Source organism: Stenotrophomonas sp. MMGLT7 (assembly GCF_021168555.1).
In the GTDB taxonomy this organism is placed as follows: Bacteria; Pseudomonadota; Gammaproteobacteria; order Xanthomonadales; family Xanthomonadaceae; genus MMGLT7.
This window is the reverse complement of record NZ_JAJOZS010000002.1, coordinates 56700-113369: the sequence shown is the minus strand read 5'-3', so window position 1 is coordinate 113369 and position 56670 is coordinate 56700. Positions and strand designations below refer to the sequence as shown.

At 70.3% G+C, this 56670-nt stretch carries 48 protein-coding genes and 1 tRNA gene (2 of these 49 running past the window's edge); 36 read left to right on the top strand and 13 right to left on the bottom strand.

Going from position 1 to position 56670, the window contains the following annotated elements; genetic code table 11:
• The 22 genes from LRX76_RS03265 to LRX76_RS03160 all read left to right on the top strand — a co-directional run.
• On the top strand, window positions 1-2864 hold the 3' portion of the coding sequence (locus LRX76_RS03265; RefSeq protein WP_231802060.1) for an efflux RND transporter permease subunit. It extends 331 nt beyond the left edge of the window; 2864 of the gene's 3195 nt are visible here — the last part of the coding sequence; its start codon lies off the left edge, out of view; its stop codon occupies window positions 2862-2864.
• Entirely contained in the window at window positions 2861-4138 is a 1278-nt protein-coding gene (locus LRX76_RS03260; protein ID WP_231802058.1) for an efflux RND transporter periplasmic adaptor subunit, read from the top strand. The genes LRX76_RS03265 and LRX76_RS03260 overlap by 4 nt, the downstream gene beginning before the upstream one ends.
• Window positions 4139-4279: 141 nt before the next feature.
• Complete coding sequence (locus LRX76_RS03255) at window positions 4280-4906, top strand: alpha/beta fold hydrolase (RefSeq protein ID WP_231802056.1); 627 nt, start codon at window positions 4280-4282, stop codon at window positions 4904-4906.
• 75 nt (window positions 4907-4981) lie between these two features.
• On the top strand, window positions 4982-5713 hold the full coding sequence (locus tag LRX76_RS03250; protein WP_231802054.1) for a YebC/PmpR family DNA-binding transcriptional regulator: 732 nt from the start codon (window positions 4982-4984) through the stop codon (window positions 5711-5713).
• A gap of 105 nt (window positions 5714-5818) precedes the next feature.
• Window positions 5819-6340, top strand: a complete 522-nt coding sequence (ruvC, locus tag LRX76_RS03245; RefSeq protein ID WP_231802052.1) for a crossover junction endodeoxyribonuclease RuvC — start codon at window positions 5819-5821, stop codon at window positions 6338-6340.
• A gap of 124 nt (window positions 6341-6464) precedes the next feature.
• The gene (gene ruvA / locus LRX76_RS03240) at window positions 6465-7052 is read left to right on the top strand and encodes a Holliday junction branch migration protein RuvA (RefSeq protein WP_231802050.1); all 588 of its coding nucleotides are present in this window, start codon (window positions 6465-6467) and stop codon (window positions 7050-7052) included.
• A 46-nt stretch (window positions 7053-7098) separates the two neighbouring features.
• Window positions 7099-9009, top strand: coding sequence for a potassium transporter Kup (locus tag LRX76_RS03235; protein ID WP_231802048.1), 1911 nt, complete (start codon window positions 7099-7101; stop codon window positions 9007-9009).
• Window positions 9010-9083: 74 nt separating this feature from the next.
• Window positions 9084-10127, top strand: coding sequence for a Holliday junction branch migration DNA helicase RuvB (gene ruvB, locus LRX76_RS03230; RefSeq protein WP_231802046.1), 1044 nt, complete (start codon window positions 9084-9086; stop codon window positions 10125-10127).
• 16 nt (window positions 10128-10143) lie between these two features.
• Window positions 10144-10599, top strand: a complete 456-nt coding sequence (ybgC, locus tag LRX76_RS03225; protein ID WP_331716751.1) for a tol-pal system-associated acyl-CoA thioesterase — start codon at window positions 10144-10146, stop codon at window positions 10597-10599.
• Window positions 10600-10611: 12 nt separating this feature from the next.
• Window positions 10612-11391, top strand: a complete 780-nt coding sequence (gene tolQ / locus LRX76_RS03220; RefSeq protein ID WP_231802042.1) for a protein TolQ — start codon at window positions 10612-10614, stop codon at window positions 11389-11391.
• A 61-nt stretch (window positions 11392-11452) separates the two neighbouring features.
• Window positions 11453-11893, top strand: coding sequence for a protein TolR (tolR, locus tag LRX76_RS03215; protein ID WP_231802040.1), 441 nt, complete (start codon window positions 11453-11455; stop codon window positions 11891-11893).
• Complete coding sequence (tolA, locus tag LRX76_RS03210; RefSeq protein WP_231802038.1) at window positions 11883-12950, top strand: cell envelope integrity protein TolA; 1068 nt, start codon at window positions 11883-11885, stop codon at window positions 12948-12950. Before tolR ends, tolA begins: the two co-directional genes overlap by 11 nt.
• 132 nt (window positions 12951-13082) lie before the next feature.
• Complete coding sequence (gene tolB, locus LRX76_RS03205) at window positions 13083-14399, top strand: Tol-Pal system beta propeller repeat protein TolB (RefSeq protein ID WP_231802036.1); 1317 nt, start codon at window positions 13083-13085, stop codon at window positions 14397-14399.
• Window positions 14400-14461: 62 nt separating this feature from the next.
• Window positions 14462-14977: a peptidoglycan-associated lipoprotein Pal gene (gene pal / locus LRX76_RS03200; protein ID WP_231802034.1), complete on the top strand. Its 516-nt coding sequence runs from the start codon at window positions 14462-14464 to the stop codon at window positions 14975-14977.
• A gap of 3 nt (window positions 14978-14980) precedes the next feature.
• Window positions 14981-15790: a tol-pal system protein YbgF gene (gene ybgF / locus LRX76_RS03195; protein WP_231802030.1), complete on the top strand. Its 810-nt coding sequence runs from the start codon at window positions 14981-14983 to the stop codon at window positions 15788-15790.
• Between the two features lie 45 nt (window positions 15791-15835).
• Window positions 15836-16519 (top strand): 7-carboxy-7-deazaguanine synthase QueE, encoded by a 684-nt coding sequence (queE, locus tag LRX76_RS03190; protein WP_231802028.1) that lies wholly within the window; start codon window positions 15836-15838, stop codon window positions 16517-16519.
• A gap of 162 nt (window positions 16520-16681) precedes the next feature.
• On the top strand, window positions 16682-17350 hold the full coding sequence (queC, locus tag LRX76_RS03185; protein WP_231802026.1) for a 7-cyano-7-deazaguanine synthase QueC: 669 nt from the start codon (window positions 16682-16684) through the stop codon (window positions 17348-17350).
• Between the two features lie 66 nt (window positions 17351-17416).
• Window positions 17417-17492: transfer RNA gene (locus LRX76_RS03180), tRNA-Lys, on the top strand.
• 144 nt (window positions 17493-17636) lie between these two features.
• Window positions 17637-17819, top strand: a complete 183-nt coding sequence (locus tag LRX76_RS03175; protein ID WP_231802024.1) for a hypothetical protein — start codon at window positions 17637-17639, stop codon at window positions 17817-17819.
• Window positions 17820-18071: 252 nt separating this feature from the next.
• The gene (locus tag LRX76_RS03170) at window positions 18072-18371 is read left to right on the top strand and encodes a zf-TFIIB domain-containing protein (protein WP_231802022.1); all 300 of its coding nucleotides are present in this window, start codon (window positions 18072-18074) and stop codon (window positions 18369-18371) included.
• 228 nt (window positions 18372-18599) lie between these two features.
• A complete protein-coding gene (locus LRX76_RS03165) occupies window positions 18600-18893 on the top strand; it encodes a DUF4258 domain-containing protein (RefSeq protein ID WP_231802020.1) in 294 nt (97 codons plus the stop codon).
• A complete protein-coding gene (locus LRX76_RS03160; protein WP_231802018.1) occupies window positions 18893-19225 on the top strand; it encodes a BrnA antitoxin family protein in 333 nt (110 codons plus the stop codon). The genes LRX76_RS03165 and LRX76_RS03160 overlap by 1 nt, the downstream gene beginning before the upstream one ends.
• Before the next feature lie 156 nt (window positions 19226-19381).
• Here LRX76_RS03160 and LRX76_RS03155 read toward each other — a convergent pair whose 3' ends face one another.
• From LRX76_RS03155 to LRX76_RS03145, 3 genes are all read right to left on the bottom strand, one after another.
• The gene (locus LRX76_RS03155) at window positions 19382-19864 is read right to left on the bottom strand and encodes a hypothetical protein (protein ID WP_231802016.1); all 483 of its coding nucleotides are present in this window, start codon (window positions 19862-19864) and stop codon (window positions 19382-19384) included.
• Window positions 19865-19986: 122 nt separating this feature from the next.
• A complete protein-coding gene (gene recQ / locus LRX76_RS03150; protein ID WP_231802014.1) occupies window positions 19987-21786 on the bottom strand; it encodes a DNA helicase RecQ in 1800 nt (599 codons plus the stop codon).
• 389 nt (window positions 21787-22175) lie between these two features.
• Complete coding sequence (locus LRX76_RS03145; RefSeq protein WP_231802012.1) at window positions 22176-22724, bottom strand: Dps family protein; 549 nt, start codon at window positions 22722-22724, stop codon at window positions 22176-22178.
• Between the two features lie 89 nt (window positions 22725-22813).
• Between LRX76_RS03145 and hrpA the strand changes: the two genes are divergently transcribed.
• Window positions 22814-27058, top strand: a complete 4245-nt coding sequence (gene hrpA / locus LRX76_RS03140) for an ATP-dependent RNA helicase HrpA (RefSeq protein WP_231802010.1) — start codon at window positions 22814-22816, stop codon at window positions 27056-27058.
• A 196-nt stretch (window positions 27059-27254) separates the two neighbouring features.
• Here the strand turns inward: hrpA and pqqE are convergent, their stop codons facing one another.
• From pqqE to LRX76_RS03110, 6 genes are all read right to left on the bottom strand, one after another.
• Window positions 27255-28367, bottom strand: coding sequence for a pyrroloquinoline quinone biosynthesis protein PqqE (pqqE, locus tag LRX76_RS03135; protein WP_231802008.1), 1113 nt, complete (start codon window positions 28365-28367; stop codon window positions 27255-27257).
• Window positions 28364-28639: a pyrroloquinoline quinone biosynthesis peptide chaperone PqqD gene (pqqD, locus tag LRX76_RS03130; protein WP_231802006.1), complete on the bottom strand. Its 276-nt coding sequence runs from the start codon at window positions 28637-28639 to the stop codon at window positions 28364-28366. Before pqqD ends, pqqE begins: the two co-directional genes overlap by 4 nt.
• Window positions 28636-29385: a pyrroloquinoline-quinone synthase PqqC gene (gene pqqC / locus LRX76_RS03125; protein ID WP_231802004.1), complete on the bottom strand. Its 750-nt coding sequence runs from the start codon at window positions 29383-29385 to the stop codon at window positions 28636-28638. Before pqqC ends, pqqD begins: the two co-directional genes overlap by 4 nt.
• Entirely contained in the window at window positions 29382-30281 is a 900-nt protein-coding gene (gene pqqB / locus LRX76_RS03120; RefSeq protein ID WP_231802002.1) for a pyrroloquinoline quinone biosynthesis protein PqqB, read from the bottom strand. The genes pqqC and pqqB overlap by 4 nt, the downstream gene beginning before the upstream one ends.
• Before the next feature lie 54 nt (window positions 30282-30335).
• Window positions 30336-30422 (bottom strand): pyrroloquinoline quinone precursor peptide PqqA, encoded by an 87-nt coding sequence (gene pqqA / locus LRX76_RS03115; RefSeq protein ID WP_231802615.1) that lies wholly within the window; start codon window positions 30420-30422, stop codon window positions 30336-30338.
• A gap of 80 nt (window positions 30423-30502) precedes the next feature.
• Entirely contained in the window at window positions 30503-31018 is a 516-nt protein-coding gene (locus tag LRX76_RS03110; protein WP_231802000.1) for a hypothetical protein, read from the bottom strand.
• A 75-nt stretch (window positions 31019-31093) separates the two neighbouring features.
• Between LRX76_RS03110 and LRX76_RS03105 the strand changes: the two genes are divergently transcribed.
• The 3 genes from LRX76_RS03105 (at window position 31094) to LRX76_RS03095 (ending at window position 36038) form a co-directional block, all read left to right on the top strand.
• On the top strand, window positions 31094-33253 hold the full coding sequence (locus LRX76_RS03105; RefSeq protein WP_231801998.1) for a bifunctional (p)ppGpp synthetase/guanosine-3',5'-bis(diphosphate) 3'-pyrophosphohydrolase: 2160 nt from the start codon (window positions 31094-31096) through the stop codon (window positions 33251-33253).
• A 675-nt stretch (window positions 33254-33928) separates the two neighbouring features.
• Window positions 33929-35485, top strand: a complete 1557-nt coding sequence (locus tag LRX76_RS03100) for a hypothetical protein (protein ID WP_331716749.1) — start codon at window positions 33929-33931, stop codon at window positions 35483-35485.
• A gap of 301 nt (window positions 35486-35786) precedes the next feature.
• Window positions 35787-36038, top strand: coding sequence for a hypothetical protein (locus tag LRX76_RS03095; RefSeq protein ID WP_231801996.1), 252 nt, complete (start codon window positions 35787-35789; stop codon window positions 36036-36038).
• A gap of 145 nt (window positions 36039-36183) precedes the next feature.
• On the opposite strand, the gene LRX76_RS03090 is transcribed toward LRX76_RS03095, so the two are convergent.
• The gene (locus tag LRX76_RS03090) at window positions 36184-38283 is read right to left on the bottom strand and encodes a glycosyltransferase (RefSeq protein WP_231801994.1); all 2100 of its coding nucleotides are present in this window, start codon (window positions 38281-38283) and stop codon (window positions 36184-36186) included.
• A gap of 228 nt (window positions 38284-38511) precedes the next feature.
• Between LRX76_RS03090 and mrcB the strand changes: the two genes are divergently transcribed.
• Together mrcB and LRX76_RS03080 are read left to right on the top strand one after the other, a co-directional pair.
• Window positions 38512-40932, top strand: coding sequence for a penicillin-binding protein 1B (gene mrcB / locus LRX76_RS03085; RefSeq protein WP_231801992.1), 2421 nt, complete (start codon window positions 38512-38514; stop codon window positions 40930-40932).
• A gap of 20 nt (window positions 40933-40952) precedes the next feature.
• Entirely contained in the window at window positions 40953-41477 is a 525-nt protein-coding gene (locus LRX76_RS03080) for a tetratricopeptide repeat protein (protein WP_231802611.1), read from the top strand.
• 166 nt (window positions 41478-41643) lie between these two features.
• Here LRX76_RS03080 and LRX76_RS03075 read toward each other — a convergent pair whose 3' ends face one another.
• On the bottom strand, window positions 41644-43770 hold the full coding sequence (locus tag LRX76_RS03075) for a TonB-dependent receptor (RefSeq protein WP_231801990.1): 2127 nt from the start codon (window positions 43768-43770) through the stop codon (window positions 41644-41646).
• 388 nt (window positions 43771-44158) lie between these two features.
• On the opposite strand from LRX76_RS03075, the gene LRX76_RS03070 reads away from it, so the two are divergent.
• Genes LRX76_RS03070 through LRX76_RS03060 form a run of 3 tightly spaced genes read left to right on the top strand, consistent with a single transcriptional unit; the run spans window position 44159 to window position 48086 of the window.
• Window positions 44159-46165, top strand: coding sequence for an ATP-dependent DNA helicase (locus LRX76_RS03070; RefSeq protein WP_231801988.1), 2007 nt, complete (start codon window positions 44159-44161; stop codon window positions 46163-46165).
• Window positions 46166-46194: 29 nt separating this feature from the next.
• The gene (gene tsaB / locus LRX76_RS03065; RefSeq protein WP_231801986.1) at window positions 46195-46944 is read left to right on the top strand and encodes a tRNA (adenosine(37)-N6)-threonylcarbamoyltransferase complex dimerization subunit type 1 TsaB; all 750 of its coding nucleotides are present in this window, start codon (window positions 46195-46197) and stop codon (window positions 46942-46944) included.
• The gene (locus LRX76_RS03060) at window positions 46941-48086 is read left to right on the top strand and encodes a hypothetical protein (RefSeq protein WP_231801984.1); all 1146 of its coding nucleotides are present in this window, start codon (window positions 46941-46943) and stop codon (window positions 48084-48086) included. Before tsaB ends, LRX76_RS03060 begins: the two co-directional genes overlap by 4 nt.
• A gap of 9 nt (window positions 48087-48095) precedes the next feature.
• Here the strand turns inward: LRX76_RS03060 and LRX76_RS03055 are convergent, their stop codons facing one another.
• Window positions 48096-48974 (bottom strand): energy transducer TonB, encoded by an 879-nt coding sequence (locus LRX76_RS03055; protein ID WP_231801982.1) that lies wholly within the window; start codon window positions 48972-48974, stop codon window positions 48096-48098.
• Window positions 48971-49936, bottom strand: a complete 966-nt coding sequence (gene gshB / locus LRX76_RS03050; RefSeq protein WP_231801980.1) for a glutathione synthase — start codon at window positions 49934-49936, stop codon at window positions 48971-48973. The genes LRX76_RS03055 and gshB overlap by 4 nt, the downstream gene beginning before the upstream one ends.
• 296 nt (window positions 49937-50232) lie before the next feature.
• Here gshB and pilG point away from each other — a divergent pair, with 296 nt between their 5' ends.
• From pilG to LRX76_RS03025, 5 genes are all read left to right on the top strand, one after another.
• Window positions 50233-50634, top strand: a complete 402-nt coding sequence (gene pilG / locus LRX76_RS03045; protein ID WP_231801978.1) for a twitching motility response regulator PilG — start codon at window positions 50233-50235, stop codon at window positions 50632-50634.
• An 18-nt stretch (window positions 50635-50652) separates the two neighbouring features.
• Window positions 50653-51015: a response regulator gene (locus LRX76_RS03040; protein WP_231801976.1), complete on the top strand. Its 363-nt coding sequence runs from the start codon at window positions 50653-50655 to the stop codon at window positions 51013-51015.
• Window positions 51015-51545 carry a chemotaxis protein CheW gene (locus tag LRX76_RS03035; protein WP_231801974.1) on the top strand — a complete coding sequence of 177 codons (531 nt, stop codon included), beginning with the start codon at window positions 51015-51017 and terminating at the stop codon, window positions 51543-51545. Before LRX76_RS03040 ends, LRX76_RS03035 begins: the two co-directional genes overlap by 1 nt.
• A gap of 28 nt (window positions 51546-51573) precedes the next feature.
• Window positions 51574-53610: a methyl-accepting chemotaxis protein gene (locus tag LRX76_RS03030; RefSeq protein WP_231801972.1), complete on the top strand. Its 2037-nt coding sequence runs from the start codon at window positions 51574-51576 to the stop codon at window positions 53608-53610.
• Between the two features lie 109 nt (window positions 53611-53719).
• Window positions 53720-56670: the 5' end (the start) of an Hpt domain-containing protein gene (locus tag LRX76_RS03025; protein WP_231801970.1), read on the top strand. Its footprint extends 3373 nt past the window's final position; 2951 of the gene's 6324 nt are visible here — the first part of the coding sequence; its start codon is at window positions 53720-53722; the stop codon falls past the right edge of the window.

Sequence of the window (56670 nt, the reverse complement as noted above, 5' to 3'; positions counted from 1 at the left end):
CGGTCTCGCAGACCATCCTGCGGCGCATGCCGCCGGGCACCTCGCCGCCGCTGGTGGTGCGCAACAACGTCTCCAGCACGCCGGTGCTGCAGCTGGTGCTGTCGTCGGACTCGATGAGCGGGGCGCAGCTGTACGACTACGCGCGGCTGCAGCTGCGCTCGCAGATCCAGTCGATCCCGGGCGTGCGCATGACCCTGCCGTACGGCGGCGCGGCGCGGCAGGTCATGGTCGACCTCGACCCGCAGGCGCTGCAGACCCACAGACTGACCCCGCAGGACGTGACCGGCGCGCTGGAACGCGGCAGCCCGACGCTGCCGTCGGGCAACATCCGCGAGGGCACGCGCGAGATGCAGGTCGCGCTGGAGACCAGCCCGGAGAGCGCGGCCGGCTTCCTCGACCTGCCGATCGCCAGCCGCGGCGGCAACGTCGTCTACGTGCGCGACGTGGCCAGCGTGCGCGACGGCGGCGCGCTGCAGACCAACATCGCGCGCATGGACGGCGCCAACGCGGTATCGGTGGCGCTGATCAAGATGGGCGGCGCCTCGGCGGTGGAGATCGTGCGCCAGGCGCGCGAGCGGCTGCCGGAAATCCTTGCCTCGGCGCCACCGGGCACGCGCATCGAGCCGATCTTCGACCAGTCGCTGTTCGTCGACAACGCGATCGCCTCGATCCGCCACGAGGCGATCCTGGTCGGGCTGCTGGTGGCGGCGGTGGTGCTGGTGTTCGTCGGTTCCTGGCGCTCCAGCCTGATCGTGCTGTCGGCGATCCCGCTGGCGCTGCTGGCCTCGGTGACCGCGCTGTACCTGCTCGGCTACACCTTCAACGTGATGACCCTGGGCGGGCTGGCGCTGGCGATCGGCATCCTGGTCGACAACGCGGTGGTGGACGTGGAGAACACCAACCGCCACATCGCCCTGGGCAAGGACGTGCGCAGCGCGATCCTGGACAGCGCCAGCGAGGTGGTGTTCCCCGAGTTCGTCTCCACCGTGTCGATCTGCATCGTGCTCACCCCGATCCTGCTGATGACCGGGCTGTCGGCATGGGTGTTCACGCCGCTGGCGCTGGCGGTGATCTTCGCGATGATGGCCTCGTTCCTGCTCTCGCGCACGCTGATACCGGTGCTGTGCTACCTGCTGCTGCCGGCCGACATCCGCAGCCGCCGGCAGCCGCGCCGCGGTGCCGAGCGCGCGCTGCTGGTGCTGCACCACCGCTTCGACCACGCCCTGGTGCGGCTGCGCGGACGCCACCACGCGCTGCTGCTGCGGCTCGGCCACCATGGCGGCGTGCTGGCGGCCGCGGCGCTGCTGCTGCTGGCGCTCGGCACCGGCGCCGGGCTGATGCTCGGGCGCGAGTACTTCCCTCAGGTCGATGCCGGGCAGTTGCGGCTGCAGGTGCGGATGCCGCCGGGCACCCGGCTGGAGGAAACGGCGCAGCGGCTGGCGCAGATCCAGCGCGAGATCCGCGACATCGTCCCCGCCGCCGAGCTGCAGACCGTGTACGAGCAGATCGGCATCCCCGACGCGGTCAACCTGGCCTGGGTGGACAGCGCGGTGGTCGGTTCGTTCGAGGCCGAGCTGATGCTGCAGCTGCGCGCGCCGCACGCGCCCAGCGCCGGCTACCTGAAGGCGATCCGCGAGCGCATCGCCGAGCGCTTCCCCGAGGTGCGCCTGTTCGAGCGCCCGCCCGATGCCACCGGCCGCACCCTGGCCGGCGCGGCGATGGGCGCGCTGGAAGTGCGTTTCAATGGCCGCGACGCCGCCGGCAACCTGGCGCTGGCGCGCGAGCTGGTGCCGCGGCTGCAGCAGGTGCGCGGCGCCACCGACGTGATGGTGCGGCAGGTGCTGGACCTGCCCGAGTACCACATCGCCATCGACCGCAGCCGCGCCGCCCAGCTTGGCATCAGCGCCGAGGACGCCAGTCGCGCGGTGCTGGCGGTGCTCGGCTCGGCCGGCACGGTGACGCCGGTGTACTGGGTCGACCAGGCCGCCGCCACCTCCTACACGGTGCAGCTGCAGGTGCTGCCGGCGGACCTGGAAAGCATCGACGAACTGCTCAACACCCCACTGCGGGTGGGCACGGACGGCACCGTGCTGCTGCGCAGCGTCGCCAGCGTGGTTCCGCGCACGGTCCCGGCCAGCATCGGCCGGGTGATGCTGGCGCCGACCGTCAGCGTCGTCGCCAACGTCCAGGAGCGCGACCTCGGCGGCGTCTACGCCGACCTGCAGCGGATCACCGACGAGATGGGCGGGCGCCTCAAGCCCGGCAACCGCATCGAGATCGTCGGCCAGGCCGGGGAGATGCGCAGCGCCTACGGCGAACTGGCCGCCGGCCTGCTGACCGCGGCGGTGCTGGTGTTCCTGGTGCTGGTGGTCAACTTCCAGTCCTGGATCCAGCCGCTGGTGGCGATGTCCGGGCTGCCGCTGGCGATCGCCGGGGCGGCGGTGGCGCTGTTCGTCACCGGCACCCCGCTGAGCGTGCCGGCGCTGATGGGGGTGATGATGGTGATCGGCGTGTCCACCGCCAACAGCGTGCTGGTGACCAGCTTCGCGCGCAACCTGATCGCTGACGGCCACGATCCCGAGCAGGCCGCCTACGAGGCCGCGGCGGTGCGGCTGCGGCCGGTGCTGATGACCGCCAGCGCGATGGTGCTGGGCATCGTGCCGATGGCGCTCGGGCTGGGCGAGGGCGGCGAGCAGAACGCGCCGCTCGGCCGCGCGGTGATCGGCGGGCTGATGTTCGGCACCCCGGCCACGCTGCTGCTGGTGCCCTCGATCCTGGCCGTGCTCGGCCGCCACCACAACCGCCGCCTCGCCGCGGCCGCAACCGCCGACGGCCAGGCCGACGGCGAAGGAGTCGTCCGATGAATGCCATGGGTCCAGTGGCGCGGCAGCGCCCGAATGCCGGCCAGGCCGCCGACGTGCACCACCGCGTCGCGGAGCGTGCCGGGAAGGCCGGTCCTGACGGCGGGCCACGCCTTGCGCTGCATGCCGATGGCCGGGCGCATGCCCGGCATTCGGGCGCCGTCGCGGCACGGGCTGTCCGTTCCTTTCCGGCCGCCGCCGCGGTGCCGTTGCTGTGCCTGCTGCTCGCCGGCTGCGGCGAGGGGAAGGGCCAGGGCGCCGCGGCCGCGCAGGTGCCCGAGGTCGCGCTGGCGCAGGCGCGTGCGGCCGAACCCGAGCAGGCGATGGTGCTGCCGGCGCGCGCCCAGCCCGGGCAGACCGCGCAGGTGTTCGCGCGTGCCACCGGGCTGGTCGGCGAACGCCTGGCCGACCTCGGCGACCCCGTCCGTGCCGGCCAGGTGCTGGCCGTCATCGATGCGCCGGAGATCGACCAGGCGGTGCGCGAGGCGCAGGCCCAGGTCGCCCGGGCCGAGGCCGACCTGGCGCTGGCGCGCGGCAACCATTACCGCGCCGAGGCGATGCTGCGCGAGCAACTGGTCTCGCGCGAGGACTACAGCAACCGGCTGGGCGTGCGCGACGCCGCGCAGGCGGCGCTGGAGGCGGCGCGTGCGCAACTGGCCAGTGCGCGCGAGCGCCGGGACTTCAGCCGCGTGCGCGCCCCGTTCGACGGCGTGGTGAGCGTGCGCAACGTCGAGCGCGGCGACCGCGTGGTCGGCGATGCCGCCGCGGCCCTGGTGCCGATGTTCCGCATCGACGCGCTCGACCCGCTGCGCATCGCAGTGGACGTGCCGCAGAGCGCGGTGCTGCAGGTGCGGCCGGGCATGCGTGCGCAGGTGGCGTTCGCCGAACTGCCGGGCGAACAGTTCGATGCGGAGGTGGTGCGCAGCGCGCAGCGCATCTCCGAGGACGCCGGCGGCATGCGGGTGGAACTGCGCCTGCCCAACCCGGGCGGGCGCATCCCGGCCGGGATGGTCGGCCAGGTGCGCCTGAGCGTGCCGCGCGCGGCGCCGGCGGCGGTGCTGCCGCTGGCGGCGGTGGTCCAGGACGGTGCCGTGACGCGGGTGGGGCGGGTGGAGGAGGGCGGCGTGCTGCGCTACGTCGAGGTGACGCCGGGGCGCCAGCTGGGCAACGAGATCGAGGTGCTGTCCGGCGTGGCCGCCGGCGACGAGGTGGTGCTGGCGCCGAACGCGCTGCTGGCCGACGGCGCCCGGGTGCGGGTGCGGCCGCCGGCGCAGTGAGCGTGCGCGAGGACGGGCGGGCCGGCGCCGCAGCGCGTCGTCGTGCCCGATGGACTCGCGCCGCTTGCAGGTCGACTGGCGGCCGGAGGTGCCTTTCCGTAGCCTGCGCCTCGTTGTCCGTCCCGCCGTCGAGGAATCGTCATGGTGCGGCTGTCCAAGGTTCTGCTCCTGCACGGCATCTGGAATCCCGCCTGGTGGATGTGGCCACTGGCGTGGCATTTGCGCGCGGCAGGATTCGATGCCCGGCTGTTCGGCTACCGCGGCGCCTTGCAGGGGCCGGAAGCCGCGGTGGCATCGCTGGCGCGGCACATCGGAGCGCAGGACGGGCGGCCGCTGGCGCTGGTCGGGCATAGCCTGGGCGGGATGGTGGCGTTGGAGACGGCACGCCGGTACCCGGAGTTGCCGATCGGGCGCATCGTCTGCCTCGGCAGTCCACTGTGCGGCAGCGGCGTCGCGCGCCGGGTGGCCGGGCTGCGCTGGTGTGCCTGGGCACTGGGGCACGGCCGCACGCTCCTGCTCGATGGCGTTGCACCGTGGGCCGGAGGCATACCGGTCGGCATGATCGCCGGAGCCAGGCCGATGGGCCTGGGGCGGCTGTTCGTGGAAATGGCGGAGTCGGACGGCACCGTCGCCGTCGCCGAGACCCGGCTGGACGGGCTGGCCGACCATTGCGTGGTGCCGGCCAGCCACAGCGGGCTGGTGTTCTCGCCGGAGGCGGCGCGGCAGGCGCTGGCGTTCCTGCGCGAGGGCCGCTTCCGCGCCAATTGACCCCGGTCAACGGCCCGCGGCGGGGATCGGGTAAAATCAGCCGCTTGTCATTCAAGCAGCATCCAGGAAACAGCCATGGGTAGAGGTCCGTCGATCGAGGCACGCAAGAACGCCTCCGATGCCAAGCGCGGCAAGGTGTTCACCAAGATCATCCGCGAGATCGGCGTCGCCGCGCGCGCCGGCGGCGGCGACCCGGGCAACAACCCGCGGCTGCGCGTGGCGATCGACAAGGGCCTGTCGTCCAACATGACCAAGGACGTGATCGAGCGCGCGATCAAGAAGGCCACCGGCGAGCTGGAAGGCGTGGAGTACGAGGAAGTGCGCTATGAGGGCTACGCCCCCGGCGGCGTGGCGGTGATCGTGGACTGCCTGACCGACAACCGCGTGCGCACCGTGGCCGACGTCCGCCACGCCTTCAGCAAGTGCGGCGGCAACATGGGCACCGAGGGCTCGGTCGCGTTCATGTTCAAGCGCCTGGGCGTGCTCAGCTACGCGCCGGGCGCCGACGAGGACAAGGTCACCGAGGCGGCGATCGAGGCCGGTGCCGACGACGTGGTGGTCTACCCCGAGGACGGCGCGATCGACGTGGTCACCGCGCCGGAGTCGTTCGTCGCGGTCAAGGACGCGATGGCGGCGGCCGGGCTGGCCCCCGACCACGCCGAGGTCACCTTCCGCGCCGACAACGACATCGCCGTCGACGGCGACACCGCGCAGCAGGTGCGCAAGCTGCTGGACCTGCTGGACGACCTGGACGACGTCCAGGACGTGTATTCCAACGTCGATCAGGCATCCCTGGGGAGCGCCTGATGGCGCCCCGGGATTCGGGATCGGGGAATCGCCGAGGCGGCCCGTCCGCGTCGGCGTACGCTCTTCACTGATCTCCAATCCCGAATCCCCAATCCCGGTCCTCCCATGACCCGCATCCTCGGCATCGATCCCGGTTCGCAGCGCACCGGCGTGGGCATCATCGACATCGACGATGCCGGGCGCACCCGCCATGTCCATCACGTGCCGCTGGTGCTGCTGGGCGCGGAGGACTTCGCCCGGCGGCTGAAGCTGCTGGCGCAGGGGCTGAACGCACTGATCGAGGAGTACCGGCCCGACGAGGTGGCGATCGAGCAGGTGTTCATGGGCAAGAGCGCGATCTCCGCGCTCAAGCTCGGCCAGGCCCGCGGCGCGGCGATCTGCGCCGTGGTGATGCAGGACCTGCCGGTGCACGAGTACGCCGCCAAGGAGATCAAGCTGGCGGTGGTCGGCAAGGGCGGGGCGGACAAGGTCCAGGTCCAGCACATGGTCGGGGTCATGCTCAACCTGCAGGGCAAGTTGCAGGCCGACGCCGCCGATGCGCTGGCGGTGGCCATCACCCACGCCCACGTGCGCGCGACCGCGCGCCGCCTGGGAGTGGATACCAGACAGGCTTGGAGCCGGAAATGAACGAAGCAGCGATTCGGGATTCGGGATTCGGGATTGGCACGGCAACGGCAACAGCCGCGCGATCCCGCTTCGACGAATCCCCAATCCCCAGTCCCCAATCCCGGCGCCTCCAAGGAGGCGCCCCATGATCGGCCGCCTGCGCGGCATCCTGGCCTACAAGCAGCCGCCGTGGCTGGTGATCGACGTCGGCGGCGTCGGCTACGAGCTGGAGACGCCGATGAGCACCTTCTACGACCTGCCCGACCTGGGCCGCGAGGTCACCCTGTTCACCCACTACGCGCAGAAGGAGGACAGCGTGTCGCTGTACGGCTTCCTGCGCGAGGGCGAGCGCAGGCTGTTCCGCGACGTGCAGCGGGTGTCCGGCATCGGCGCCAAGATCGCGCTGGCGGTGCTGTCGGGGGTGAGCGTGGACGAGTTCGCACGGCTGGTGCAGACCGGCGACGTCGCCGCGCTGACCCGCATCCCCGGCATCGGCAAGAAGACCGCCGAGCGCATGGTGGTGGAACTGCGCGACCGCGCCGACCAGTTCGGCGGCGGCGGGGCGCCGATCAGCAGCCAGCTCGGCAACGACCCGGTGTCCGAGGCGTCGGTGGCGCTGCAGCAGCTGGGCTACAAGCCGGCCGAGGCGGCGCGCATGGCGCGCGACGCCGGCGGCGAGGGCGACGATGTCGCCACGGTCATCCGCAAGGCCCTGCAGGCCGCGCTGCGCTGAGTCCGCGCGCCCTCTTCACGGGCCGCGGCTATAACCTGAGCATCCCATGTCATCCCCCACCCCTCCCGCTTCCCCGGCCACCGGCCACGCCGCCCATGGCAGCCGCCTGGCACTGGTCATCGGCGCCATCGGCGTGGTGTTCGGCGATATCGGCACCAGCCCGCTGTACACCATCAAGGAGGCGTTCTCGCCGCACTACGGCCTGGCCAGCGACCACGACACCGTGCTGGGCGTGCTGTCGCTGGCGTTCTGGGCGCTGATGATCGTGGTCACGCTCAAGTACGTGACCATCATCATGCGCGCCGACAACGAGGGCGAGGGCGGCATCATGGCGCTGATGGCGCTGGCCCAGCGCACCCTGCGCAACGGCTCGCGCTCGGCCTACGTGGTGGGGATGCTGGGTATCTTCGGCGCCTCGCTGTTCTTCGGCGACGGCGTGATCACCCCGGCGATCTCGGTGATGAGCGCGGTCGAGGGCCTGGAGATCGCCGCGCCGGGCCTGCATGCGTTCGTGGTGCCGATCACCGTGGTGGTGCTGGTGCTGGTGTTCATGGCCCAGCGCTTCGGCACCGCCAAGGTCGGCAAGGTGTTCGGGCCGATCACCACGGTGTGGTTCCTGTCGCTGGCGGCGGTGGGGATCTGGAACGTCGTCGATGCGCCCGAGGTGCTCAAGGCGTTCAACCCGTGGTGGGGCATGCGATTCTTCCTCGACCACGGCTGGCACGGCATCTTCATCCTCGGCGCGGTGGTGCTGGCGGTGACCGGCGGCGAGGCGCTGTACGCCGACATGGGCCATTTCGGCGCCCAGCCGATCCGCCATGCCTGGTACTTCTTCGTGCTGCCGTGCCTGGTGCTGAACTACCTGGGGCAGGGCGCGCTGGTGCTCAACCACCCGACCTCGGTGAAGAACCCCTTCTTCGAGGCGGTGCCGCAGTGGGCGCTGTACCCGATGATCGTGCTGGCCACGCTGGCGGCGGTGATCGCCTCGCAGGCGGTGATCACCGGCGCGTTCTCGGTGGCGCGCCAGGCCATGCAGCTGGGCTACATCCCGCGCATGCTGGTCAAGCACACCTCGCACGACACCATCGGCCAGATCTACGTGCCGGGCATCAACTGGTTGCTGGCGGTGCTGGTGATCGCGCTGGTGCTGGTGTTCCGCAGCTCGGCCAACCTGGCCGTGGCCTACGGCATCTCGGTGTCGCTGACGATGCTGATCGACACCCTGCTGCTGGTGCTGGTGGCGCGCGCGCTGTGGCCGAAGTGGCGGCGCTGGGTGCTGCCGCTGTGCGTGGTGTTCTTCCTGATCGAGCTGGCCTTCGTCGTCGCCAACGGCGCCAAGATCCTGCAGGGAGCGTGGTTCCCGCTGGTGCTGGGCGTGGTGGTGTTCACGATGATGCGGACCTGGCGCCGCGGCCGCCAGCTGCTGCGCGAGGAGATCCGCAAGGACGGCATCCGCATCGACAGCTTCCTGCCCGGGCTGATGCTGGCGCCGCCGGTGCGGGTGCCCGGCACGGCGGTGTTCCTGACCGCCGACCCGATGGTGGTGCCGCACGCGCTGATGCACAACCTCAAGCACAACAAGGTGCTGCACGAGCGCAACGTGTTCCTCAACGTGGAAACCCTGCAGGTGCCGTACGCCAGCAGCAGGCAGCGGCTGAAGATCGAGTCCATCGGCGACGACTTCTACCGGGTGATCGTGCGCTTCGGCTTCATGGAGACCCCGGACGTGCCGCTGGCGCTGACCCGCTCCTGCGACCAGGGCGGCGTCATCTTCGATCCGATGGACACCACCTATTTCGCCAGCCGCGAGACCGTGGTGGCCAGTGCCAACCGCGGCATGCCGGTGTGGCGCGACAAGCTGTTCGCGCTCATGCACCGCAACGCGGCGCCGGCCACCGGCTTCTTCCGCATCCCGGGCAATCGCCTGGTGGAACTGGGAGCGCAGGTGGAGATCTGATGGCGCATGATCACGTCTCACCTGTCCAGGCTCGATCCTGCTAGCCTTTTGCGGCCTTCCACCCCATACCACGCATGACCAGCGAACGGATCATCGGCAGCACTGTCACCCGCGAGGACGAAGCCGTCGAGGCCAGCATCCGGCCCAAGCGGCTGGACGACTACCTCGGCCAGCAGCCGGTGCGCGAGCAGTTGTCGATCTACATCGAGGCCGCCAAGGCCCGCGGCGACGCGCTCGACCACGTGCTGATCTTCGGCCCGCCCGGACTGGGCAAGACCACCCTCAGCCACGTCATCGCCAACGAGCTGGGGGTGAACCTGCGCGTCACCTCCGGCCCGGTGATCGAGAAGGCCGGCGACCTGGCGGCGCTGCTGACCAACCTGCAGCCGCACGACGTGCTGTTCGTGGACGAGATCCACCGCCTGTCGCCGGTGGTCGAGGAGGTCCTGTACCCGGCCATGGAGGACTTCCAGATCGACATCATGATCGGCGAGGGCCCGGCCGCGCGCTCGATCAAGATCGACCTGCCGCCGTTCACCCTGATTGGCGCCACCACCCGCGCCGGCCTGCTGACCGCGCCGCTGCGCGACCGTTTCGGCATCGTCCAGCGGCTGGAGTTCTACTCGCCCGAGGAACTGACCCGGATCGTGCGCCGCTCGGCGACGATCCTGGGCATCGACTGCAGCGGCGACGGCGCCGGCGAGATCGCCCGCCGTGCGCGCGGCACCCCGCGCATCGCCAACCGGCTGCTGCGGCGGGTGCGCGACTACGCCCAGGTCAGGGCCGGCGGCCACATCGACAGCGCGGTGGCGCAGGCGGCCATGCAGATGCTCAAGGTCGATCCGGAGGGCTTCGACGAACTCGACCGGCGCATGCTGCGCACCATCGTCGACCATTTCGACGGCGGCCCGGTCGGGGTCGAGTCGCTGGCCGCCTCGCTGTCTGAGGAGCGCGGCACGCTCGAGGACGTGGTCGAGCCCTTCCTGATCCAGCAGGGCTTCCTGATACGCACCGCGCGCGGACGCATGGCCACCCGCAAGGCCTACCTGCACCTGGGGTTGACGCCCAGGGTGCGGGAATCGGGATTGGGGATCGGGGATTCGGAGAGCCTGTTCTGATGCCGCTGCCATGCCATTGACGACCCAATCCCCAACCCCCAACCCGCAACCCCGCCTATTCAGTTGGCCGACACGCGTCTACTGGGAAGATACCGACGCTGGCGGCGTGGTCTACCACGCGCGCTACGTGGCCTTCATGGAGCGTGCGCGCACCGAGTGGATGCGGTCGCTGGGGTACGGCCAGGAGCGCATGCGCCTGGAGCACGACCTGGTATTCGCGGTGCGTTCGATGCGCCTGGATTTCCTCAAGCCGGCGCGGCTGGACGATGCCCTGGACGTGACCGTCGCGCTTGCGCGGTGCAAGCGTGCCAGCCTGGTGTTCGCCCAGTCGGTGCGCCGCGAAGGTGAACTGCTGCTTGCCGCCGAGGTGAAAGTGGCGGCGCTTTCGGCGCACAATTTCCGGCCGCGCGCCATGGACGACGCGTTGCACGACAAGCTCCAAGCCCTTGAAACAACCGATTCCGATTACTGAGGAAACCAACGGATGATCGCAATGCTCCTGGCCCTGCAGGACACGGTGGTGGAAGCGCTGCCGCAGGAAGTCACCAGCGCCGCCGCGCAGACCGCGAGCACGGCCGTTTCCCATGGCGGCATCAACTACCTGGACCTGATCGTGCGCGCCAGCCTGCCGGTCAAGCTGATCGTGCTGCTGCTGCTGGTCGGCTCGTTCATCAGCTGGGTGATCATTTTCCGCAAGGCGCGGGTGTTCAAGCAGGCCAACCGCGAGGCCGACGAGTTCGAGAACCGCTTCTGGTCCGGCGCCGACCTGGGCAAGCTCTACGCCGCCGCGGCCGACCGCAACCGCGTGGTGACCGGGCTGGAGGCCATCTTCGAGGCCGGCTTCCGCGAGTTCACCCGGCTGCGCGACCGCCGCCGCGTCGATGCCGACGCCCAGCTCGAGGGCGCCCAGCGCGCCATGCGCGCCACCTACAACCGCGAGGTGGGGCAGCTTGAGCGCAACATCGAGCTGCTGGCCAACATCGGTTCCAACGCCCCGTACGTGGGCCTGGTCGGCACCGTGTTCGGCATCATGGTGACCATGCACGACATGGTCAGCAGCGGCGAGCAGGCCGGCATCGCCTCGGTGGCGCCGGGCATCTCCGAGGCGCTGTTCGCCACCGCCATCGGCCTGTTCGTGGCGATCCCGGCGACCTGGGCGTTCAACCGCTTCACCAACCGGGTCGAACGCCTGGCGATGCGCTACGAGACCTTCGCTGACGAGTTCAGCTCGATCCTGCAGCGCCAGAGCGGCGGCGAGGATTGATGCGAATCCTTCGCAAGAGCCCGCACATCCATGTGCGGGAATCCAACAGGAAGCTCGTGTGATGATCTCCACCATTTCCCATCGCAAGCGCCGCAAGCTCAAGTCCGAGATCAACGTCGTGCCGTACATCGACGTGATGCTGGTGCTGCTGATCATCTTCATGGTCACCGCGCCGCTGCTGACCCTGAGCATCGACGTGGAGCTGCCCAACTCCCGCGCCAAGGCGCTGGAAAGCCGGCAGGATCCGATCGTGGTGACGGTGAGCGCCGACGGCCTGCTTGCGCTCAAGCTGCCCGATGCCAAGTCGCCGCAGGCGATGGACCGCGACCAGCTCGAGCAGCGCCTGGCGGCCATCGTGACCCAGGACAAGGACGCCCGCGTCATCGTCGCCGCCGACCGCCAGGTGCCGTACCAGAAGGTGATGGACGCGCTGGACGCGCTGAAGGCGGCCAAGGTCGAGAAGGTCGGCCTGATTTCCGACGCAGGTGGCAATGCACGCTGACGCGCTGCCGCTGCAACTGCGCCAGGACGAGGGCTGGGGCCGGCCGTTCGCCCTGGCCCTGCTGGTGCACCTGCTGGTGCTGGCGGTGTTCGTCGGCGCCTGGCTGTGGTCGCCGCAGCGGCATGTCGAGCCGGCCGCCGGCGATCCGACCATCGAGGCCAGCATGGACGTGTCGGCGTCGGAGGCGCGCGCCGCGCGCCGCGCCCTGAGCCAGACCCCGGAAGCGGCCGAGCCGGTCGCCGCGCCGGAACCGGAGCCGCTGCCCGAGCCGGCTCCCGAGGACACCGTGCCGCCGCCGCAGCCGATCCCCGAGCCGAACCCGCAGGACGCACCCACGCCGCGGCAGGCGCAGGCCCAGGAGCGCGTGGCCCAGCCCGATACCGTCGAGCAGGAGCGCGTCAGCGCCATGGCGCTTTCCCAGGAGAAGGCCCGCCAGGAGCAGGAGGCCAAGCGCCGCCAGGAACAGATCGACCTGACCGAGCGCAAGCGGCAGGAGGAGGCCGAGCAGAAGCAGCGTCTGGCCAGGCAGCAGGAAGAAGAGCAGAAGAAGATCGCCGAACAGAAGGCGCAGGCGGCCGAGCAGGCCGAGCGCGAGAAGAAGCTGGCCGACATCCGCAAGCGGCGCGAGCAGGCCGAGCGCGACGCGCGCCTGGCCGAGCAGAAGCTGCGCCAGCTGGCCGATGCGCGCGCCAGCCAGGCCTCGGCCGCGGCGGCCGCGGCCGCCGGCAGCGGCTCGGCGGCGCAGGCCTCGCCGGGGCAGGGCGGCACCAGCACCGACCTGTCGGCCAAGTACGCCGCGGCGATCCAGCAGGCGGTACTGGGGCAATGGGTGCGGCCCGACTCGGTGCCGCTGGGCCAGCGCTGCACCATCAACATCCGCCAGCTCCCGGGCGGGCAGGTGGTCGATGCCACCGTCTCGCCCAACTGCCCGTACGACGAGGCGGGCCGGCGCTCCATCGAGGCGGCGGTACTGCGGGCCCAGCCGCTGCCGTACCGGGGCTTCGAATCGGTGTTCCAGCGCAATCTGACCTTCCACTTCACCGCGCAGGATCGCTGAGACAGCCGATTTCCCGGTAGAAAACCTCCGTTGGGATTTATTTCACGCTGCCTTCGTTCACGATTGCGAAAATATTCACCTGCCGGTTGCTATCCCTTGCCGCACCTTCCCATTCGAGTCACCAGGCCACCCATGAAGAAACCACGCTGGCTAGCCGTACTTGCCGCCCTGTTGCTGCCCTTTGCCGCGCTGGCACAGCAGCAGGGGCTGGAAATCGACATCGTCGGCGGCAACGCCTCCGCCACGCCGATCACCGTCGTGCCGATGCCCTACCAGGGCTCGGGTTCGCCGCCGGCGACCGACGTGGCGTCGGTGGTGCGCGCCGACCTGGACCGCTCCGGCCAGTTCCGCAGCCTGCCCGAGGCGCAGATCGTCGAGCGCCCGACCCGTGGCAGCGAGGTCCAGTACCCGACCTGGCGCGCGCTCAAGCAGGACTACCTGGTCGTCGGCCGCGTGCTCGATGCCGGCGAGGGCGCCTACCGCGTCGAGTACGAACTGTTCGACGTGGCCAAGGGCGAGCGCCTGCTGGGCCTGGCGATGACCGCCCGCTCCAGCGCGATGCGCGACGTCGCCCACCAGATGGCCGATGCCATCTACGAAAAGATCACCGGCGTGCGCGGCGCGTTCTGGACCCGCATCGCCTACGTCACCGCCAGCGGCAGCGGCGGCAACATGCGCTATGCGCTGATGGTGGCCGATTCGGACGGCTACAACCCGCAGACCATCGTCCGCTCCGCCGAGCCGTTGCTGTCGCCGAACTGGAGCCCGGACGGCAAGAAGCTGGCCTACGTGAGCTTCGAGCGCGGCAACTCCTCGATCTACGTGCAGGACATCTCCACCGGCGCGCGCGAGCTGGTCGCCAGCTTCCGCGGCATCAACAGCGCCCCGGCGTTCTCGCCCGACGGCCGCAAGCTGGCGATGGCGCTCTCGCGCAGCGGCAATCCCGAGCTGTACGTGATGGACCTGGGCAGCAAGCAGCTGAGCCAGATCACCAACCACTTCGGCATCGACACCGAGCCGGTGTGGAGCCCGGACGGTTCCTCGATCTACTTCACCTCCGATCGCGGCGGCCGCCCGCAGATCTACCAGGTGTCGGCCGGCGGCGGCAGCGCCAACCGCGTGACCTTCCAGGGCAACTACAACGCCAAGGCCACCGTGTCCTACGACGGCAAGAAGATCGCCGTCGCGCAGGGCTCCGGCAACAGCTATAAGATCGCGATGATGGACAGCAGCCTCGGTTCTCCGCGCTGGAGCACGCTGTCCACCGGCTCGCTCGACGAATCCCCCAGCTTCGCCCCGAATGCCAGCATGATCCTGTACGCGGCCCGCGAAGGCGGCCGTGGCGTGCTGTACGCCGTGTCCGCCGACGGACGCGTGCGCCAGCGCCTCGTACTGGCCGATGGCGATGTGAGAGAACCGGCCTGGTCCCCCTACCGGACTGCGCGTTAATTAATGTTAATATTTCGATGCGTCACACCCACCATTGGCCTAGGAGCCACAAAGGTATCGCCATGAACAAGTCCACCCGAGTCTTGCTTGTTTCCCTGATGTCTGTCGCCGTTCTGGCTGGTTGCTCGAAGAAGGTGAAGGAAACTCCTCCGCCGGCTACCGATACCCCTGCCACCACGGCTCCGACCGCCCCCACCACTTCCGGCCTGTACGGTCCGGGCGATCTGGACACCGACGCCTGCCTGCGCCAGCGCGTGGTCTACTTCGATTTCGACCAGGATTCCGTGAAGCCGGAGTTCCAGGCGATCGTGGCCTGCCACGCCAAGTACCTGCGTGACCGTCCGTCCTCGCGCATCACCCTGCAGGGCAACACCGACGAGCGCGGCAGCCGTGCGTACAACCAGGCCCTGGGCGAGCGTCGCGGCAATGCCGTGTCGTCCGCGCTGCAGGCCAACGGTGGTTCGGCCAGCCAGCTGACCGTGGTCAGCTACGGTGAGGAGCGTCCGGTCTGCACCGAGTCCAGCGAAAGCTGCTGGTCGCAGAACCGTCGCGCCGAGATCGTCTACACGGCGCAGTAATCGATGCGCTTTCGATTGACATCGATGTTCGTTGCGGCGGCCCTCGTGGCCGCCGCACCGGCATACGCGCAACGCCAGAGCCTGGCCGACCGCGTGGCCGCGCTGGAAGCCCAGGCCAACAACACGCAGGCCAACATGGAACTGCTCGGCCAGATCCAGCAGCTGCGCAACCAGGTCCAGTCCCTGCAGGGGACGATCGAGGAGCTGCAGCACCAGAACGAGCAACTCAAGCAGCAGGGCCGCGACCAGTATCTCGATCTGGACGGGCGCCTGAACCGGCTCGAGGGCGGGCAGATGCCAGCCTTGCCACCTGCCGATGGCTCCGCTCCCGCAGCGGCGGCCCCCCCGAAATCCACGAACGCGGCCGCCTCTGCCGAGCGGCCGCCTTCCGTACATGGCGATGCCGGCACCCTGGCCGTCGCCGCCGACGAGCGTACCGCCTATAACGTCGCCTTCGATGCCCTGAAGAAGGGCAACTACGACGATTCGGCGCGCCTGTTCCAGAGTTTCCTGCAGCTCTATCCCGAGGGCGCCTATGCGCCCAACGCCCTGTACTGGCTGGGCGAGAGCTATTACGCCACCCGCAACTTCCAGCTGGCCGAAGCGCAGTTCCGCGACCTCCTGGCCCGCTACCCGACCCACGACAAGGCCGCCGGCGGCCTGTTGAAGCTGGGCCTGTCGCAGTACGGCGAAGGCGATGCCGCCCAGGCCGAGCAGACCCTGCAGCAGGTCATCAGCCAGTATCCGAACAGCGATGCCGCACGCACCGCCCAGGATCGCCTGCAGGCGATCAAGATCGGCCAGCTGCACTGATCTTCCGCGCCGGACCGCCTTGGATGCGGGGCGCATACTTCCCGCATGAGCACCGCTGCCGTCCCCAGTGAAATCGTCCAGTCGCCGCTGCCGCGGCTGAAGATCACCGAGATCTTCCTGTCCCTGCAGGGCGAGGCCGAGACCGCGGGCTGGCCGACCGTGTTCGTGCGCCTGACCGGCTGCCCGCTGCGCTGCCGCTACTGCGATACCGAATACGCCTTCCACGGCGGGCAGTGGCACGACATCGACGATATCGTGGCCGAGGTGCTGGGCCATGGCGTGCGCCACGTCTGCGTGACCGGCGGCGAGCCGCTGGCGCAGAAGCGCTGCCTGCTGCTGCTGCGGCAGCTGTGCGATGCCGGCCTCGACGTGTCGCTGGAGACCTCCGGTGCGCTGGACGTGTCCGCTGTCGATCCGCGGGTCTCGCGGGTGGTGGACATCAAGACGCCGGGCTCGGGCGAGGTGCATCGCAACCGCTGGGAGAACCTGCCGCTGCTGACTGCGCGCGACCAGATCAAGTTCGTCCTGTGCGGACGGCAGGACTACGAGTGGGCGCGCGAGCTGGTGCAGGCGCAAGGGCTGGCCGAACGCTGCACGGTGTGGTTCTCGCCGAGCAAGAGCGAGGTGTCGCCGCGTGAGCTGGCGGACTGGATCGTCCAGGACCGCCTGCCGGTACGTTTCCAGATGCAGCTGCACAAGCTGCTGTGGAACGATGAGCCGGGACGATGACTGAGGGGCCGGGATTGGGGGATTGGGGATTGGGGATTCGCAGAAGCGTCCCCGCCCCGGAGTCCCCGCACGATCTTGAGCTTCCAGCCTGGAAAGCAAGGCCCGCCGCGATGCCGTAGCTTCTGACGAATCCCGAATCTCGAATCCCGAATCTCCATTCCCATGAAAAAAGCAGTCGTCCTCCTGTCCGGTGGCATGGATTCCGCCGTCGTCGTCGCCATGGCCCGCGAGCAGGGCTTCGCGGTGCATGCGCTGAGCGTGCGCTACGGCCAGCGCCACACCTCCGAGCTGGATGCGGCCGAGCGCGTTGCGCGCGCGCTGGGTGCGGCCGAGCACAAGGTGGTGAACGTGGACCTGCGCAGCATCGGCGGCTCGGCCCTGACCTCGGACGAGATCGCGGTTCCCGAAGCCGGCGGCGGCGGCATCCCGGCCACGTACGTTCCGGCGCGCAACACCATCATGCTGTCGGTGGCGCTGGGCTGGGCCGAGGTGCTGGGCGCCAACGACATCTTCTGCGGCGTCAACGCGGTGGACTATTCCGGCTACCCGGACTGCCGGCCGGAGTTCGTCGCCGCATTCGAGCGGCTGGCCAACCTGGCCACCAAGGCCGGCGTGGAAGGGGCGGGGCTGCGCGTGCACGCGCCACTGCAGTACCTGAGCAAGGCCGACATCGCCGGCGAAGGCGTGCGCCTGGGCGTGGATTTCTCGCTGACGGTCTCGTGCTACAGCGCCGACGAGCAGGGCCGCGCCTGCGGTCACTGCGACGCCTGCCAACTGCGCGCGGCCGGATTCGCCGCCGCCGGCGTGCCCGACCCGACACGCTACGCGTGATTTCTCCTTGCCGGGCTGCTGGGTTAGAATGATCGGCCCGGCATCGCAGCCGGGTCTTTAGCTTGTGGGCCGTTAGCTCAGTTGGTAGAGCAGAAGACTTTTAATCTTTTGGTCGATGGTTCGAGTCCATCACGGCCCACCAATAACCACCGGCGCGACCCGAATCGGGGCGGCCGTGGACGAAAGCCCCGCCGCCGCGCGGGGCTTGTGCCATCTGGGACGCGGTCAAGCTTCGCTCAGCCAGGCGGGCGCTATAGTCGATGTTCCTGCTACTGAGGAGCTTGGCATGAAGATTCGTACCGCGCTGATGGCAACCGTGATAGCCCTTTGCATGACTGCCTGCCTGCCGCCTCCGCGTGACGGCGGACGCGACGGTGGGCGTGACCATCGGGGGCAGCACGACCGCGACGACCGGGGGCCTGGCGGAAACCGCGACGACTACCGCGACAGGCGTCCCGACGGCCAGTAAGAGGTTCGGCCCTCGCAATAGCGGTCCAGCGGTTCAGCGACTGGCAGCCCATGCACGTGCTAGCCTGCTGGCTCGAAGGGGAGTAGCTCCCTTGTGCTGTCGCCGTCATTACGGGCCTGTCCCCGGTGCAGCAGCGGGCGGTTTGATCGCCCGCGAGCAAGACCTTCGCCGCTGCTGCGGCGAGGGTATGCCTGTTGTCTTCTGTGCGTATCCGGCCGTGGCTCTGATAATGGAACCACCAAGGAGTGCTGCATGCTGTGTCCCGCCTGTAAAGACGTGAACCTGTCCATGGCCGATCGCCAGGGCATCGAGATCGACTATTGCCCGAAGTGCCGCGGAGTCTGGCTGGACCGCGGCGAGCTCGACCGGATCATCGAGCGGACCGACCAGGGATCGGCTGCGGCGCCCAGGCCGGCAGCCGCCGCATCGCCGCCGCCGGTCCCGGAGCGTCTGTACGAGGACCATCGCCCGTACAAGCAGGGTGACCACTACCACGACGGTTACCGGAAGAAGCGCAAGAAGTCGCTCCTGGGTGAAATCTTCGATTTCTGAGCCCGCCATGGATCTCTGGCCTGTAGCTGCTGCAGGCCGGCGAATCGCCGCGATCTGGCCCCGCAGGGCGAATTTGGGTCCGCTTGTCTGCTGTTAATGCTAAGCCTCAAGCATTTCTGCCGGCCGCTCCTGGGTAGACACGAGAACAAGGGTTAAATCCGCGACTTTCCTCCTGTTGTATATACAGTTGTGGTGTATATACAATGCTGGCTCAGGACGGAAATACAGATGGAACTGAAGATCTCGCCCAGGATCCTGACAAAGCTCAGGGATCAGCACCGCGTCACACAACAGGAAGTGGCAGAGTGTTTCGCCAATAGATGGGGCAAGTTCTTCACTGACAGCCGCCATGACCATCAGACCAACCCGCCGACCTACTGGTTCGTCTCAGAGACAGATCAAGGGAGGATGCTGAAGGTCATCTTCGTCCGCCACCCGGAATTCTTCGCTATCAAGTCGGCCTACGATCCTGAGGACGGCTCCGACGCGCTCTACGAGCGCCTTATGAAAGAGGTGAAATGATGATTACCGCTGACGTCAAGGACACCAACGAGGCTGCATGGGACGAGGGAACTCTCGGACTGTCCGCCGAACATGCGGTGCCGGCGCCGGCCGAGTTGGAGCAGGAAGTGGATGAAGCTCTCGCCCTCCAACTGATCTCTATCCGGTTGCCGAGGAAGCTGATAGACGATCTAAAGCTGATCGCCCAAAAGGAAGGCATTGGCTACCAGCCCATGATCCGTCGCGTGCTGCTTCGCTTTGCCCACGCGGAGTTCCGCTCGATGGCGCGTGACAATCTGGTGTCCGAACTCAACAGTTGCGACGATGGCGACAGGGTCGCTGCTGTTGGTTGATCCGTATTGCCGCAAGGTTAACGTAAAGAAGCCCCGCTGTAGCGGGGCTTCTGCTGTTTGATTGCCTTGCGGGAGGTCTGGTTTGGGCTGCACCGGTCACCAGGCAAGAGGCTCACTTCATGCTTTCTGGATAGCTGCTTTCCGGATAGCCCGTACCTACCAGCCGAACGGCGGATGGCCGCCCCAGCCGGGACCAGGCCCGTAGAAGCCCGGGCCGTCGCTGCGGCCGACGCTGATGCTGATGCCGATCTGGTGCGGCTTGCCGTCGTCGTCGTAGTAGGTCTTGCACGAATTCAGGTTCGCGCCCTGCCAGTTGCTGTTGCCGCCGCGCTTGGAATAGCCGATGCCGGTGGTGACGCTGCCGTGGAGCTTGCCCTGGCACACGTCCTCGGCGGTGATCGACGGTTGCGCCGCTTCGGCCGAGGCGACCTTGCCGCTCTTGTCGCCGTAGAACGTGCCCGGCGGATCCTGGCTGTAGGTGGGGTCGGACCGGTACTGGATCGGCGCCTGCGGCACGCTCAGGTCCAGCGCGGCGGCGCTGGCTTCCGTGGCCGAGGGCTGCGCCGCCGCGTCCGTGGACTGCGCCGAGGCGGCGCCGGCGCCGAGCAACAAGGACAGCAGCAGAAGACGGGGATTCATCGGATGGCTCCTCGGAGACGTTGCATGCCGGTTCATGGGGCTCAAGCTAGCAATGCCTGATTGAATGCGCGCTGTCGTTTTCCCGGATTTTTCTGACGCGGCCGACATGGATTGCAACATAGTCAGCCCTGCTCGCGCACGATCTGCACCAGTTGCTCGCCGTAGCGGGCCAGTTTGCTGCCGCCGATGCCGCCGACCCGCGCCAGCTGGTCGATGCTGGCCGGCCGCTGCTCGGCGATGTTGCGCAGCGTGCTGTCGTGGAAGATGACGAAGGCCGGCACGTTCTGCTCGCGCGCCAGGCCTGCGCGCAGTTCGCGCAGCGCATTGAACAGCTCCAGGTCCTGCGGCTGCACCGACAGCCCGCTGCGCTGGCCGCCGCGCTCGCGCTCGCGGCTGCGCGGGCTTTCCTTGCGCATCATGACCTGGCGCTGGCCCTTGAGCACCTCGCGGCTGCCGTCGGTCAGGCGCAGTCCGCCGTAGGCCTCCGCATCGACCTGAAGCAGCCCGCTGGCGACCAGCTGGCGGAACACGCTGCGCCAGGTGCGGGCATCCAGGTCGGTGCCGATGCCGTAGGTGCTGAGCTTGTCGTGGCCGAACTGGCGGATCTTCTCGCTGTCGCTGCCGCGCAGGATGTCGATCAGGTGGCTGACGCCGAAGCGCTGGCCGCTGCGGTAGACGCAGCTCATGGCCTTCTGCGCAGCTACCGTGGCATCCCAGGACGCGGCCGGGGTGAGGCAGTTGTCGCAGTTGCCGCAGGGCCGGGGGTAGGTCTCGCCGAAGCCGGCCAGCAGCACCTGGCGGCGGCACTGCATCGACTCGCAGTAGCCGAGCAGGTGGTCGAGCTTGCCGCGCTCCAGGCGCTTGCGTTCCTCGCCGGCCTCGCCCTGCTCGATCATCTGCTTGAGCAGCACCACGTCGCCCAGGCCGTAGCACAGCCAGGCCTCGGCCGGCTCGCCATCGCGGCCGGCGCGTCCGGTCTCCTGGTAGTAGCCCTCCAGCGACTTGGGCAGGTCGACGTGGGCGACGAAGCGCACGTCCGGCTTGTCGATGCCCATGCCGAAGGCGATCGTGGCCACCATCACGATGCCGTCCTCGCGCAGGAAGCGGCGCTGGTTGTCGGCGCGCACCTGCGCCGGCAGGCCGGCGTGGTAGGGCAGGGCGTTGAAGCCCTGCGCGGCGAGCTGTTCGGCGGTCTCCTCGACCTTGCGCCGCGACATGGCGTAGACGATGCCGGCCTCGCCGCGGTGGCGCGACAGGAAATCCAGCAGCTGGCGGCGGCCGTTGTCCTTCTGCACCACGGTGTAGCGGATGTTGGGGCGGTCGAAGGAGCTGACGAAGTGGCGCGCCTGGGCCAGGCCGAGGCGTTCGGCGATCTCGCGCTGGGTGGGCGGGTCGGCGGTGGCGGTCAGGGCGATGCGCGGCACCTGCGGCCAGCGTTCCTGCAGCACCGTCAGCTGGCGGTACTCGGGACGGAAGTCGTGGCCCCATTGCGAGACGCAGTGGGCCTCGTCGATGGCGAACAGGGCGATGCGGCTGCGGTCCAGCAGCGACAGGAAGCGCGGTGTCAGCAGCCGCTCGGGGGCGACGTAGAGCAGTTCCAGCTCGCCCGCCAGCAGCTCGCGCTCGACCCGCATCGCGGTCTCGCCGTCGAGGCTGGAGTTGAGGAACTCGGCACGCACGCCGAGCTGGCGCAGCGCCTCGACCTGGTCCTGCATCAGCGCGATCAGCGGCGAGACGACGATGCCGGTGCCTTCGCGCAGCAGCGATGGCACCTGGTAGCACAGCGACTTGCCGCCGCCGGTGGGCATCAGCACCAGGGCGTCGTTGCCCGCGGCGACGTGCTCGACGATGTCCTGCTGCGGGCCGCGGAAGTCGTCGTAGCCGAAGACGCGCTTCAGCAGTTCATGAGCGGGGGAATGCATCGGCCTAGGATACCGCGCCGTCGACGCGTTCCCGTCCGTCATGGCAGTGGCGCGCCATAGGGGAACAGCGAATGCGGGGGTGGGACATCCTCGATGGCCGATCTAGAGTCGGATGGATTTGGCCGGCATGCGACGACTGAGAGTGCCTGGGTGGCCAGAGCCGGCCATTGGATCCTGAAAAAGGCTTCCACTTTGCGAGGCTGCAGAACTGGAAGGTCTGAACGGCGGCCCTGGATAGGGGCCGCCATGATGTTTCAGACGAAGAGCCCCCTTGGATCAAGGGGGCGCGCCGACAGGCGCGGGGTTGTGGCAGGCGAGTGAGCAGGGGCCCAAGGTTGCGCCGCAGGCGCAACCTTGGGTAGACCCCGCAGGGGCGAAGCCCGGAGGGTTTACTGCAACAGCGAGCGCAGCATCCAGGCGTACTTCTCGTGGGTCTGCAGGCGCTGGGTCATCAGGTCCTCGGTGGGGGCGTCGTCGGCATCGTCGGCGGTGTCGAGCACGCTGCGCGCGGTGCGGCATACCGCTTCGTTGCCGGCCACCAGTTGGCGTACCATCTCGCGCCAGTCCGCGCTGTCGCTCAGGCCGGGCTCCTCGGGAATCGAGGTCAGCGTGATGAATTCCTGGTACGAGCCCGGCGCATTGAAGCCCAGGGCGCGGATGCGCTCGGCGACGTCGTCCAGCGCGCCCCACTGCTCGGTGTACTGCTCCTCGAACATGGTGTGCAGCGAGTTGAACATCGAGCCGGTCACGTTCCAGTGGAAGTTGTGGGTCTTCAGATACAGGGTGAAGGCGTCGGCCAGGTAGTGCGACAGGCCCTCGGCGATCTTCTTGCGATCGGCGGTCTTGATCCCGATATCGATGTTGGGTGCGGACAGGGCGGCGGCCAGATCCTTGGCCGGGGTGGTGGTCTTCTTGCTGGTGGTCTTGCGCTTGGCCATCGCGGGTTCCTCTCGTAGTGAAGATCAGGCGTCCACAATAGACGCGATATACGGTGTATTGAAGTTCAATTTTTACGGTCTAATGATTGATGTCGTCTATTGAAGTGGATCAAGACGCGAAACTGCGTGAACAACGGCAGGCGATCGACGGCGCGATGAGCCGCGATCGCGGCCGCCTGATCGGCCTATGGTCGCGCTGGCGGGCCCAGCCGGGCAATGCCCAATCGAGCGCAGCCTTCGCCGGGGCGCTGCAGGCGTCCGTGCGGCAGCGCCAGGCGCGGTTGCAGAGCCAGCCGGCGATCACGCTGGACGAGTCGCTGCCGATCGCGCGCGAGGCCGAGCGCATCGCCGCGCTGATCCGCGACCACCAGGTGGTGGTGATCGCCGGCGAGACCGGCTCGGGCAAGACCACGCAGCTGCCCAAGCTGTGCCTGGCGGCCGGCCGCGGCACCGCCGGGATGATCGGCTGCACCCAGCCGCGCCGCATCGCCGCGCGCGCGGTGGCCGCGCGGGTGGCCGAGGAGCTGCATTCGCCGCTGGGCAGCGTGGTCGGCTACCAGGTGCGCTTCACCGACAAGGTCGGCGAGGACAGCCGCATCAAGTTCATGACCGACGGCATCCTGCTGGCCGAGATCGCCAGCGACCGCTGGCTGTCGCGCTACGACACGATCATCGTCGACGAGGCGCACGAGCGCAGCCTGAACATCGACTTCCTGCTGGGCTACCTCAAGCAGCTGCTGCGCAAGCGCTCCGACCTGAAGCTGATCGTGACCTCGGCCACCATCGACACCGAGCGCTTCGCCCGCCATTTCGACGGCGCGCCGGTGATCGACGTGGAAGGCCGCACCTGGCCGGTGGAGGTGCGCTACCGGCCGCTGGAAGAGCCGGGATCGGAGATTCGGGATTCGGGATTCGAAACGGCGGGGCGCGGCGAGCGTTCGGCTGCTCGCGCTTCTGCCAATCCCCAATCCCGAATCCCCAATCCCGGCCTCACTGTCAACGACGCCATCGTCGCCGCGGTGGACGAGATCACCCGCGAGGACGCACGCGGCGACGTGCTGGTGTTCCTGCCGGGCGAGCGCGAGATCCGCGATGCCCACCTCGCGCTGGAGCGACGCAAGTACCGCGCCACCGAGGTGCTGCCGCTGTACGCGCGGATGTCGGCCAAGGACCAGGACCGGGTGTTCAACCCGGGGCCGCAGCGGCGCATCGTGCTGGCGACCAATGTCGCCGAGACCTCGCTGACGGTGCCGCGCATCCGCTACGTGGTCGATCCCGGCTACGCCCGGGTCAAGCGCTACAGTCCGCGGCAGAAGCTGGACCGGCTGCATATCGAGCCGATCAGCCAGGCCAGCGCCAACCAGCGCAAGGGCCGTTGCGGGCGCATCGCCGAGGGCGTGTGCTACCGGCTGTACGCGGAGGCCGATTTCCAGGCGCGCCCGGAGTTCACCGACCCCGAGATCCGGCGCTCGTCGCTGGCCGGGGTGATCCTGCGCATGCTGCAGCTCGGGTTGGGCCGGATCGAGGATTTCCCCTTCATCGAGCCGCCGGACGAGCGCGCGGTGGCCGACGGCTGGCAGCAACTGGTGGAGCTGGGCGCGGTCGGCGAGCCGGACCGCCACGGCCTGCGCAAGCTCACCGAGACCGGCCGGCGCATGGCGCGGCTGCCGGTGGACGTGAAGCTGGCGCGGATGCTGGTGGCGGCGCAGCAGCACGGCTGCCTGCGGCCGATGCTGGTGATCGCCTCGTTCCTGGGCATCCAGGACCCGCGCGAACGGCCGCCGGAGGCGCGCGAGGCGGCCGACAACGCCCATGCCAGGTTCGCCGACGCGCGCTCGGAGTTCGTCGGCATCCTGCGCCTGTGGGACGGCTACCGCCAGGCGCACGAGGACCTGACCCAATCGAAGCTGCGCGACTGGTGCGGGCGGAATTTCCTCGGCTTCCTGCGCATGCGCGAGTGGCGCGAGCTGCACCGCCAGCTGCGGCTGCTGTGCGAGGAACTGGGCTGGAGCGAGGAGGCGCAGGCGGCGTCGCTGGAGCCGCTGCTGGCCGCTGCACCGGCACAGCCGGCCGCTGGCGAGGCCAAGGCGCGGCTGACCCGCGGCCAGTTGCACCGCGCCGCGCGGCTGGCGCGGGAGGGAAAGACGGGTTCGCTTGCTCCGGGAAATGGCGACAAGCCGGTCGGTGGCTCGATTGCCACTGGCAATGGTCGAGCCGCCGTCCGCGAAGGCGAAGCCGATTCCGAGCAATCCCCGCGCATCGGCGAGCGCGTGCGTGCCGCCGCCTACCAGGCGCTGCATCGAGCGCTGATCGCCGGCCTGCCGACGCAACTCGGCCACCGCACCGACAAGGGCGATTTCCAGGCCCCGCGGCAGCGCCGCTTCCTGCCGTTTCCCGGCTCGGCACTGGCGAAGAAACCGCCGCCGTGGGTGCTCGCCGCCACGCTGCTGGACACGCAGAAGGTCTGGGGCCTGACCCTGGCCGCGATCGAGCCGGACTGGGCCATCGCCGAGCTGCCGCACCTGCTGGCGCGCAAGCACTTCGACCCGCATTGGTCGCGCGCGCAGGGGCAGGTGGTCGCGTCCGAGCAGATCAGCCTGTTCGGCCTGGTGCTGGCGCCGAAGAAGCCGGTGCGCTACGGCGCCATCGACCCGGCCGGTGCGCACGACATCTTCGTGCGGCAGGCGCTGGTCACCGGCGAGATCGACACCCGCGCCGGTTTCCTCGCCGACAACCTCAAGGTGCTGGAGCAGGCGCGCGAGGAGGAGGCCAAGCTGCGCCGCGCCGGCATCGTCGCCGACGAGGACTGGCAGGCGCGCTGGTACCTGGACCGGATCCCGCCGCAGATCCATTCGTCAGCCGGGCTGGACGCATGGTGGAAGACGCTGGCCGAGGACAAGCGCCGCGTGCTGCGCTGGTCGTTGGCCGACCTGCTGCCCGGCGAGGGCAGCGGGGCCGACCGCTATCCCAAGTACCTGCCGCTGGGCGATGCGCGGCTGGCGCTGCACTACCGTTTCGAGCCGGGTGCGGACGACGACGGGGTGACGCTGGAGGTGCCGCTGCACCTGCTCGGCGCGCTGGACCCGGCGCGGCTGTCGTGGCTGGCGCCGGGCTTCGTCGCCGAGAAGGCGTCCGAGCTGATCCGCACGCTGCCCAAGGCGCAGCGGCGCAACTACGTGCCGGCGCCGGACTTCGGCCGCGCGTTCTTCGAGGCGTTCGCGCAGCCCGGGGCCGACGACATCCGCGGCGAGCTGGCGCGGTTCCTGTCGCGCGCCACCGGCGCGCAGGTGGCGGCCACCGACTTCGACGAGGCCGCGCTCGAGCCGCACCTGCGCATGAACCTGCGCCTGCGCGACGGGCAGGGCAAGGTGCTGGCCGAATCGCGCGACCTCGATGCGCTGCGCGAGCGCTTCGGCGAGCGCGCCGGGCAGGCATTCGCGGTGCGCGCCGGGCGCGAACTGGCGGCCGAGGGGCTGCGCGACTTCCCCGCCGCGGCCATCCCCGCGCAGGTACCGGGCGAGGCCGGCGTGCCGGCGTATCCGGCGCTGGTGGATACCGCGTCCGAAAGCGGGGGCGATACCGCCGCGTTGCGCATCTTCGCCGACCGCACCGAGGCGGCCGAGGCGCATCCGCGCGGTGTGCGCCGGCTGCTGGAGATCGCACTGGCCGACCGCATCAAGCAGGCGCGCAAGCAGTTGCCGGTGTCGCCCAAGACCGGGCTGCTGTACGCGGCGATCGAATCGCAGGAACGCCTGCGCGGCGACCTGGTCGACGCCGCGCTCAACGCGGTGCTGGCCGAGGGTCTGGACGGCATCCGCGAGCGCGCCGCGTTCGAGCAGCGCCGCGAGGCCGCCGGCAAGGCGCTGTTCGGCGAGGCGATGGCGCGGCTGCAGCTGGCCGAGAAGATCATGGCCGGCGTGGCAGAGGTGAAGCCGGCGCTGGACGCCCCGCTGATGGGCTGGGCGCGCGGCAACCTCGACGACATGCTGGCGCAGCTGGCGGCGCTGGTGCATCCGGGCTTCCTGCGCGAGACCCCGGCCGAGGCGCTGTCGCAGTTCCCGCGCTATCTCAAGGCGATGATCCTGCGCGCCGAGCGTGCCAAGCGCGACCCGCCGCGCGACCAGGCGCGGATGCTGGAGCTGCGGCCGTTCATCGAAGCGCTGGAGGAGGCCGCCGCCCAGGGGCTGCAGCAGCGCCCGCAGTGGCAGGCGCTGCGCTGGGACCTGGAGGAACTGCGGGTGTCGCTGTTCGCGCAGGAACTGGGCTTCAAGTCCGGCATCTCGGCCAAGAAGCTGGCGCAGCGGGTGGCGGCGCTGCGGGCGCAGGCAAGCTAGAGCGTGGGCGGCAGAAGCCGTCCGGGTTGCGAGCCCGCCGATGCGGTCCGCCTTCGTGCCGCTTCTCGGCCCGTAGCGCGGCTACAGGCCGGCGAATCGCCGCAAGACCTGCCTCGCACAGCGAACTTCGACCCAGCTTCGCCGTGGTGAAGCGCTTCGCCTCGAACGTTTCTGCCGCCCACGCTCCTTGGCCCCGTCAGGCGCTCGCGGCCCGGCCGGGACGGCGGTAGAGGAACGCCGGTGCGGGCGCGGCGGCCTCGGCCTCGGCCAGCGCCTGGATGCGCGCATGCGCCGGCGAGCGGCTGCAGACCGGGTCGGTGGCGCCCGCATCGCCGGCCAGCGCCAGCGCCTGGCAGCGGCAGCCGCCCCAGTCCACCTCCTTCAGCGCGCAGCTGCGGCACGGTTCGGGCATCCAAGCGGTGCCGCGGTAGCGCGCGAATGCCTCGCTGTGCAGCCAGATGTCCTCGAGCCGGCGTTCGCGCACGTTGTCGAAGCGCATGCCGGGAATGGTGTCGGCGGCATGGCAGGGCATGGCCTCGCCGCGCGGGCCGATGTTGATGAAGCGCTGGCCCCAGCCGCCCATGCACGCCTTGGGGCGGTCGCCGTAGTAGTCGGGAATGACGTAGTCGATCGCCAGCACGCCCCGCAGGCGCTCGCGCGCGGCCTCGACCTCGGCGGTGGCCGTGTGGACCTGCGCGCGGCTGGGCATCAGCGCGGCACGGTTGCGCAGCCCCCAGCCGTAGTACTGGGTGTGTGCCACTTCCAGGCGCCGCGCCTGCATCTCCAGGGCCAGTTCGATCATCGCCGGGATGCGTTCGATGTTGTGGCGATGAACCACGGCGTTGAGCGTCAGCGGCAGTTGCCGCTGGCGCATCCAGCCGGCGAATCGCAGCTTCTTCTCGTGGCTGCGGCGGTAGCCGGAGAACAGGTCGGCGCTCTCGGCGCGCGCGTCCTGCATGCTGAGCTGGACGTGGTCCAGCCCGGCGTCGATGAGCCGGTCCAGTCCGGCCTCGTCGAGGGCCACGCCGGAGGTGATCAGGTTGCTGTACAGGCCTTGCGCGCGGGCGTGGGCGACCAGTTCGGGCAGGTCCCTGCGCAGGGTCGGCTCGCCGCCGGAGAAATGCACCTGCAGTACGCCCAGCGCCGCGGCCTGGGCGATCACGTCCTTCCAGGTCGCGGCATCCAGTTCCTCGGCGATGCCCGCCAGCTGCAACGGGTTGGAGCAGTACGGGCAGGCCAGCGGACAGCGATGGGTGAGTTCGAGCAGGATCGAAAGCGGCGCGTCCGGCGGCGGCGCCGGGGCGTTCATGGCGCCAGCAGCCGCTTGTCGAGCAACTGTTGCAGCAGCTCGGCCACGTCCGGGCGGATCTGTGCGGCGGGAGCGTCGAACTCGCCGGCCAGTTCGTCGACGATGCGTTCCAGTGTGCGGCTGCCGTCGCAGCGCGAGAGCACCGCGTAGGCCACCTCGTCCAGCTCGATCACCCGCTCCGGGGCCAGCAGGACCCATTGCCCGCGGTGGCGATCGCGGTGCAGGCGCACGCCGGGCAGCAGCGCCGGGCGGGTGAAGCCGGGCGTGCTCACGCCGCGGCCCGCGCGTCGTCGGGGACGAAGGCGTCGGGCCAGCGGACCGAGGGATCGGCGACGTAGGCCAGGTGCAGCGCGTCGAGCTGCGACCACAGCACGCCGCACTTGAAGTGCAGCGCGGCCAGCACCTGCTGCTGCTTCTCCACGCTGTCGGCGTGCCGCTTGACGTAATCCAGGGCGAAGTCCGAATCGCGCGGCGCCTCGCTCAGGCGGTGGTCGAAGTAGGCCAGCGCATCGCGCGAGACGAAGTCGTAGTGGCGCAGCATGCCGGAGACGCGGTTGGAGATGATCTGCGGCGAGAACAGCTCGGTCAGCGACGAGGCGATGGCCTCCAGCAGGCTGCGCTCGCTCACGAAGTGCAGGTAGGCATTCACCGCGAAGCGCGTGGCCGGCAGCTGGCCGCGCCCGGACAGGACCAGTTCGCGGTCCAGGCCCAGCGCATCGGTCAGGTGCAGCCAGCGGGCGATGCCGCCTTCGCCCTCGCCGTTGCCGTCGTGGTCGACGATGCGCTGGCGCCAGATCCGGCGCAGCGCCGGATCGTGCATGCGCGCCATGATCGCCGCATCCTTGAGCGGGATGCTGCGCTGGTACTCGAAGCGGTTCAGCGCCCAGGCCTGGATCTGGCCGCGGGTCAGGCGGCCGTCGCGCATCAGCCGGTGGTAGGGATGCTGGTCGTGGTACAGGCGCGTGCCGATGGCGCGCAGCTCGGCCTCGAGCTGGGCGGGGGAAAGCAGGTCGGTCAAAGCTGAATCTCCATGCCGTCGTACGCCACTTCCCAGCCGTGGCCGCGCACCTGGGCGCACTCGGGCGAACTGGCGTCGAGGATCGGATTGGTGGTGTTGATGTGGATGAAGACCTTGCGGGCGACATCCAGGCCGGCGAAGGCGGCGAGGGTGCCGTCGGGATCGGCGATGCTCATGTGGCCCATGCGCTTGCCGGTCTTGCTGCCGACCCCGGCGGCGAGCATCTCGTCGTCGCGCCACAGGGTGCCGTCGAAGAACACCAGCCCGGCACCGCGCAGGCGCGCGCGCAGGGCGTCGGTCATCGCCGCGCAGCCGGGCAGGTAGTGGAAGCGATGGCGGCCGTCGTCGATGCACAGCCCCAGCGTCTCCTCGGCCGAGCCAGCCAGGTCGCCGCCGCTGCGGCCTTCCATGAACAGCGGTACCTTGCCGGGCACGCTGTAGGGCGTGACGCGCAGGCCGAACAGTTCCAGCGGCTGCTCCAGGCCGATGGCGCGGCGCTGCACGAAGGCCGGGTCGAGCGCGTCGAACACCGGGTTCTGCGCCAGCACGTCGAGCACCCGCGCACTGGCGTACAGATCGAAGCGCTGGCGCTCGCGCATCGACAGCAGGCCGGCGATGTGGTCGATCTCGCCGCTGGTCAGCAGCACCGCACCGATCGGGCTGTGCCGCAGGCCCTCGCCGGGCCACAGCGCCGGGGTGGCGAGCACCTGCTGGCGGAAGTCGGGCGAGGCGTTGACCAGCAGCCAGTGGCGGTCGTCGCCGCTGACGGCGATGCTGGCCTGGGTGCGGCGTGCGGCGCCGGGCAGCTGTTGCCAGGCGCGCTGGCTGGCGGGGGTATGGCAGTTCCACTGCGGGTGGCCGCCGCCGGCGGCGGCGCCCAGGACGATGATGCGCATCTGGATAGTGTTCGATCGGGACGCCGCCGGCATGCGGCGGCGGCCCGCGTGGACTCAGCGTCCGAAGCCGCCGGAGGCGTAGGAATTGATCTCCGCGCCCAGGCAGATCTCGCGGATCACCGGCTTGGTCCAGCTCTTCATGTCGGGGTGTCTCCCGTTGGTTGGGGGCGGGTAGCTTACTCCGCGGCCCGCAGCACGGGAATTGCGCGGTGGCGCGCCGTTCACTTCACCCGCCGCACCTTGGCCTTGGTGTTGTATTTGCCGACCTGCAGGTACCACACGCCCATCAGTCCGGGAGCGATCTTCACCTCCGGATCGGACAGGCGCACGCCGGACAGGCTGGCCGCTTCGGTCTGTTCCCATTCCTGGCCATTGGCCAGCACGTAGCGCTTGCCCTTGGCGAAGCCGTCGAAGCCGCCGACCAGGGTGCTCTCGATCGGTTCCTTGGTGCCGAAGTCGAAGAAGCCGCGGTTCTTGACGATCACCTCCTGGCGGCCTTCCTCCTTCGCCCGCTCCACCGCATCGGCGGTCTCGCTGGCCACCTTGCCGTGCAGCCAGTCGTTGAGCGCGGCCAGTTCCTGCGCGCTGAGCTTGTCCAGGCCGGCGGCCTTGAACTCGGCCGGCGTCATCTGCTGCTGCAGGTCGCCGGATACCGCGCGCTGTGCGATGCCCGGCGCGGCGAAACAGGTCGAAAGGACGATGGCGGCGGCGAGCCGGAGCATGCGCGGCGATGACATGGCGATTGTTTCCCGGGACGAAGGAGGGCTAGTGTATTCGCATCCCTTGTCCGAACGCGCTTTGCTGGAACCGCCTTGACCGCCGTCCCGCCCGACAGCCTGGAAGCCCTGCTTCGACGTCCCGCGCTGGCGACGCTGGCACCGCCGCTGCGCGAGGCGCTGGCGCAGGCCTGGGCCCAGCCCGATACCCGCCGCGACATCGCACTGCCGTGGCCGGTGCTGGCCGACACGCTGGATTCGCTGGCGCTGCTGGCGGCCGACGAGACCGCGCTGACCGCCGCGCTGTTGTTCGACCTGCCGGGCCTGCGCGAGCTGCGCGGGCGACTGCCGCTGGGATCGGACAAGCGCGTCAAGGCGCTGGAAGGGCTGCTCGAGGGCCAGGACGCGGCCGAGCAGGTGTGGGCGCTGCACGCCGGGCGCGAGGCCGGGCGCAACAGCGAGGGCCTGCGGCGGCTGCTGCTGTCGATCATCCACGACCTGCGGGTGGTGCCGATCCTGCTGTCGCGGCAGCTGGCCAAGATGCGCGCGGCGACCGCGCTGCCCGGGGACGAGCGCCGCGCCCTGGCCCAGCTCACCCGCGACATCCATGCGCCGCTGGCCAACCGCCTGGGCATCTGGCAGCTGAAGTGGGAGCTGGAGGACCTGGCGTTCCGCTACCTGGAACCGGACACCTACCGCCACATCGCCCGCGAACTGGACGAGTCGCGGGTGGCGCGCGAGCGCTACATCGAGTCGGTCAAGCACGACCTGTCGCGGGCGCTGGCCGAGCACGGCCTGCGCGCCGAGGTCAGCGGCCGTCCGAAGCACATCTACAGCATCTGGCGGAAGATGCAGAAGAAGCGGCTGTCCTTCGACCAGCTCTACGACGTGCGCGCGGTGCGGGTGATGGTGGACGACGTCGCCGCCTGCTACGCGGCGCTGGGCGTGGTGCATGCGCTGTGGGCGCCGGTGCCGAGCGAGTTCGACGACTACATCGCCCGGCCCAAGGCCAACGACTACCGCTCGCTGCACACCGCCGTGGTCGGCCCGGAGGGGCGCACGGTGGAGATCCAGATCCGCACCCACGAGATGCACGCCCAGGCCGAGCTCGGCGTCGCCGCGCACTGGCGCTACAAGGAGGGGGGCAAGGGCGCGGAGAAGGCGTTCGACCGCAAGATCACCTGGATGCGCCAGCTGCTGGAGCAATCGCAGGACGGCGAGCAGGGCGAACTGGCCGGCGCGCTCGATGCCGAGCTGGTCGAGGACCGGGTCTATGCGCTCACTCCCAAGGGCGAGGTCATCGACCTGCCGCGCGGCGCCACCCCGCTGGATTTCGCCTACCACGTGCACACCATGGTCGGGCACCGCTGCCGCGGCGCCAAGGTCGATGGCCGCATCGTGCCCCTGAGCTACCAGCTGCGCAGCGGCGACCGCGTGGAGATCCTCACCGGCAAGGAGGCCGAACCGCGTCGCGACTGGCTGCTGCCGGCCAACGGCTACCTTGCCAGCGGACGTTCGCGCGACAAGGTGCGGGCGTGGTTCCACAAGCTCGACCGCGCGCGCAACGTCCAGGCCGGCAAGGAGCTGCTGGAGCGCGAACTCAAGCGCCTGGGGCTGGCGCAGGCCGACCTGGCGCCGATGGCGCGCCGCTTCCATGCCGACAGCATCGACGACCTCTACATCCAGGTGGCGCTGGGCGACACCGGCCCCAGCCAGGTCAGCCGCGCGCTGCTGGAGGCCGAGCGCGCCGCGGCCGCGCCGCCGGTACCCGCCACGCCGCGGCCCACCGCGCGCCGCGACGACATCGGCAAGTCCAAGTTCACCGTGCAGGGCGTGGGCAACCTGCTGGTGCAGCTGGCGCGCTGCTGCCACCCGGTGGCGGGCGAGCCGATCGTCGGCTATCTCACCCGCAGCCGCGGCGTCACCGTGCATCGCTGCGACTGCGCCGCCTTCATGCGGCTGGCGGCGGTCAACCCGCAGCGCGTGCTGCCGGTGGAGTGGGGGCAGGCCGAAGGCGGCTACGAGGTGGACGTGGTGGTGCGCGGCATCGACCGGCGCTGGCTGCTAAAGGACATCACCAACCTGATCGCGCAGGAGGACGCGCACGTGCTGGAGATCAACAGCGACAACGTGCGCGACAGCGGTCGCGCGCAGTTCCGGCTGCGGCTGAAGGTCAGCGACTACGGCCAGCTGTCCAACCTGCTGGGCAAGCTCGATGCGTTGCCGGGCGTGGACCACGCGCGTCGGCTGGGGTGAAGACGGGGGAAGACCGCCAGCGGCGGCCCCATAAGGCCAACGGACGCCCGGGCGATGGCGATTCCCGCAGGCATCTGGCCTGTCCGTGACGCGCGCTGTCTGCTTCCGTGATCCGATCGGCGGAAAGACGGCCGGCTACGCTGCTAGCCTGGAACGGCAAGGCGTGGCGACATTCGTGCCGCCGGTGTCTGCCAGGATGCCTCGCGACGTTTCGTGGACGATGGCGGCTCCATGCAGCATGGATGAGGAAACGGCGATGAAACGGATGTTGAAGGCAGGTGTTTCCATGGCGATTTTTTCCCTGATGCTTTTCGCGGGTGCTGCCGCGGCGGTACCGACCGCCCCATGCACGAGCGAAAATACTGGCCAGACGGTCCAGGAGGGCAACCGGCTTTACCAGTGTCTCGGGGGAACCTGGGAGGTTGTCGGGGTCTGCGGGAGTCGTGGTTGCGTGTGGTACTAGCCGTCCCGGTTCGAGGGGCGCTTCCGGCCCCTCGAACCATCAGGCTGCAAAGCTCCAGGTCAAGCTTCGTCGAGGACCACCGCCGCCGGTTCGCAGTACCGGGCCGGCGCCGCCGCCGGGATCGCCCGGTTGCGGCATTCTTGCTTTCCCGCTCTCTGAACGAGGTTGCGCCGTGACGCCGGTTTTCTCGCCGGCGACGCTAAGCTTGGCCGGTGCAACCGCCGGATCGCCCCGATAGCTCCCCTTCGCAACGCGCGCATGGCCGCGACGGCGCGCATGTCCGCGAGGTGCCGGCGTGGCGCGACCGCGTGGTCTGGCGCTGGATGTTGCTCGTGCTGCTGGCGCTCGCCGGGCTGGCCGCGGTGTTCCGGCAGCCGCTGGCGGACTGGCTGTGGCCGGATACGCGTATCCAGCAACTGCTCGACCGCGGCCAGGCGGCGCTGAAGGCCGGCAGGCTCAGCGCGGACGATGGTACCGGTGCGCGCCAGCTGTACGAGGCGGCGCTCGCGCTGGACGGCGACCGCAGCCAGGCACGCCAGGGGCTGGCATCGACCGGGCAGGCCGCACTGGCGCGCGCGCGCGCGGAACTGGCTGCAGGCGAGTACGCGCGTGCGAGCGAGTCGCTGCAACTCGCGCGCGAGCTGCAGGTGCCGCAGGCGCAGGTGACCGAGATCGCCGTCCAGCTGCGCCAGCGCCGGTCCCGCCATGCCGGCGTCGACGACCTGCTGCGGCAGGCCGCGCAGGCGCATGCCGAGGGCCGGCTGGACGGCACGCCGGACAGCGCGCTGCCGCTGTACCGGGAGGTGCTGAGCTACGAGCCCGGGCGCACCGCGGCGCTCGAAGGGCGCGAGGACGCCCTGTCCGACCTGCTGCAGCAGGCCGGCACGGCGCTGTCGCGCGGCCGCCTGGCCGAGGCGGCCGACATCATCGGCCGTGCTCGCGGCTACGATGCCGGCCACTACGACCTGCCCGCGCAGGAGGCCGCGCTCAACGCGGCGATCGAGCAGCGGCGCAGGCGCGCCGATGGCGACCTGCGCCGCCAGCGGCTGGCGCGGGCGGGCGAGGGCTATCGCGAGATCCTCGCGGCCGTTCCCACCGACGTGCAGGCCAGACAGGGCCTGGAGCGCACCGCCGCCGCCTATGCCGGCATGGCCGTGCGCAGCTCGGCCGACTTCCGCTTCGCCGAGGCCGAGCGCGCACTGGAAGCGGCTGCCGCCCTGGCGGCCGATTCGCCGGTGCTGGCCGAGGCCCGGCAGAGCGTGGACAAGAGCCGGCGCGCGCAGCAGTCGATGGAATCGAAGCTGTCGCCAGCGGTACGCGAGCGCAGGCTGCGGCAACGGCTGGCCGAACTGGACGCGGCGGGCGCCCGCGGCGACTGGCTGACGCCTCCCGGAGCCAGTGCCTACGACGCGCTGCGTGCGGCCCAGGCGCTGGCGCCGGCCGATGCGCGCGTGCGCCGCGCCGCGGCCCGCATCGTCCCGGAGACCGAGCGCTGCTTCGAACGCGAACTGAGCGGCAATCGCGTCCGCGCCGCGGGCGCCTGCCTGGACGCCTGGCATTCGCTGGCGCCGCAATCGTCGGGACTCGCGGCGGCCCGCCGCCGGCTGGCGCAGCGCTGGATCGCCGTGGGCAGCGAGCGCCTGCGCGCCGAGGACGTGGCCTTTGCCCGCCAGGCGCTGGAGGAAGCGGGCCGGCTGGATCCGTCGATGTCCGAGCTGGCCGAGTTCCGCCAGCGGGTTGCAGCGGCGACGCTGCGTGCGCAACCGTGAGGGTTGGCCCCAACGAATGCATGGGACAGTGGTCGGCAATGATCGACCGATCGTCCCAGCCCATCCGGGCGGGGTGAGGCGGCACGGATTGGTGGGGCAGCGTCCGGATAACTCCCGTGATGGCTCCGGTTGAAGGGACCGGATGGCGATACGAGGCCATTTTCCGGCCCCGGGAGATGGTTTCGATTGTGACGGGCCGCATGAATCCCGAGGCGGGGACGGTGCTACTTTTGCCGGGCAAGGCGGTGCGGCAGTACGCCGCCGCTTGCTGCAACGGCCTTGCCGCCAAATCGGCGAGACAGTGGAAACGCAATGGACGGCGGTTTACTTCTGGATGGGGTATTCCATGAAAAGAATGGCAAAAGCAGGCTCTGCATTGTTCCTTCTTTCGCTGCTGGCCGTGGCTGGAGCGGCGTGGGCGTTCCCGAGCATTCCCTGCACTGCGGAGAACGAGGGGCAGGAAGTGCGGGATGGAAACGCGATCTATCAGTGCTTCGACGGGATATGGTTGCGCGTTGCCGTGTGCACCGACCGTGGCTGTATCTACATCTGAGCTTGAATTCCGGGGCGGACTCCGCCCCGGAACCTCGCCAGATTCTCCGTCCGCGCAGGACCATGTGGATTGCCCGGCCGGCTATGCCCGAGGACGCGCTTCCCCTCTCCGCCGGCGTTGCTTCGTTACCGTCGGCACGCGGAAGTCATTCAAGGAATACGCGCCTCACGGTGTCCTTGGCGGCATCCATCGAGAAATGCTCGGCGACGTTGCGCAAGCCGTTGTCGGCCAGCCGCTGCCATAGCGCCTGATCCAGGTAGAGGCGGGCCACTGCATCGGCGAAGGCCTGCGCCTCGTCGGCCACCAGCACGTCCTCGCCATCGTGCAGGTACATGCCTTCCACCGCACACGAGGTGGCCACCACCGGCTGGCCGTGAGCCATGCTCAGGTTGATCTTTCCCTTGACGCCGGCGCCGAAGCGCAGCGGCGCCACCGCAACGCGCACTCCATCCATCCACGGCTGCAGTTCGGGTACATGACCGTGCAGTTCCACTGCCGGCTGCGCTGCGGCGAGGGCGTGGACGTCCTCCGCCACGCCGGCGCCAATGCAATGGAAGCGGACCTGCGGCAGTTGCGGCAGCAGCCGCGGCAGGACCTCGGCGATGAACCATTTCACTGCATCGACGTTGGGCGGATGGCCGAACCCGCCGACAAACACCAGGTCGCGCCGCTGCGACCACGGCAGGCCGGGACCGGCGACTTCGTGCAGGTTGGAGAGCAGCGCGGTACGGACCTGCGGCGCGTCCTGCCGCAACTGGTGCTGCTCGGCCTCGCTGACCAGCAGGGTGACGTCCATCGCCTGCATCACCGCCAGTTCGCGCGAACGTGTGCGTTCGGCGCCACGTAGCAGGGCGGCATCGCCGGCCACCTCGGCGCCGCGGCGCTCGCGCAGGTAGTGCAGGTCAACGGTATCGAAAACCAGCCTTGCCTGCGGCGCATAGCGTCGCAGCAGCGGCAGGCATTCGCCGGCGACGTGGTGGCGCACTGCCACGACAACGGCGAATCGCTTGCCATGCTCGGCCAGCCAGCTGCCGATGCCTCCCAGGTACGGGGCATACCAGACCTCGACGCCCAGCCGCTGCAACGCTTCGGTGTGCCGGCCGCCATGCTCGCGGCCGGTGGGGACGAACACCACGTGTGCGCCTTCGGCCAACAGCAGGCGGATCAGGTTGAACTGGCGCAGCGAGGCCGAGTCGCGATCCACCTGCGGCACCGCTTCGTCCAGGATCAGGATCTGCCGCTGGCGGCGATGCGGCAATCCCGGGCCCACGACCTCGTCGAGGGTCGGCTGCCGTGCCAGCGCCTGCGACCACTTGTCGGCGAAAACGCTGGAATTGCGCACCTGGTAGGCCTTCAGTCCGCTGCCGGTATCGGTGCCGTGGCTGGTACCCTCGTCGTGGACGACGCGGCTGGCCGGCTGCACCAGCACCCGGTGGCCGGCATCGCGCACGGCGAAGGAAAGGTCGGTGTCTTCGTAGTAGGCCGGTGCATAGCGGCGATCGAACCCGCCCAGTTGCGCGAACAATGCGCGCGGGATCGCCAGCGCCGCGCCGGAGCAGTAGTCGGCTTCGCGCAGATAGGCGTAGCGCGGATCCTCGGGCGACTCGAAGCGGCCGTAGCTCCAGGCGCTGCCGTCGGCGAACACCAGCGCGCCCGATTCCTGCAGATGCCCGTCGGGATAGAGCAGTTGCGCGCCCACCAGCCCGGCATCGGGATGCGTATCGAAGGTCGCCAGCAGCGCATCCAGCCAGCCCGGCTGAGGCACCGTGTCGTTGTTGAGGAAAACCAGGTAGCGGCCGCGCGCCAGCGCCGCACCGTCGTTGCAGGCGGCGATGAAGCCGCCGTTCTGCTGCCGGCGGTGATAGTGCAGGCCTTCGATCTGCTTCATCCAGGCGGCGGTCTGGTCGGTGCTGCCGTCGTCGATCACCAGTACCTCGCATGCCGTCGCCGGGGGATGTGTCGACAGCGCGCGCAGGCACGCCAGCGTATGCCTGCACTGGTCGTAGACCGGGATCACGATCGAGGCCACGGGCGTGAGGCTGGCCGGCACCGCGAACGCGGCGAACTCCGCTTCGTCCGGGAACCACAGCGGCTGCCCGCGCATGGCCGGCAGCCTGCCGGTCCGCACCCGCACCCTTTGCCAGGTGGCGCGCCAGCCGCGTGCGCGCAGGCTCGACAGGCCGCGGCGGATCAGGCCCGACACGCGTTGCAGCAGGTAGCGCGCATCGGCCAGGGACATCGACATCGGGTTGCAACTCCTTACATGGAATCCTTCGCAGAAGCCCGCACATCCGTGCGCGGGGATTCGAATTGCGCCAATCCTGTCGCGCCAGCCAGCCAGCCAGCCAGTCAGCCAGTCAGCCCGCGCGCCAGCCCGCCCGTCCCTGTGCGGCAATTTAACGGGAAACGCGGCGGGCCCGCGCCACCGACAGGGCTGCGCTAGACTCGCCGGAATTTACATTCTCGCATTCCCGTGCCCCGACGCTACGACTACGACCCCGAAGAACTTGACGACGAGGATGACATCGAGGACCCAGGCTCGCGCTGGCAGAACCGGCTGATCACCTGGGGCCTGGCCGTCGTTGCGCTGGGCCTGGGCTTCCTGATCCCCTACACCCTGTACCTGAACCAGCAGGTCACCCGGCACTTCGGCGAGCTGCGCTGGCAGATCCCCACGCGCGTGTACGCGCGGCCGCTGGTGCTGGAGCCGGGCAAGGCGCTGGACGCGGCCACGCTCAAGACCGAGCTGGACGCGGCGTCCTACCGCGACGACGGCCAGGGCAAGGCGCCAGGTACCTATGCGCAGGAGGGCGGGCGCTTCGCCATCGCCAGCCGCGGCTACATCGACGTGGACGGCAAGGTGCCGGCGCGGCAGGTGGAGGTGGCGCTGTCCGGCGGCCGCGTCGCTTCGCTGCGCGAGGCCGGTACCCGCAAGGCGCTCAAGGCGGTGCGGCTGGATCCGGCGCGCATCGCCACGCTGTACGGGCAGAAGCAGGAGGAGCGCCGGCTGGTGCGCATCGACGAGACCCCCGACCTGCTGGTGACCGGCCTGCAGGCGGTGGAGGACCGCGACTTCGCCTATCACCACGGCATCGACCTGAGCGGCATCGCCCGCGCGGTGTGGGTGATGGTCAAGTCCGGCGGGCAGACCCGCCAGGGCGCCAGCACGCTGACCCAGCAGCTGGCGCGCAGCGGCCTGCTGGGCATCGGCCGCGAGCAGACGCTGACGCGCAAGTTCAACGAGGTGCTGTACGCGCTGATCATGGAGGCGCGCTACGACAAGCGCACGATCCTGGAGGCCTACCTCAACCAGGTCTACCTGGGCCAGCGCGGCAGCCAGGCGATCCACGGCGTGTCCTCTGGCGCGGAGTTCTGGTTCGGTCGCGACCTGGACTCGCTGACCACCGAGCAGGTGGCGCTGCTGATCGGGCTGGTGAAGGGGCCCTCGTACTACGATCCGCGGCGCAACCCGGAGCGGGCCACGGCTCGCCGCGATTTCGTGCTCGGCAGGCTGCACGACAACAAGCTGATCGACGATGCCGAGTACCGGCGCGCGCTGGCCGCGCCGCTGGGCGTACCGGCCAATCCGGGCCTGGTGGCGGCCAACCGCTTCCCCGCCTACATCGACCTGGTGCGCCGGCAGCTGGCCCACGACTACCCGGAAAGCGCGCTGCAGGGCGCCGGGCTGAGCGTGCTGACCGGCATGTCGCCTGCGGCGCAGGCCTATGCCGAAGGCGCGGTGACGCGCACCGTCAAGTCGCTGGAAGGGCGCAAGCGCCCGCCGCTGCAGGCCGGCCTGGTGCTCACCGACGTTCACAACGGCGACGTGCTGGCGGTGGTCGGCAGCCGCGACGTGGCGCAGCCCGGGTTCAACCGCGCGGTCGAGGCGCAGCGTCCGGTGGGGTCGCTGCTCAAGCCGTTCGTCTACCTGCTGGCGCTGGCGCAGCCGGATCGCTGGTCGCTGGCCAGCTGGGTCGACGACTCGCCGGTGACGGTGCAGCTCAGCCGCGGCCGCAACTGGTCGCCGGGCAATTCCGACAACCGCAGCCACGGCACCGTGCGGCTGGTCGATGCGCTGGCGCATTCGTACAACCAGGCCACGGTGCGGCTGGGCATGCAGGTAGGGCCCGAGCGCATCGCCCAGCTGGTCCACGTGCTGGCGGGCATCAAGGCCGATCCGAACCCGGCACTGATCCTGGGATCGACCGACCAGAGCCCGTACGCGATGGCGCAGCTGTACCAGTTCCTGGCCTCCGGCGGCGAGATCCAGCCGCTGCATGCGGTGCGCGGCGTGCTCGCCCCGGACGGCAAGCTGCTCAAGCGCTACGACAAGACCCCGGCCGCGGCGCAGGAGGGCGATTCGATCGCCGCCAACCTGATCGGCATCGGCCTGCAGCAGGTGGTGACCGGCGGCACCGGCCGCCAGCTGCTGTCCGACGGCCTGGGCCGGCTGTCGCCGGCAGGCAAGACCGGCACCAGCAACGACGGCCGCGACAGCTGGTACGCCGGCTACACCGGCGACCACCTGGCGGTGGTGTGGATGGGCAACGACCAGAACGAGCAGACCGGCCTGTACGGCGCCACCGGCGCGATGCGGGTATGGTCGGGCATCTTCTCGCGGCTGCCGAGCGCGCCGCTGAAGGTCAACGGCAAGGGCCTGGACTGGCAATGGGTGGGCGCCAGCGGCTCTGCCAGCACCGACCCCGGATGCCCCGGCGCGCGCCAGTTCCCGTTCGTGGTCGGGTATGCGCCGGCCTATGCGCCGTGCGCGGCGACCCAGCCGCAGCCGGACGGCGAACAGAACGAAGGCGGCGGCTGGCGCAGCTGGTTCGGTCTCGACCGGCCGCAGCAGCAGCCCGCACCCGCCACGCCCGCAGACTCCCCCGCAGAGTGATTCCCGCCATGTCCAGTAACCTGCGCCGGTTGCCCCGCCTGCTGGCCGCCATCCTGCCGCCGCTGCTGCTGTCGGCATGCGTGAGCGCGCCGCCTCCCACGGCATCCGTGCCGGTGGACACCACCACGCCGGCGCAGCGCCTGGCCGCGGTCGATGCCGCCGCAGGCGCCGACGATACCGAGCTGTCGGTGGCGCCGTTGCGCGACCCGCAGGTGGAGGACCTGCGCGAGCAGGCCGACGCGCAGCGGCGCAGCGGCGACCTGGCCGGCGCGGTCCGGGCATTGGACCAGGCCCTGCAGCTGGCGCCGGAGAATCCGTCGCTGCTGCAGGAGCGCGCCGAGATCGCGCTGCTGGCCGCCGACTACGCCGGTGCGGAGACCTACGCCCTGCGCGCGGTGGAACTGGGCTCCAAGACCGGGCCGCTGTGCCGCCGCCACTGGTCGACCATCGAGCAGTCGCGCCTGGCGCGCGGGCAGGCGGAAAACGCGGCGTCGGCCCACGCGCAGATCGCCGGCTGCACGGTGCCCGGGATCAAGCGCTACTGAGGAGAGGGCCGGCCCGCGGCTGTCGAGATGCCCCGTGAGGCGGGACCCCGACGCGGCCCGCCTACGCGAATCTGCCCCTCGAGCAGGCCACCCGGCCGCCGCCGGCAGGCCGCGCAGCGCCTGCTGCAACGGCCTGCGGCTTCCGCAAGCGCTCCGCCGGCGAGGCTCAGAAGTCGAGCGAGTAGCCCACGGTGACGGTGCGCCCGCGGCCGGCGAAGTAGCGCAGCGGTTCCACCAGCGCCGACTGCGAGTAGTAGGTGATGTAGTCCTTGTCGAACAGGTTGGACACGCCCAGCCGCAGGCTGCCGCGGGGCAGCCGGTAGCTGGCCGTCGCGTCCACCAGGGTATAGCCGCTGAAGCGCTTGGCCGCCTCGTCGAAGGACTGGCTGAAGGCGTGCTGGGCCTGGACGAAGGTGGACAGTCGCGGCGTCCAGTCCGCCGACCAGGTGGCGATCAGGCGGTTCGGCGCCACGTTCAGGCCGTCCAGGCGCGCGTCGAGGCTGCCGTCGTTGTCGCTGTCGTAGCGCCCGCGCGTATACGCGTACGACAGGCGCACGCGATGCGCCTCGTCGATGCGGTAGGCGACGGCGGCGTCCACGCCCTGCACGCGGGTCTTCTCGCGGCTCATCATGAAGGCGCCATCGACCGACACCACCCGGGTGCCGAGGTCGGAGTTGGACTGGAAGTAGCTCAGGTCGATGTCGAACGCGCCACGGCGGATGCGGGTGCCCGCCTCGACGCTCTTGGTCAGGATCGGCTCCAGGTCGCCGAGGCTGGCCACGGTGGCGCCCGGGACATTGATGGCGCGCAGCACGCGGCCCACGTCCGGCATGCCGAAGCCCTCGGAGTAGCTGGCGAAGAACGTCACGTCGCGCACCGGCTCGTACACCAGGCCGACGTTGTAAAGGGTCTGGTTGAAATCCAGCTTGCCGCCTTCCACGTCCACCCGGTTGTAGCGCCACAGGGTCTGGTAGCTGTCGATCTCCAGTTCGGCCTCCTCGCGGCGCACGCCGGCATGCAGGGTCAGTTCCGGCAGCAGCTTGTACTCGCCCTGCAGGAACAGCGACACGTTGCGGTAGTCCGACTCCGGCACGTAGGTGCGGCCGGTGCCGTGGAGGTCCTGTTTGCCGCTGTCGGCCAGCAGGTCGAAGCCGCCGGTCAGCTTCAGGCGCGAGTCGAGCAGGTCGTCCTTGGTCAGGCTGAGCTTGCTGCCCCACTTGGAGGCGACCGAGCGCGACTGGTCGTACAGCGTGCCCACCGGCGCGATCAGCGGGTCCTGGAAGGTGCTGGAGTCGTCGGCGCCGAACAGGCCCTCGAACTCCTGGTTGAACACCATCGCGCTCAGCTGCATGCCGGCCAGGTCGTCGTGGGTGTAGGCCAGGCTGGAGGTCCACACGTCGTTGTGCGGCGCGGTGCCTGCGGGAGTGCCGCGGACCGAGGTGGTGGGGATGCCCAGGGCGCGGTCGCCGGCGATGCCGATGTAGTCGTTGTCGTTGCGGATGCGGTAGCGGTTGACGCTGGCGACCAGGCGCTGGGCGTCGTCGATCTGATAGCCGAGCTTGGCGAGCACGTCGTAGCCGCGCGAGTCCATCAGGTCGCCCTGGGTGTTGTCGGCGCCGATCGGCCGGCCCTTGCCGTCCACGTACAGGCCCTGGTCGCTGTAGCTGGCCGAGAACAGGTAGTCGAACCGGTCCGAGCGGCCATCGACGCGGTAGCGGGTCTCGTAGCTGGCGGTCTCGGCGCGGGTCTCGTCGGTCGGCAGCGTGGCCTGCACGTCGATGTGCTGGTTGAGCGAGCCGTCCTGCGGGCGCCGGGTGATGATGTTGATGGTGCCGCCGGTGGCACCGAGCCCGTTGATCGCGCTCGCGCCCTGGATGACCTCGATGCGCTCGACCATGCCGAAGTCGATGGTGTGCGCCTCGCGCCCGGTCGGCCGGATCGGGTTGGACTGCGGCACGCCGTCGATCAGGATCAGCGGCGAGCGCCCGCGCAGGGTCTCGCCGCTGCCGTTCATCTTGCCGCGGCTGGGGGTGTAGGACGGGATCAGGTTGGCCAGGACATCCGAGGAGTTGCTCGAGATCGTCAACTGCTGCTGGATCTGCTGCCTGTCGATGATCAACACCGTCTGCGGCGATTCGGCCACGGTCATGTTGGCGCGCGAGGCCGAGACGACGACGGTGTCCAGGGTGCCGGGTTCGTCCTGTTGCGCATGTGCCGGCGCGGAAACGGACAGGGACAGGCAGACGGCGGCGGCGAGCGGCGTGGACACCGCCCCGCGGAGGTATGGAGTCATGAAGTTGGAGGCCCTGAAACGTGCGGCTGGCGGAGACCGGGGTCGGTGGCAGGCGGCACGAAAAGTGGAGAGAGATAAATGCAAGTGGTTCTCGATAGCATAGCCAAAGACACCCACGCGTGGAACCGCCGGGCGTCATGCAGGAGCCGTGGAACGCGACGCGAAAAGCGGCGGCGGCGCCTGTCCAGGGCCCGTGCCGCGGGCGGGGCGCAGCCGGGCCGGCCTGCAGGCCGCGGGTACCGTTGCCGGTGATCGGCAACGGCGGCTCTGCGATACTGGGCCGGCGCACATGCGGCGGCAGTCACTGCCGGTCCTGGCAAGGGCTTGGGAGGCCTTGGTTCCCGGAGTCGCGCTTTCCCGATCCTCCGATGCCGTATCCCCCATTCCCATGTCCTTACTCGCCCAAGCCAGCCTCGAAGCCCTCAGCGAGGACGGCGCGCTCGCGCGCCAGCTCGATGCATTCCGGTCGCGGCCGGCGCAGCTGCGGCTGGCCGCGGCCATCGCCGAGGCCTTCGACCATCGCGACGTGTTGCTGGCCGAGGCCGGCACCGGCACCGGCAAGACCTACGCCTACCTGGTACCGGCGCTGCTGTCGGGCCTGAAGACCATCGTCTCCACCGGCACCCGCGCGCTGCAGGACCAGCTCTACCACCGCGACCTGCCGCGCGTGCGCGCCGCGCTCGGCATCGGCCTGCGCAGTGCGCTGCTCAAGGGGCGCGCCAACTACCTGTGCCGCTACCGCCTGCAGCAGGCGCGCGGCGAACCGCAGCGCCTGAACGCCGGCTTCGGCGGGCACGAGCTGGTCGCGCAGTTCCAGCGCATCGTCGCCTGGAGCGGGCGCACCCAGTTCGGCGACATGGCCGAGCTGGAGTCGCTGCCGGACGATTCGCCGCTGCTGCCGATGGTCACTTCCACCGTGGACAACTGCCTGGGCAGCGACTGCCCGTTCTGGGACGAGTGCTTCGTGGTGCAGGCGCGCCAGCGCGCGCAGGCGGCCGACCTGGTGGTGGTGAACCATCACCTGCTGCTGGCCGACCTGGCGCTCAAGCAGGAGGGCTTCGGCGAGATCCTGCCGGGCGCGCAGGCGTTCGTGATCGACGAGGCGCACCAGTTGCCGGAACTGGCGGCCAACTTCTTCGGCGAAGGCTTCGGCATGCGGCCGTGGCAGGAACTGGCGCGCGATTGCCTGGCCGAGAGCCGCAGCGTCGCCGGCGCCCAGGCAAGCCTGCAGCAGCCGGTGCAGGCGCTGGAAGCGTCGCTGCGCGACCTGCGCGCGGCGCTCGAGGGCCTGCCGGCACGCGGCACCCAATGGCGCGCGCTGGCCAGGCCCGAGGTGCGCGACGGTTTCGATGCCCTGATGACGGCGCTGGCCAACCTGGGCGAGATCCTGGTCCCGCTGGGCGAGGCCTCGGCCGGGCTGCAGGCGTGCGCGGCGCGGGCACTGGAGGCGCGGGGCCGGCTGGCGCGCTGGCTGGGCGAGGACCAGCCGGTGGCCGACTTCGACCAGGAGGCGCCGCCGCCGTCGTCGGACGTGCTGTGGTACGAGCTGACGCCGCGCGGCTTCCGCTGCCAGCGCACGCCGCTGGACGTGTCCGCGCCGCTGCGCCAGCACCGCGAGCAATCGCGCGCGGCCTGGGTGTTCACCTCGGCCACGCTGGCAGTGGACGGCGACTTCGAGCACATCGCCAGGCGGCTGGGGCTGGACGATCCGCCGACGCTGATGCAGCCCAGCCCGTTCGACTGGAGCCGCCAGGCGCTGTGCTACCTGCCGCCGGACATGCCCGACCCGAACGCGCGCGGCTACGGCACCGCGCTGATCGCGGCGCTGTTCCCGGTGCTGCAGGCATCGCAGGGCAGGGCGTTCGTGCTGTTCGCCTCGCACCGCGCGCTGCGCGAGGCCGCCGAGGCGCTGCGCGACGCGCCGTGGCCGCTGTTCGTGCAGGGGCAGGCGCCGCGCGCGAGCCTGCTGCAGCGCTTCCGCGACTCCGGCAACGGCGTGCTGCTGGGCAGCGCCAGCTTCCGCGAGGGCGTGGACGTGGTCGGCGATGCGCTGAGCGTGGTGGTGATCGACAAGCTGCCGTTCGCCGCCCCCGACGAGCCGGTGTACGAGGCGCGGCTGGAGGCGATCCGCCGCGACGGCGGCAACCCGTTCCGCGACGAGCAGCTGCCGCAGGCGGTGATCGCGCTCAAGCAGGGCGTGGGCCGGCTGATCCGCAGCGAGAGCGACCGCGGGGTGCTGGTGCTGTGCGATCCGCGCCTGACCCGCCGCGGCTACGGCCGGGTGTTCCTGGATTCGCTGCCGCCGTTCGCCCTTACCCGCGACATCGCCGACGTGCAGGCGTTCTTCGGTCATCCCGGCGATGCGGGCGCCGCTGCCGCAAACAGCGGACAATGACGCGTTTCCGAGATCCCGCTGGACCCGCAATGAGACTGCTCGCCATCGAAACCGCCACCGAAGCCTGTTCCGTCGCCGTGCAGGTCGATGGGCAGGTGCTCGAGCGCTTCGAGATCGCCCCGCGCCGCCATGCCGAGCTGGTGCTGCCGTGGGCCGGGGAACTGCTGGCCGAGGCCGGCATCTCCCGTTCCCGGCTCGATGCCATCGCCGTCGGCCGTGGGCCGGGTGCCTTCACCGGCGTGCGCCTGGCCATCGCCCTGGCGCAGGGCATGGCGCTGGCGCTGGACGTGCCGCTGCTGCCGGTGTCCACGCTGGCGGTGCTGGCGCTGCGCGCGCCGCCGTCGGCCACGCACATCCTCGCCAGCATCGACGCGCGCATGGGCGAGGTCTATGCCGGCGCGTTCGTGCGCACCGGCGCCGGGCTGGCACCGCTGTCGGCGGAAACCGTGTCGGCGCCGCAGGCGGTGGAACTGCCGGACATGGCCGCTCGCTGGCATGGCGTCGGCACCGGCTTCGCCGCGGCGGAGCGGGCCCTGGCCACGCGATTGCAGGGCCGTCTCGAAGGCGTGGACGCGCAGGCGCTGCCGCACGCGGCCGACCTGCTGGCGCTGGCGGCGCCGGCCTTCGCCCGCGGCGAGGGCGTGGCCCCGGAACTGGCCGAGCCGGCCTACCTGCGCAACAACGTCGCCCTGACCCTGGAACAGCAGCAGGCTGCGCGCGACAAGGCAGGTCCGCGCGACGGTTCGTCCACCCCTGGCAAGCGCGGGCAGGCGCGGTGAACAGGCTCATCGGCTCGACATCGGGGATCGTCCTTGCGCTGGTGTGTCCGCTGGCGTGGGGCAGTGTGTTCAGCGGCACGCTGGGCAGGTCGGCGATCGTGGTGGAACTGCCCGATGGCCACGATGCCGGGGAGCAGGCACGCTATTTCTATCGCCGCCACGGTCTGGATATCGACCTGGAGGCCGGGCAGGCTCCGGCCGGCACGCTCGTCTTCGGCGAGATCGCGGACTGGCGCTCCGATGCCGACAGCCGGCCACGCTGGGAGCTGCGGCCTCGGGCCGGAGGGGGGTATCAAGGCTGGTGGCAGGGCGCGGATGGGCGGCGCCTGCCGATCGTCCTGGCGCCCGTGGCGCCATCGCAGCTTCCCGCGCCTGCCGATCCGGCACTGGAGGCATTGCGTCTGGAGCAGCCCTATGTCTTCCTGCGGCTGTCGACGTTGCCGCTGCGCAAAGGCCGGCTGGAGGTCCGTGGCGGCTACCGCCTGCAATGGTGGGACGAGCCGCGCACCGGGGTGAGCCTGTTCCAGGTCGAATCCGGCTACGCACCGGCGCTGCAGCTCAGGATCAACCAGGCATTGCGCCGGCACCAGTGGGACGAGGTCGAGTCGGGCATGGAGTGCCTGTCCGGGAACGGCGCTTCCGGCGGCGAATGGGATTCGACCACGACCTTGCACCGGATCGATGCCAAGGTGATCAGCGCAAGCCTCTTTGCCTCGTACTACTGCGGCGGCGCCCATCCCGACTTCGGCGATTCCCCGGTCAACCTGGATGCGCGCAGCGGCGGGGAGCTGTCGCTGGAAGACGTGCTGTGGCTGGGACAAGGCACCCCGCCGCGGCGCGAGAGCGCAAGCGAAGCCGAGCGCGATGCCTGGATGGACTACCGGACCCGGGTCTTCGCCCCCTGGGTGGCCGCGCGGATGGCGCGGCTGTACCCGGACGAGGTCAAGGACGACGGCGAGGACGGCTGCGACTACACCGATCAGGACTCCTGGGACTTCCCCAGCTGGCATGTGACCGAAAAAGGGCTGTACCTGGGAGCGACGTTCTACCGTGCCGCGCGCAACTGCGACGGTCCGGACTGGTCCGTGCTGCCTTGGCGCGTGGTGCGCGAGCATCCGGGCAAGGTCGATCTCGCTCCCTGAGCCACGCCCTCAGCGATCGTCGTGCAGCTCGCCGCCGGGCAGGAACACCCAGGTGCGGGTGACCTGCAGGATGTCGATGTCGTCGTCGGTCCGGGGCAGCGGCGGGAACGGCTGCGCCAGCTGCACGATCCGCAGCGCACTGGAATCGAGCAGCGGCGTGCCCGACGAGCGCAGGATGCGCGCGCTTTCCACGCTGCCGTCGCGGCGCACGCCGACGCTTATCACCACCTGGCCGCCGAGCCGGCGCCGGCGCGCCTCGTCGGGATAGTTGAGGTTGCCCACCCGTTCGGCGCGGTCGACCCAGCCGCGCAGGTAGTTGGCGTAGGCGTACTCGCGGGTGCTGGCGGAGACGAACTTGCGGTTCGGGCGCTTGGCGTACTGCTCCGAGCGCAGGTGCACCTCGGCCGCCAATCGCGCCATCTCCGCATCGCGCTGCTCGCGGGCGGCATCGGGCGGGAGCTGGGACGGATCGACCCGGGGCTGCGGCCGCGCCTGCGGAAGGGCGTCCTCGCCGCGCGGGCTGGAGATCACGCGCGCCTGCGGCGCCGGCGCCGCCGCGGCGGTCTGCGCGCGCAGCTGTTCCGGCGCCAGGCCCTGCCGCGGCTGCGGCACCACGCCGGGCTGGCTGTCGCGCGGGCGCTGGGCCTTGTCGTGGTCGCCGCCGCCGCTCTGGTTGGCCTGCGCCAGGAAGTCGGCCTGCTTCGGCGTGAGCGGCGTGCTGGTCTGGCTGAAGATCACGTCCAGCGTCGGCACCAGCGGCGCCTGTCCCTTGATCGCGAAGCCCACGCCCAGGATCAGCAGCCCGTGCACGATGACCGACAGCACCAGCGTCGCGATCAGCCGCTGGTCCTCGTCCACGCGCGGCGCGGCGGGCGCGGCCGCGCTCATCGGGCCGGGCCGGCCTCGATCGCGTCGAACAGCAGGCCGGCGATGTTGATGCCGAACTGCGCGTCGAGCTCGCGCGCGCAGGTCGGGCTGGTGACGTTGACCTCGGTGAGGTAGTCGCCGATCACGTCCAGGCCGACGAAGCGCATGCCGCGCCGCTTCATCTCCGGGCCGACCTGGGCGGCGATCCAGCGGTCGCGCTCGGACAGCGGCCGGCCTTCGCCGCGGCCGCCGGCGGCCAGGTTGCCGCGGAACTCGTCGCCCTGCGGGATGCGCGCCAGGCAGTAGTCCACCGGGGTGCCGTCGATCAGCAGGATGCGCTTGTCGCCGGCGCTGATGTCGGGGATGAAGCGCTGCGCCAGCGCCAGCTTGCGGCCACCGTCGGTCAGCGTCTCCAGGATCACGTTGAGGTTGGGATCGCTGGCGCCGCTGCGGAAGATCGAGCGCCCGCCCATGCCGTCCAGCGGCTTGAGCACCGCCTGCCCGTGCTCGTGCACGAAGGCCTTCAGCGAGCGGGCGTCGCGGCTGACCAGGGTCGGCGGGCAGCATTGCGGGAACAGCAGCGCGGCCAGCTTCTCGTTGAAGTCGCGCAGGCCCTGCGGGTCGTTGACCACCTGTGCGCCGGCGTTCTGCGCCACGGTGAGGATATGGGTGTCGTAGAGGAACTCGCCGTCGAACGGCGGGTCCTTGCGCATCAGCACCACCTGGCCGGGGCCGAACGCCAGTTCGACGAACTCGCCCAGGGTGAACCAGCCGGCCTTGTCGTCGCGCACCTGCAGCGGCGCGGCGGTGGCCACGGCGGTGCCCGCACGCAGCGCCAGCCCCCCCGGCCGCACGTAGTGCAGGCGGTGCCCGCGCCGCTGCGCTTCCAGCAGCATGGCGAAGGTGGTGTCCTTGGCGATCTTGATCTCGGCGATGGGATCCATCACCACGACGACGTCGAGCGGTGCGGTCTGTGACGGCATGGTCTGTACCTGTGGGGCTGGCGGCGATGTTAGCCGCTGGGCAGGCTTTCTCCCAGCCGCGTGCCCGGGACGCAGTGTGTGCCGGTCCGCGGGCAGCCGTTGCGGACCGGCAGGCAGGTGGGTCCGAGTGCCGCAGGCCGGCCGCTCGCGCAGAAGCGGGAGCCCGTTCGCGCTCATGTGCCGTCCCGCCCGCCCGGGCCGCAGGCGCTTGACAGCTGGCAACGATTTTGAGGTATACATGCACCTTCGTAGCGGCGCCGGAACGGATGGCGCGCCGCGCGCCCGGGGAAAACTGAATGGCTGAAGACATGGCTGCAAGCGGGGAGCTTGCAGGACTCAAGGTGATGGTCATCGACGACTCGAAGACCATCCGGCGCACGGCCGAGACGTTGCTCAAGCGCGAGGGCTGCGAGGTCGTCACCGCGACCGACGGCTTCGAGGCGCTGGCCAAGATCGCCGACCAGCATCCGCAGATCATCTTCGTCGACATCATGATGCCGCGGCTGGATGGCTACCAGACCTGCGCGCTGATCAAGGGCAACCGCAGCTTCAAGTCGACGCCGGTGATCATGCTGTCCTCCAAGGACGGCCTGTTCGACAAGGCGCGCGGTCGCATCGTCGGCTCCGAGCAGTACCTGACCAAACCATTCACCCGCGAAGAACTGCTGGACGCAATCCGTACCTACGTCAACGCCTGACCAGGGGGTAAGGCAAACATGGCTCGTATCCTGTTGATCGAGGACTCGCCGACTGATCGGGCGGTGTTCACCCAATGGTTGCAAAAGGCGGGCCACGAGGTGGTCGCCGTGGACAACGCCGAGGACGGGCTGGAGATCGCCCGCACCGGCGCGCCGGCGCTGATCCTGATGGACGTGGTGCTGCCGGGCATGAGCGGCTTCCAGGCCACCCGCGCGCTGTCGCGCGACGCTTCCACCCGCGCCATTCCCGTGCTGATCGTCAGCACCAAGGGCATGGAGACCGACAAGGCCTGGGGCCTGCGCCAGGGCGCGACCGACTACGTCGTCAAGCCCCCGCGCGAGGACGAACTGATGGCCCGCATCCACGCGCTGGTGGCCTGATGCGCTCGCCGTTCGACATCCTCGAAGGCTACCAGCAGCGCAGCCTGGCACATGCGGTGCAGCTGCCGGCGCGGCAGTTCGCCGCGGATGTGTGGCGCGGCGTCGGCTATCGCGTCGGCAGTCGCCACCTGGTGTCCGACTTCCGCGAGGTGGTGGAGATCGTGCCGATGCCGCCGGTCACCCCGGTGCCGTGCGCGCAGCCGTGGCTGCTGGGCGTGGGCAACCTGCGCGGCAACCTGTTCCCGGTGGTCGACCTGAAGCACTTCCTGGAAGGCAAGCGCACCGCCCTGCAGGAAGGCCAGCGCGTGCTGATCATGCGCCAGAGCGGCGGCGACGTCGCCCTGACCATCGACGAGATGTACGGCCAGCGCAGCTTCGAACTGTCGCAGGCGGTGGCGCCCGATGCGCTGGCGCAGGGCCGCTACGCGCACTTCATCGATCGCGCCTTCCGCGGCGAGGCCTTCGACTGGGGCGTGTTCTCCCTGTCGCTGCTGTCGCGCACCCCCGAGTTCCGCCACGCCGCTGCCTGAGCGGCCTGCAACGTATTGAGGTTCAACGATGAGTACTGCTTCGGACGCCCCCAAGGCCAGCAAGCTCGGCAGCGTGGGAACCCGCTTCTGGCTCGGCCTGCTGGCGCTTTCGCTGATCGTCTTCGCCGCCAATACCGGCGTCGCCACCTGGCAGGGCAGCCGCCTGGCCGGCGCCAGCACCGGCGCGGCCGAACTGCAGGTGCTGTCGCAGCAGCTGGCCAACCAGGGCCGCGAGGCGGTCGCCGGCAACGCCGCGGCCTTCACCGCGTTCAAGGCCACGCGCAGCCGGATCGATGCCACGGTCAACGACCTCGGCGCGCGTTTCGGCGACGAGGCCGGCGTCTCCGCCGCGGTGTCGCGGCTGGCCGCCACCTGGGCGCCGCTGAGCAAGAGCGCCGCGCAGGTGGTGGCGAGCGAGCCGGCGGTGCTGGCGCTGGCCGGCAATGCCGACCGCTTCGCCGGCAGCGTGCCGCAGCTGCAGGCGCAGCTCAACGAGGTGGTGCGCGCGATGAGCGCAGGTGGCGCACCGGCATCGCAGATCTACAGCGCGCTGCAGCAGGTGGTGGTGGCCGGCACAATGGCCCGGCGCGTGACCGAGATCCGCGCCGGCGGCACCGGCGCGGTGGCCGCCGGCGATGCGCTGGCGCGCGACTCGGTGGTGTTCAACCAGGTGCTGGAGGGGCTGCGCAGCGGCAATGAGGAACTGGGCATCGCCGCGGTGCGCAACGCCGGCGCACTGGCCGCGCTGGAACAGTCGCACGAGCAGTGGGCGGCGATGAAGCAGGACGTGGACGCGATCCTGGCCAGTTCGCGCAACCTGTTCGCGGCGCAGTCGGCGGCGGCGGCGTTGACCGCCGGTTCGGGCACGATGCTCGACGACAGCCGCAGGCTGTTCGCCGCGTTCTCCGCGTTCGGTTCCACCCGCGACACCCGCCTGTTCCCAAACTTCTGGCTGGGCGTGGTATCGGGCGTGCTGGCGCTGCTGTCGATCATCGGCTTCGTCTGGAGCACGGTGCGCGGTCGCGCCCGCGAGCAGGAACTGCGCTACCAGACCCAGGTGGAGTTCAACAGCCGCAACCAGCAGGCGATCATGCGGCTGCTGGACGAGATCAGCTCGCTCGGCGAGGGCGACCTCACGGTGAAGGCCTCGGTGACCGAGGACATGACCGGCGCCATCGCCGACGCCATCAACTACGCGGTGGACGAGCTGCGCCACCTGGTGACCACCATCAACGACACCTCGGCCAAGGTCGCCGCCTCGACCGACCAGACCCAGGCCACGGCGATGCAGCTGGCCGAGGCGGCCGGTCACCAGGCCAGCGAGATCAACTCCGCTTCCGAACGCATCAACGAGATCGCGGCGAGCATCGAGCAGGTCTCGCGCAACTCCACCGAATCGGCGGAAGTGGCGCAGCGCTCGGTGGTCATCGCCGCCGAGGGCGCCGGCGTGGTGCGCGAGACCATCCAGGGCATGGACCAGATCCGCGACCAGATCCAGGAAACCTCCAAGCGCATCAAGCGCCTGGGCGAGTCCTCGCAGGAGATCGGCTCGATCGTGGAACTGATCAACGACATTTCCGAGCAGACCAACATCCTGGCGCTCAATGCCGCGGTGCAGGCGGCGTCGGCGGGCGAGGCCGGCCGCGGCTTCGCGGTGGTGGCCGACGAAGTGCAGCGGCTGGCCGAGCGCACCTCCGGCGCGACCCGGCGCATCGAGGGCCTGGTGCAGGCGATCCAGGCCGACACCAACGAGGCGGTGACCTCCATGGAGCAGACCACCTCCGAGGTGGTCTCCGGCGCGCGCCTGGCCGAGGACGCCGGCACCGCGCTGACCGAGATCGAGCGCGTGTCCAACGCGTTGAACAACCTCATCAAGAACATCTCGATCGCCGCCAACCAGCAGTCGGCGGCGGCGACCGACATCACCTACACCATGGGCGTGATCCGCCAGATCACCGGGCAGACCTCGCAGGGCGCCGGCCAGACCGCGGAATCGATCGGCCGCCTGGCGCAGCTGGCGGCGGACCTGCGGCGCTCGGTCGCCGACTTCAAGCTCCCGGCCTGATGAGCGCGGCGCAACGGGAAAGGACGCAGCGGATGACGCATCGCCAGACGTCAGTGCAGAACATTCCGCTCCCGGCGACGGACGGAGCTGCCACGAGCGGAGAAATGCCATGAGCGCGTTGCGCGATGCAATCAGCCATGCCGCCCTGGGCTGGGTGAAGCCCGAGCTGGACGAGACCCTGCGCCTGGCGCGCAGCGAGATCGAGTACTTCGTCGACGAATCCGGCGACGGCAGCCACATGCGCCTGTGCGCCGGCTACCTGCACCAGGTGCAGGGCACGCTGCGGATGGTGGAACTGCAGGCGCCGGCGATGGTGGCCGAGGAACTGGAACTGCTGGCGCTGGCGCTGCACGACGGCCAGCCGGCCCGGCGCGACGAGGCCTGCGCCACGCTGATGCGCGGCACGGTGCTGCTGCCCGACTACCTGGAGCGGCTGCAGGACGGCCACCGCGACATCCCGATCGTGCTGCTGCCGCTGCTCAACGAGATCCGCGCCGCGCGCGGCGTGCCCGGCCTCGACGAGAGCGTGCTGTTCGCCTTCGACCCGGCTGCGGCCAGCGCCACCGAGGCCGAGCTGGACCACGCCCGCGGCAGCCTCAGCGGGCGCAACCGCGAACTGCTCGACACCGTGGGCACGGCGGTCAAGGAAGAACTGCTGCGGGTCAAGGACGCGCTCGACCTGCACCTGCGCACCGGCGGCGACGTCGCCGGCCTGCAGCCGCAGGTGCAGGAGCTGGGCAACGTCGCCGATACCCTGGGCATGATGGGGCTGGGCGGAGCGCGCGAGGTGGTGGTGCAGCAGCGCGATGCGCTGCAGGACATCGTCGATGGCAGGCGCCAGGCCGACGAGGGCCTGCTGCTGGACATCGCCGGCGCGCTGCTCTACGTGGATGCCTCGCTGGACGACCAGGTCTCGCGCCTTGGCCCGGGGGCCGGCGTCGAGGACGACATCGGCAGCGGCGAGCTGCGCCGCACGCTGGACGTGCTCGTGCAGGAGGCGATCGCCAACTTCGCCGCCGCGCGCGAGCATTTCGTCGCCTTCATCGAGACCAACTGGGACCACGCCCGCCTGGCCGCGGTGCCCGGCCTGCTGGGCGAGGTCGGCGGCGCCTTGCAGATGCTGCAGCTGCCGGAGCCGGCGGCCTTCATGGAAGGCGTGCGCCGCTACGTGGCGGTCGAGCTGATCGGCAGGCAGCGCGTCCCCAGCGGCCGCCAGCTCGACACCCTGGCCGATGCGATGGCCAGCCTGGAGTACTACCTGGAAGCGCTGCGCGAGCGCCGCCCCGGGCGCGAGGAGATCCTCGACATCACCCGTTCCAGCCTGGAAGCGCTGCGCTACTGGCCGCTGCCGGACGAGCCGCAGGATGCCGCGGTGGCCGCTGCGGAGCCGGAAGCATCGCCCGAGGCGGATGCCGACGCGGCTGCATCCGAGCCCGGCGCATGGACGCCCGATGCCGGCGGCCCCGGGCAGCCGGAGCAGGACGAACAGGACGAACAGGACGAGCCGGCCGCGACGCAGGCGGATTCCGCGATCGCCGCCGAGGCGCCGGACGCGGCGCCGGTCGAGCCGGAACCGATCGTGGTGGAGGCATGGCGGCTGCAGGTGGACGACGCCGAGCCGCCGACCCTGGCCCCGGTTTCGTTCGATCCGGTCGCCGCCGAGACCGGGCAGCCGTTCGATTACCACGCCCCCGCGATCACGCCTTTCCGCGTGGAAGGCGTGGGCATCGTGGAATTCGATTCCAGCGCCTCCGTGCCGGTGTCGTCCGATGCCTTCGATCCGGTCGCCGCCGAGGCGCCGCCGGTGGCGGACGATGCGCTGCCCGGGTACAGCTTCGACATCTCGCTGACCTATCCGGCGCCGCCCCCGGCGGAGGCCGCGACGGCCGCTGCAGGCGATGCCGACAAGCTTGCGCAGCCGCGGCAGGACGTGCCCGACGCCGAACCGCCTGCGCAGGCGCCCGGCACCGCCGTGCCGCCGCCGCCCAGCGGGGACGGCGCCGCGGTGCCGTACGTGCAGACCAGCGCGGGCGTGCACGAGACGGTCCCCGCCCGCATCGAACTGGACGAAGCCTCCGAGGCGTTCATCGCCGAGCTGGACGCGGCGGCGGCGGACTTCGATCCGCAGGCCGCGACCGCGGCCGCGATGGACACCGCCGCCGCGGCCGGGACGCAGGAGCCAGTTGCCGCGCCCGCCAATGCCGCCGGACCGGCCACTGCGCCGCATGGCGGATTCGAGGACGGCGGCGGCGACATCGACGAGGAAATCCGCGAGGTCTTCCTGGAGGAGTTCGCCGAGGAGATCGACAACCTGGCGCAGCTGCTGCCGCTGTGGCGCGCAGCGCCGGCGGACATGGAAAGGCTGCGGCCGGTGCGGCGCATCTTCCACACCCTCAAGGGCAGCGGCCGCCTCGTCGGCGCGCGCGTGCTGGGCGAGTTCAGCTGGAAGATCGAGAGCATGCTCAACCGCGTGCTCGACGGCAGCCGGCCGCCGAGCGCGGCGGTGCTGGCCATGGTCGAGCAGGCCCGCCAGGTGCTGCCGGAGTTCGACGCGGCGCTGCACGGCACGCATGCCGTGCAGGCCGACCTGGCGGCCATCGAGACGGTGGCCGAGCGCCTCGCCGCCGGCGAGGACGCCTGGTACACGGCGGCCGCGGCGACGCCCGAGCCGGCGCTGCCGAGCGGTACGCCGGCGTCGGTGGACGGCGTGCTGCGCGAGATCCTGGAGGCCGAGGTCGCCACCCACCTGGAAACGGTGAATGCCTGGCTGGCCGCTGCCCAGTTGCAGCCGCAGGCCGCCACCGAGGCACTGCTGCGCGCCATCCACACCATGAACGGCGCGTTCGCGATGACCGACGTGCCGGAGATCACCGGCGTCACCTCGCCGGCGGAAACCTACGTCAAGCGTTCCCTGGCCGCGCAGGTCGTGCCGACGGCCGAGGGCGTGCGCGCCCTTGCCGATACCCGCGATGCCGTTGCCGGCACCATCGCCGCGCTGCAGTCGCCGTCGCCGGTCGTGCCCTCGTTCGCCGATCTCTCGGCCCGGTTGTCGGCGCTGGT

What these genes read in the sequence shown, in the direction of transcription:
- LRX76_RS03035 (WP_231801974.1), top strand. Translation starts at nt 51,015, where the DNA reads ATGCGCTCGCCGTTCGACATCCTCGAAGGCTACCAGCAGCGCAGCCTG.
- LRX76_RS03175 (WP_231802024.1), top strand. Translation starts at nt 17,637, where the DNA reads ATGAAGATTCGTACCGCGCTGATGGCAACCGTGATAGCCCTTTGCATG.
- pqqA (WP_231802615.1), bottom strand. Translation starts at nt 30,422, where the DNA reads ATGAAGAGCTGGACCAAGCCGGTGATCCGCGAGATCTGCCTGGGCGCG.
- LRX76_RS03055 (WP_231801982.1), bottom strand. Translation starts at nt 48,974, where the DNA reads ATGAGCGCGGCCGCGCCCGCCGCGCCGCGCGTGGACGAGGACCAGCGG.
- pqqE (WP_231802008.1), bottom strand. Translation starts at nt 28,367, where the DNA reads ATGAACGCCCCGGCGCCGCCGCCGGACGCGCCGCTTTCGATCCTGCTC.
- pal (WP_231802034.1), top strand. Translation starts at nt 14,462, where the DNA reads ATGAACAAGTCCACCCGAGTCTTGCTTGTTTCCCTGATGTCTGTCGCC.
- ybgF (WP_231802030.1), top strand. Translation starts at nt 14,981, where the DNA reads ATGCGCTTTCGATTGACATCGATGTTCGTTGCGGCGGCCCTCGTGGCC.
- LRX76_RS03260 (WP_231802058.1), top strand. Translation starts at nt 2,861, where the DNA reads ATGAATGCCATGGGTCCAGTGGCGCGGCAGCGCCCGAATGCCGGCCAG.
- LRX76_RS03255 (WP_231802056.1), top strand. Translation starts at nt 4,280, where the DNA reads ATGGTGCGGCTGTCCAAGGTTCTGCTCCTGCACGGCATCTGGAATCCC.
- tolR (WP_231802040.1), top strand. Translation starts at nt 11,453, where the DNA reads ATGATCTCCACCATTTCCCATCGCAAGCGCCGCAAGCTCAAGTCCGAG.
- LRX76_RS03030 (WP_231801972.1), top strand. Translation starts at nt 51,574, where the DNA reads ATGAGTACTGCTTCGGACGCCCCCAAGGCCAGCAAGCTCGGCAGCGTG.
- ruvB (WP_231802046.1), top strand. Translation starts at nt 9,084, where the DNA reads ATGACCAGCGAACGGATCATCGGCAGCACTGTCACCCGCGAGGACGAA.
- LRX76_RS03110 (WP_231802000.1), bottom strand. Translation starts at nt 31,018, where the DNA reads ATGTCATCGCCGCGCATGCTCCGGCTCGCCGCCGCCATCGTCCTTTCG.
- tolB (WP_231802036.1), top strand. Translation starts at nt 13,083, where the DNA reads ATGAAGAAACCACGCTGGCTAGCCGTACTTGCCGCCCTGTTGCTGCCC.
- LRX76_RS03075 (WP_231801990.1), bottom strand. Translation starts at nt 43,770, where the DNA reads ATGACTCCATACCTCCGCGGGGCGGTGTCCACGCCGCTCGCCGCCGCC.
- queC (WP_231802026.1), top strand. Translation starts at nt 16,682, where the DNA reads ATGAAAAAAGCAGTCGTCCTCCTGTCCGGTGGCATGGATTCCGCCGTC.
- LRX76_RS03145 (WP_231802012.1), bottom strand. Translation starts at nt 22,724, where the DNA reads ATGGCCAAGCGCAAGACCACCAGCAAGAAGACCACCACCCCGGCCAAG.
- hrpA (WP_231802010.1), top strand. Translation starts at nt 22,814, where the DNA reads ATGTCGTCTATTGAAGTGGATCAAGACGCGAAACTGCGTGAACAACGG.
- LRX76_RS03090 (WP_231801994.1), bottom strand. Translation starts at nt 38,283, where the DNA reads ATGTCGATGTCCCTGGCCGATGCGCGCTACCTGCTGCAACGCGTGTCG.
- LRX76_RS03040 (WP_231801976.1), top strand. Translation starts at nt 50,653, where the DNA reads ATGGCTCGTATCCTGTTGATCGAGGACTCGCCGACTGATCGGGCGGTG.
- pqqB (WP_231802002.1), bottom strand. Translation starts at nt 30,281, where the DNA reads ATGCGCATCATCGTCCTGGGCGCCGCCGCCGGCGGCGGCCACCCGCAG.
- ruvA (WP_231802050.1), top strand. Translation starts at nt 6,465, where the DNA reads ATGATCGGCCGCCTGCGCGGCATCCTGGCCTACAAGCAGCCGCCGTGG.
- LRX76_RS03070 (WP_231801988.1), top strand. Translation starts at nt 44,159, where the DNA reads ATGTCCTTACTCGCCCAAGCCAGCCTCGAAGCCCTCAGCGAGGACGGC.
- LRX76_RS03165 (WP_231802020.1), top strand. Translation starts at nt 18,600, where the DNA reads ATGGAACTGAAGATCTCGCCCAGGATCCTGACAAAGCTCAGGGATCAG.
- LRX76_RS03250 (WP_231802054.1), top strand. Translation starts at nt 4,982, where the DNA reads ATGGGTAGAGGTCCGTCGATCGAGGCACGCAAGAACGCCTCCGATGCC.
- ruvC (WP_231802052.1), top strand. Translation starts at nt 5,819, where the DNA reads ATGACCCGCATCCTCGGCATCGATCCCGGTTCGCAGCGCACCGGCGTG.
- queE (WP_231802028.1), top strand. Translation starts at nt 15,836, where the DNA reads ATGAGCACCGCTGCCGTCCCCAGTGAAATCGTCCAGTCGCCGCTGCCG.
- LRX76_RS03170 (WP_231802022.1), top strand. Translation starts at nt 18,072, where the DNA reads ATGCTGTGTCCCGCCTGTAAAGACGTGAACCTGTCCATGGCCGATCGC.
- tolQ (WP_231802042.1), top strand. Translation starts at nt 10,612, where the DNA reads ATGATCGCAATGCTCCTGGCCCTGCAGGACACGGTGGTGGAAGCGCTG.
- gshB (WP_231801980.1), bottom strand. Translation starts at nt 49,936, where the DNA reads ATGCCGTCACAGACCGCACCGCTCGACGTCGTCGTGGTGATGGATCCC.
- tolA (WP_231802038.1), top strand. Translation starts at nt 11,883, where the DNA reads ATGCACGCTGACGCGCTGCCGCTGCAACTGCGCCAGGACGAGGGCTGG.
- pilG (WP_231801978.1), top strand. Translation starts at nt 50,233, where the DNA reads ATGGCTGAAGACATGGCTGCAAGCGGGGAGCTTGCAGGACTCAAGGTG.
- LRX76_RS03155 (WP_231802016.1), bottom strand. Translation starts at nt 19,864, where the DNA reads ATGAATCCCCGTCTTCTGCTGCTGTCCTTGTTGCTCGGCGCCGGCGCC.
- LRX76_RS03160 (WP_231802018.1), top strand. Translation starts at nt 18,893, where the DNA reads ATGATTACCGCTGACGTCAAGGACACCAACGAGGCTGCATGGGACGAG.
- tsaB (WP_231801986.1), top strand. Translation starts at nt 46,195, where the DNA reads ATGAGACTGCTCGCCATCGAAACCGCCACCGAAGCCTGTTCCGTCGCC.
- LRX76_RS03235 (WP_231802048.1), top strand. Translation starts at nt 7,099, where the DNA reads ATGTCATCCCCCACCCCTCCCGCTTCCCCGGCCACCGGCCACGCCGCC.
- recQ (WP_231802014.1), bottom strand. Translation starts at nt 21,786, where the DNA reads ATGCATTCCCCCGCTCATGAACTGCTGAAGCGCGTCTTCGGCTACGAC.